General features: G+C 61.3%; 58 protein-coding genes (2 of these 58 running past the window's edge). 27 read left to right on the top strand and 31 right to left on the bottom strand.

Annotation, left to right across the window (positions count from 1 at the left end):
• Both lepA and THALAR_RS01455 read right to left on the bottom strand, forming a co-directional pair.
• Positions 1-1,179: the 5' portion of a translation elongation factor 4 gene (gene lepA / locus THALAR_RS01460; protein WP_040817491.1), read on the bottom strand. 621 nt of this gene lie to the left of the window's left edge; the window shows 1,179 of its 1,800 coding nt (coding positions 1-1,179); the start codon lies at positions 1,177-1,179; its stop codon lies beyond the left edge, outside the window.
• A 114-nt stretch (positions 1,180-1,293) separates the two neighbouring features.
• Positions 1,294-2,160 carry a DUF2189 domain-containing protein gene (locus tag THALAR_RS01455; RefSeq protein ID WP_021099686.1) on the bottom strand — a complete coding sequence of 289 codons (867 nt, stop codon included), beginning with the start codon at positions 2,158-2,160 and terminating at the stop codon, positions 1,294-1,296.
• 413 nt (positions 2,161-2,573) lie between these two features.
• On the opposite strand from THALAR_RS01455, the gene THALAR_RS01450 reads away from it, so the two are divergent.
• On the top strand, positions 2,574-2,888 hold the full coding sequence (locus tag THALAR_RS01450; protein WP_021099684.1) for a hypothetical protein: 315 nt from the start codon (positions 2,574-2,576) through the stop codon (positions 2,886-2,888).
• On the opposite strand, the gene THALAR_RS01445 is transcribed toward THALAR_RS01450, so the two are convergent.
• From THALAR_RS01445 to meaB, 5 genes are all read right to left on the bottom strand, one after another.
• The gene (locus tag THALAR_RS01445; protein WP_040816981.1) at positions 2,864-3,328 is read right to left on the bottom strand and encodes a low molecular weight protein-tyrosine-phosphatase; all 465 of its coding nucleotides are present in this window, start codon (positions 3,326-3,328) and stop codon (positions 2,864-2,866) included. The two genes, THALAR_RS01450 and THALAR_RS01445, sit on opposite strands and share 25 nt — an antisense overlap.
• Before the next feature lie 160 nt (positions 3,329-3,488).
• Positions 3,489-3,983: a copper chaperone PCu(A)C gene (locus tag THALAR_RS01440; protein ID WP_021099682.1), complete on the bottom strand. Its 495-nt coding sequence runs from the start codon at positions 3,981-3,983 to the stop codon at positions 3,489-3,491.
• A gap of 56 nt (positions 3,984-4,039) precedes the next feature.
• On the bottom strand, positions 4,040-4,387 hold the full coding sequence (locus THALAR_RS01435) for a hypothetical protein (protein ID WP_021099681.1): 348 nt from the start codon (positions 4,385-4,387) through the stop codon (positions 4,040-4,042).
• A 134-nt stretch (positions 4,388-4,521) separates the two neighbouring features.
• Positions 4,522-4,809 carry a 50S ribosomal protein L28 gene (gene rpmB, locus THALAR_RS01430; protein WP_040816978.1) on the bottom strand — a complete coding sequence of 96 codons (288 nt, stop codon included), beginning with the start codon at positions 4,807-4,809 and terminating at the stop codon, positions 4,522-4,524.
• A 285-nt stretch (positions 4,810-5,094) separates the two neighbouring features.
• Positions 5,095-6,072: a methylmalonyl Co-A mutase-associated GTPase MeaB gene (gene meaB, locus THALAR_RS01425; RefSeq protein ID WP_021099678.1), complete on the bottom strand. Its 978-nt coding sequence runs from the start codon at positions 6,070-6,072 to the stop codon at positions 5,095-5,097.
• A 105-nt stretch (positions 6,073-6,177) separates the two neighbouring features.
• Between meaB and THALAR_RS01420 the strand changes: the two genes are divergently transcribed.
• The 6 genes from THALAR_RS01420 (at position 6,178) to THALAR_RS01395 (ending at position 13,849) form a co-directional block, all read left to right on the top strand.
• Complete coding sequence (locus THALAR_RS01420) at positions 6,178-6,891, top strand: DUF3108 domain-containing protein (RefSeq protein ID WP_021099677.1); 714 nt, start codon at positions 6,178-6,180, stop codon at positions 6,889-6,891.
• A 32-nt stretch (positions 6,892-6,923) separates the two neighbouring features.
• A complete protein-coding gene (gene hrpB / locus THALAR_RS01415; protein ID WP_021099676.1) occupies positions 6,924-9,341 on the top strand; it encodes an ATP-dependent helicase HrpB in 2,418 nt (805 codons plus the stop codon).
• A gap of 62 nt (positions 9,342-9,403) precedes the next feature.
• Positions 9,404-11,692, top strand: a complete 2,289-nt coding sequence (locus THALAR_RS01410; RefSeq protein WP_021099675.1) for a xanthine dehydrogenase family protein molybdopterin-binding subunit — start codon at positions 9,404-9,406, stop codon at positions 11,690-11,692.
• On the top strand, positions 11,693-12,001 hold the full coding sequence (locus THALAR_RS01405) for a cupin domain-containing protein (RefSeq protein ID WP_021099674.1): 309 nt from the start codon (positions 11,693-11,695) through the stop codon (positions 11,999-12,001).
• The gene (locus tag THALAR_RS01400) at positions 12,001-12,648 is read left to right on the top strand and encodes a class I SAM-dependent DNA methyltransferase (RefSeq protein WP_021099673.1); all 648 of its coding nucleotides are present in this window, start codon (positions 12,001-12,003) and stop codon (positions 12,646-12,648) included. The genes THALAR_RS01405 and THALAR_RS01400 overlap by 1 nt, the downstream gene beginning before the upstream one ends.
• 130 nt (positions 12,649-12,778) lie before the next feature.
• The gene (locus THALAR_RS01395) at positions 12,779-13,849 is read left to right on the top strand and encodes a DUF2235 domain-containing protein (protein ID WP_021099672.1); all 1,071 of its coding nucleotides are present in this window, start codon (positions 12,779-12,781) and stop codon (positions 13,847-13,849) included.
• On the opposite strand, the gene kynA is transcribed toward THALAR_RS01395, so the two are convergent.
• Positions 13,846-14,688, bottom strand: coding sequence for a tryptophan 2,3-dioxygenase (kynA, locus tag THALAR_RS01390; protein WP_021099671.1), 843 nt, complete (start codon positions 14,686-14,688; stop codon positions 13,846-13,848). The genes THALAR_RS01395 and kynA overlap by 4 nt on opposite strands.
• 152 nt (positions 14,689-14,840) lie before the next feature.
• Between kynA and THALAR_RS01385 the strand changes: the two genes are divergently transcribed.
• Positions 14,841-17,975, top strand: a complete 3,135-nt coding sequence (locus THALAR_RS01385) for a valine--tRNA ligase (RefSeq protein WP_021099669.1) — start codon at positions 14,841-14,843, stop codon at positions 17,973-17,975.
• Between the two features lie 200 nt (positions 17,976-18,175).
• Here the strand turns inward: THALAR_RS01385 and THALAR_RS01380 are convergent, their stop codons facing one another.
• Positions 18,176-18,949 (bottom strand): crotonase/enoyl-CoA hydratase family protein, encoded by a 774-nt coding sequence (locus THALAR_RS01380; protein ID WP_021099668.1) that lies wholly within the window; start codon positions 18,947-18,949, stop codon positions 18,176-18,178.
• 94 nt (positions 18,950-19,043) lie between these two features.
• Between THALAR_RS01380 and THALAR_RS01375 the strand changes: the two genes are divergently transcribed.
• Positions 19,044-20,147: a pyridoxal phosphate-dependent aminotransferase gene (locus THALAR_RS01375; protein WP_021099667.1), complete on the top strand. Its 1,104-nt coding sequence runs from the start codon at positions 19,044-19,046 to the stop codon at positions 20,145-20,147.
• A 65-nt stretch (positions 20,148-20,212) separates the two neighbouring features.
• Positions 20,213-20,386: a hypothetical protein gene (locus THALAR_RS18275; protein WP_021099666.1), complete on the top strand. Its 174-nt coding sequence runs from the start codon at positions 20,213-20,215 to the stop codon at positions 20,384-20,386.
• Here THALAR_RS18275 and THALAR_RS01370 read toward each other — a convergent pair whose 3' ends face one another.
• Both THALAR_RS01370 and THALAR_RS01365 read right to left on the bottom strand, forming a co-directional pair.
• Entirely contained in the window at positions 20,387-21,598 is a 1,212-nt protein-coding gene (locus tag THALAR_RS01370; RefSeq protein ID WP_021099665.1) for a pyridoxal-phosphate-dependent aminotransferase family protein, read from the bottom strand.
• A gap of 94 nt (positions 21,599-21,692) precedes the next feature.
• A complete protein-coding gene (locus THALAR_RS01365; RefSeq protein ID WP_021099664.1) occupies positions 21,693-22,379 on the bottom strand; it encodes a TIGR04283 family arsenosugar biosynthesis glycosyltransferase in 687 nt (228 codons plus the stop codon).
• A 63-nt stretch (positions 22,380-22,442) separates the two neighbouring features.
• On the opposite strand from THALAR_RS01365, the gene ygfZ reads away from it, so the two are divergent.
• The 3 genes from ygfZ (at position 22,443) to THALAR_RS01350 (ending at position 25,157) form a co-directional block, all read left to right on the top strand.
• A complete protein-coding gene (gene ygfZ / locus THALAR_RS01360; protein ID WP_021099663.1) occupies positions 22,443-23,198 on the top strand; it encodes a CAF17-like 4Fe-4S cluster assembly/insertion protein YgfZ in 756 nt (251 codons plus the stop codon).
• 133 nt (positions 23,199-23,331) lie between these two features.
• Positions 23,332-23,703, top strand: coding sequence for a c-type cytochrome (locus tag THALAR_RS01355; RefSeq protein WP_021099662.1), 372 nt, complete (start codon positions 23,332-23,334; stop codon positions 23,701-23,703).
• Between the two features lie 161 nt (positions 23,704-23,864).
• Positions 23,865-25,157 (top strand): PQQ-dependent sugar dehydrogenase, encoded by a 1,293-nt coding sequence (locus tag THALAR_RS01350; RefSeq protein ID WP_021099661.1) that lies wholly within the window; start codon positions 23,865-23,867, stop codon positions 25,155-25,157.
• A gap of 33 nt (positions 25,158-25,190) precedes the next feature.
• Here the strand turns inward: THALAR_RS01350 and THALAR_RS01345 are convergent, their stop codons facing one another.
• The 3 genes from THALAR_RS01345 to THALAR_RS01335 form a co-directional block, all read right to left on the bottom strand.
• Positions 25,191-25,577 (bottom strand): hypothetical protein, encoded by a 387-nt coding sequence (locus tag THALAR_RS01345; protein WP_021099660.1) that lies wholly within the window; start codon positions 25,575-25,577, stop codon positions 25,191-25,193.
• A 292-nt stretch (positions 25,578-25,869) separates the two neighbouring features.
• Positions 25,870-26,541, bottom strand: coding sequence for a hypothetical protein (locus THALAR_RS01340; protein WP_021099659.1), 672 nt, complete (start codon positions 26,539-26,541; stop codon positions 25,870-25,872).
• Positions 26,542-26,786: 245 nt separating this feature from the next.
• On the bottom strand, positions 26,787-27,578 hold the full coding sequence (locus THALAR_RS01335; RefSeq protein ID WP_021099658.1) for an inositol monophosphatase family protein: 792 nt from the start codon (positions 27,576-27,578) through the stop codon (positions 26,787-26,789).
• A gap of 101 nt (positions 27,579-27,679) precedes the next feature.
• Between THALAR_RS01335 and THALAR_RS01330 the strand changes: the two genes are divergently transcribed.
• Positions 27,680-28,591: a DMT family transporter gene (locus THALAR_RS01330; protein ID WP_021099657.1), complete on the top strand. Its 912-nt coding sequence runs from the start codon at positions 27,680-27,682 to the stop codon at positions 28,589-28,591.
• Here THALAR_RS01330 and THALAR_RS01325 read toward each other — a convergent pair.
• Positions 28,588-29,505: a LysR family transcriptional regulator gene (locus THALAR_RS01325; protein WP_021099656.1), complete on the bottom strand. Its 918-nt coding sequence runs from the start codon at positions 29,503-29,505 to the stop codon at positions 28,588-28,590. The two genes, THALAR_RS01330 and THALAR_RS01325, sit on opposite strands and share 4 nt — an antisense overlap.
• A gap of 88 nt (positions 29,506-29,593) precedes the next feature.
• Here THALAR_RS01325 and metF point away from each other — a divergent pair, with 88 nt between their 5' ends.
• Together metF and THALAR_RS01315 are read left to right on the top strand one after the other, a co-directional pair.
• Entirely contained in the window at positions 29,594-30,457 is an 864-nt protein-coding gene (metF, locus tag THALAR_RS01320; protein ID WP_021099655.1) for a methylenetetrahydrofolate reductase [NAD(P)H], read from the top strand.
• A gap of 73 nt (positions 30,458-30,530) precedes the next feature.
• A complete protein-coding gene (locus tag THALAR_RS01315) occupies positions 30,531-31,019 on the top strand; it encodes a PaaI family thioesterase (protein ID WP_021099654.1) in 489 nt (162 codons plus the stop codon).
• A 188-nt stretch (positions 31,020-31,207) separates the two neighbouring features.
• On the opposite strand, the gene THALAR_RS01310 is transcribed toward THALAR_RS01315, so the two are convergent.
• From THALAR_RS01310 to THALAR_RS01300, 3 genes are read right to left on the bottom strand one after another with little or no spacing between them, the layout of a single operon-like run.
• On the bottom strand, positions 31,208-31,897 hold the full coding sequence (locus tag THALAR_RS01310; RefSeq protein ID WP_021099653.1) for an RraA family protein: 690 nt from the start codon (positions 31,895-31,897) through the stop codon (positions 31,208-31,210).
• Positions 31,898-31,941: 44 nt separating this feature from the next.
• A complete protein-coding gene (gene argF, locus THALAR_RS01305; RefSeq protein WP_021099652.1) occupies positions 31,942-32,847 on the bottom strand; it encodes an ornithine carbamoyltransferase in 906 nt (301 codons plus the stop codon).
• Positions 32,844-34,022, bottom strand: a complete 1,179-nt coding sequence (locus THALAR_RS01300) for an aspartate aminotransferase family protein (RefSeq protein WP_021099651.1) — start codon at positions 34,020-34,022, stop codon at positions 32,844-32,846. The genes argF and THALAR_RS01300 overlap by 4 nt, the downstream gene beginning before the upstream one ends.
• A gap of 348 nt (positions 34,023-34,370) precedes the next feature.
• On the opposite strand from THALAR_RS01300, the gene THALAR_RS01295 reads away from it, so the two are divergent.
• Positions 34,371-34,934: a GcrA family cell cycle regulator gene (locus THALAR_RS01295; protein WP_021099650.1), complete on the top strand. Its 564-nt coding sequence runs from the start codon at positions 34,371-34,373 to the stop codon at positions 34,932-34,934.
• Between the two features lie 101 nt (positions 34,935-35,035).
• Positions 35,036-35,773, top strand: coding sequence for a hypothetical protein (locus tag THALAR_RS01290; RefSeq protein ID WP_021099649.1), 738 nt, complete (start codon positions 35,036-35,038; stop codon positions 35,771-35,773).
• A 2-nt stretch (positions 35,774-35,775) separates the two neighbouring features.
• Here THALAR_RS01290 and THALAR_RS01285 read toward each other — a convergent pair whose 3' ends face one another.
• Positions 35,776-37,776 (bottom strand): AsmA family protein, encoded by a 2,001-nt coding sequence (locus THALAR_RS01285; RefSeq protein WP_021099648.1) that lies wholly within the window; start codon positions 37,774-37,776, stop codon positions 35,776-35,778.
• Between the two features lie 248 nt (positions 37,777-38,024).
• Positions 38,025-39,380: a KAP family P-loop NTPase fold protein gene (locus tag THALAR_RS01280; protein ID WP_021099647.1), complete on the bottom strand. Its 1,356-nt coding sequence runs from the start codon at positions 39,378-39,380 to the stop codon at positions 38,025-38,027.
• A gap of 286 nt (positions 39,381-39,666) precedes the next feature.
• Between THALAR_RS01280 and rimO the strand changes: the two genes are divergently transcribed.
• Positions 39,667-41,049, top strand: coding sequence for a 30S ribosomal protein S12 methylthiotransferase RimO (gene rimO, locus THALAR_RS01275; RefSeq protein WP_021099646.1), 1,383 nt, complete (start codon positions 39,667-39,669; stop codon positions 41,047-41,049).
• 73 nt (positions 41,050-41,122) lie between these two features.
• Here rimO and THALAR_RS17980 read toward each other — a convergent pair.
• Positions 41,123-41,880 (bottom strand): IS5 family transposase gene (locus THALAR_RS17980; RefSeq protein ID WP_154666727.1). Its coding sequence is split into 2 segments (ribosomal slippage): positions 41,123-41,559 and positions 41,559-41,880, totalling 759 coding nucleotides; the frame shifts between segments, so codons are not numbered across the junction.
• 87 nt (positions 41,881-41,967) lie between these two features.
• Between THALAR_RS17980 and THALAR_RS01255 the strand changes: the two genes are divergently transcribed.
• The 3 genes from THALAR_RS01255 to THALAR_RS01245 all read left to right on the top strand — a co-directional run bounded on the left by THALAR_RS01255 (position 41,968) and on the right by THALAR_RS01245 (position 43,490).
• Positions 41,968-42,762 (top strand): hypothetical protein, encoded by a 795-nt coding sequence (locus THALAR_RS01255; RefSeq protein ID WP_154666726.1) that lies wholly within the window; start codon positions 41,968-41,970, stop codon positions 42,760-42,762.
• A 60-nt stretch (positions 42,763-42,822) separates the two neighbouring features.
• On the top strand, positions 42,823-43,062 hold the full coding sequence (locus THALAR_RS01250; protein ID WP_021099642.1) for a CDGSH iron-sulfur domain-containing protein: 240 nt from the start codon (positions 42,823-42,825) through the stop codon (positions 43,060-43,062).
• A gap of 137 nt (positions 43,063-43,199) precedes the next feature.
• The gene (locus tag THALAR_RS01245) at positions 43,200-43,490 is read left to right on the top strand and encodes a hypothetical protein (protein WP_021099641.1); all 291 of its coding nucleotides are present in this window, start codon (positions 43,200-43,202) and stop codon (positions 43,488-43,490) included.
• A gap of 148 nt (positions 43,491-43,638) precedes the next feature.
• Here the strand turns inward: THALAR_RS01245 and THALAR_RS01240 are convergent, their stop codons facing one another.
• A complete protein-coding gene (locus THALAR_RS01240; protein ID WP_021099640.1) occupies positions 43,639-43,995 on the bottom strand; it encodes a YigZ family protein in 357 nt (118 codons plus the stop codon).
• Positions 43,996-44,028: 33 nt separating this feature from the next.
• Positions 44,029-44,736, bottom strand: coding sequence for a M48 family metallopeptidase (locus THALAR_RS01235; RefSeq protein ID WP_021099639.1), 708 nt, complete (start codon positions 44,734-44,736; stop codon positions 44,029-44,031).
• 132 nt (positions 44,737-44,868) lie between these two features.
• Here THALAR_RS01235 and THALAR_RS01230 point away from each other — a divergent pair, with 132 nt between their 5' ends.
• The 4 genes from THALAR_RS01230 (at position 44,869) to THALAR_RS01220 (ending at position 47,030) form a co-directional block, all read left to right on the top strand.
• On the top strand, positions 44,869-45,105 hold the full coding sequence (locus tag THALAR_RS01230) for a hypothetical protein (RefSeq protein WP_021099637.1): 237 nt from the start codon (positions 44,869-44,871) through the stop codon (positions 45,103-45,105).
• Positions 45,102-46,208, top strand: a complete 1,107-nt coding sequence (locus THALAR_RS01225; RefSeq protein ID WP_021099636.1) for a class II histone deacetylase — start codon at positions 45,102-45,104, stop codon at positions 46,206-46,208. Before THALAR_RS01230 ends, THALAR_RS01225 begins: the two co-directional genes overlap by 4 nt.
• A gap of 239 nt (positions 46,209-46,447) precedes the next feature.
• Complete coding sequence (locus tag THALAR_RS18520; RefSeq protein ID WP_021099635.1) at positions 46,448-46,585, top strand: hypothetical protein; 138 nt, start codon at positions 46,448-46,450, stop codon at positions 46,583-46,585.
• Between the two features lie 145 nt (positions 46,586-46,730).
• Entirely contained in the window at positions 46,731-47,030 is a 300-nt protein-coding gene (locus THALAR_RS01220) for a hypothetical protein (protein ID WP_021099634.1), read from the top strand.
• Positions 47,031-47,094: 64 nt separating this feature from the next.
• Here THALAR_RS01220 and THALAR_RS01215 read toward each other — a convergent pair whose 3' ends face one another.
• The 4 genes from THALAR_RS01215 to THALAR_RS01200 all read right to left on the bottom strand — a co-directional run bounded on the left by THALAR_RS01215 (position 47,095) and on the right by THALAR_RS01200 (position 50,323).
• Positions 47,095-47,994 carry a helix-turn-helix domain-containing protein gene (locus tag THALAR_RS01215; RefSeq protein WP_051153549.1) on the bottom strand — a complete coding sequence of 300 codons (900 nt, stop codon included), beginning with the start codon at positions 47,992-47,994 and terminating at the stop codon, positions 47,095-47,097.
• A gap of 96 nt (positions 47,995-48,090) precedes the next feature.
• Complete coding sequence (locus tag THALAR_RS01210) at positions 48,091-48,477, bottom strand: rhodanese-like domain-containing protein (RefSeq protein WP_021099632.1); 387 nt, start codon at positions 48,475-48,477, stop codon at positions 48,091-48,093.
• A gap of 13 nt (positions 48,478-48,490) precedes the next feature.
• The gene (locus THALAR_RS01205; protein ID WP_021099631.1) at positions 48,491-49,381 is read right to left on the bottom strand and encodes a DMT family transporter; all 891 of its coding nucleotides are present in this window, start codon (positions 49,379-49,381) and stop codon (positions 48,491-48,493) included.
• 30 nt (positions 49,382-49,411) lie between these two features.
• Positions 49,412-50,323 (bottom strand): fatty acid desaturase, encoded by a 912-nt coding sequence (locus THALAR_RS01200; protein ID WP_021099630.1) that lies wholly within the window; start codon positions 50,321-50,323, stop codon positions 49,412-49,414.
• A 100-nt stretch (positions 50,324-50,423) separates the two neighbouring features.
• Between THALAR_RS01200 and THALAR_RS01195 the strand changes: the two genes are divergently transcribed.
• Positions 50,424-51,284, top strand: a complete 861-nt coding sequence (locus THALAR_RS01195) for a helix-turn-helix domain-containing protein (protein WP_021099629.1) — start codon at positions 50,424-50,426, stop codon at positions 51,282-51,284.
• Between the two features lie 75 nt (positions 51,285-51,359).
• Here THALAR_RS01195 and THALAR_RS01190 read toward each other — a convergent pair whose 3' ends face one another.
• The 4 genes in view from THALAR_RS01190 to THALAR_RS01175 are tightly spaced (each overlapping or abutting the next) and all read right to left on the bottom strand, a layout consistent with a single transcriptional unit that may run on beyond the window.
• Positions 51,360-52,106 (bottom strand): SDR family oxidoreductase, encoded by a 747-nt coding sequence (locus THALAR_RS01190; protein ID WP_021099628.1) that lies wholly within the window; start codon positions 52,104-52,106, stop codon positions 51,360-51,362.
• A complete protein-coding gene (locus THALAR_RS01185) occupies positions 52,103-53,545 on the bottom strand; it encodes a carnitine 3-dehydrogenase (RefSeq protein WP_021099627.1) in 1,443 nt (480 codons plus the stop codon). The genes THALAR_RS01190 and THALAR_RS01185 overlap by 4 nt, the downstream gene beginning before the upstream one ends.
• A complete protein-coding gene (locus THALAR_RS01180; protein ID WP_021099626.1) occupies positions 53,542-54,063 on the bottom strand; it encodes a lipocalin family protein in 522 nt (173 codons plus the stop codon). The genes THALAR_RS01185 and THALAR_RS01180 overlap by 4 nt, the downstream gene beginning before the upstream one ends.
• Positions 54,060-54,651: the 3' portion of a BKACE family enzyme gene (locus THALAR_RS01175; protein ID WP_021099625.1), read on the bottom strand. The gene runs 317 nt beyond the window's last position; only the last 592 of its 909 coding nucleotides appear in the window; its start codon lies off the right edge, out of view; the stop codon is at positions 54,060-54,062. The genes THALAR_RS01180 and THALAR_RS01175 overlap by 4 nt, the downstream gene beginning before the upstream one ends.

Here is a 54,651-nt window from a genome sequence, read left to right as displayed (position 1 = left end):
CATGTCGGCGGGGTTGTGCAGGTCGATCTTCTCGCCGTCGCGCATGTAGACGTGGTAAATAACGCTGGGCGCGGTGGTGATGAGGTCAATGTCATACTCGCGCTCGATCCGGTCGCGGATCACCTCGAGGTGCAGCAGGCCAAGGAAGCCGCAGCGGAAGCCGAAGCCGAGCGCGGCGGAGGTTTCCATTTCATAGGAGAACGACGCGTCGTTCAGGGCCAGCTTTTCGATGGCGTCGCGCAGGTCCTCGAACTCGGAGCTATCCACCGGGAAGAGGCCACAGAACACCACGGGTTGCGACGGCTTGAAACCCGGAAGCGCCTTGTCGGTGCCCTTCTTCTCGTGGGTGATGGTGTCGCCCACGCGGGTGTCGCGCACCTGCTTGATGGAGGCGGTCAGGAAGCCGATTTCGCCGGGGCCAAGCTCGGGGATTTCGGTCAGGGCGGGTTTGAACACGCCGATACGGTCCACATGGTGGGTGGAGCCGTTGGAGAGCATCTTGATCCGCTCGCCCTTTTTCAGCACGCCGTCGATGATGCGGACAAGGACGATGACGCCGAGGTAGCTGTCGTACCAGCTGTCCACCAGCATCGCCTTGAGCGGCGCGTCGCGCTCACCCTTGGGGGCGGGCAGACGGTGAACGATGGCCTCCAGCGTCTCGTGGATGCCCTGCCCCGTTTTGGCGGAGACCCGAATGGCGTCGGTCGCGTCGATGCCGATGACGTCCTCGATCTGCTCGGCCACGCGGTCGCAGTCGGAGGCTGGCAGGTCGATCTTGTTGAGGACCGGCACGATTTCGTGGTCGGCGTCGATGGCGTGGTAGACATTGGCCAGCGTCTGGGCCTCGACCCCTTGGGACGAGTCGACGACCAGCAGCGAGCCTTCGACAGCGCGCATGGAGCGGGAGACCTCGTAGGCGAAATCCACGTGCCCAGGGGTGTCGATGAGGTTGAGGACGTAAGCCTCCCCATCATCGGCCACATAGTCGATCCGCACGGTCTGGGCCTTGATGGTGATGCCGCGCTCGCGCTCGATATCCATGCTGTCGAGCATCTGCTCTTTCATGTCGCGGGCGGAGACCGTGTTGGTCTCCTGAATCAGGCGGTCGGCAAGCGTCGACTTACCGTGGTCGATATGCGCCACGATGGAGAAATTGCGGATTTTTGAAAGCTCGGTCATGGTGCAGGATATGATGCGGAATTGGGGGGCGGTCAAGGTGCCGCAACACCCGCTCACGCTCAGCGATCACGTTGATGCGCCCACACATCCACCTCACCGGTCAACCCAGGCCGTCTAGTCGCTGATTGCCCGCCGGTAGAGGTGCCACGTCGCGTGACCCAGAAGCGGCATCACGAGGATCAGCCCGATCAACGCCGGGATCGAACCGAGCAGCAACCCCGTCGCCACTATCAGGCCCCATGCGAGGATCACGCGGGGGTTCTTGCGAAAGACATTGACCGATGTCACGACGGCATTGGCCACGCCGACGTCACGGTGCAGCAGCAGCGGAAACGACACGACGCTGGTGACGAGCACAAGAAGCGCGAAACCGAAGCCGACCACCATGCCGATCACGATCATTACCCAGCCTGCTCCGGTATTGAGAACCTGCTCCGTGAATGCTGCCAGCGAAGCGGGTGGGGTGCCACCCAGCGTCACGGCATGAATTGTAGCAGCCGCCAGCATCCAGACGACAAACACGCCAAGCAGATATAGACCCAGCACAACGATCGCCCCGAAAGACGGGGACGAGACCACGCCCAGAGCATCGCCCCATTTATAGGTGAGGCCTGCCTCTCGGCGACGGCTTATTTCATACAAGCCGATTGCAGCAATGGGACCCAGCAGCGCGAAGCCCGCCATGAGCGGGAAGAGCAGTGGCAGTAGGTCCATGTTCAGCCCGATGCCCACCAGTGACAGCCCGATGATCGGATAGATCAGGCACAAAAACAAAACGTCCGCCCGTGCGGCAGTCAGATCTTCGGCACCTTTCCGCAAGGCATGGCGCAGATCGTCCATGGTCAGCGTATTGATCTGGTCTTCGGTAATCGGCGTCGAGTCGCGGATACCGATATGCTCGACGTTTTCGGCAACGTGACCTGCCGCCCCGCCAAGTGTCTTTGCCCCCCACGATAAGGGATTTCCGATAGTTTTTACCATTTTTTAGCCCTCCAAGTGATACGCGCATCGACCGCTTGCAGTGGCCCTTGGGAAGGAGCGGGCCTAACTGTCTCGGCCTCTAATCCCGGCATCATAGCATGATTTCGGGCCAGACGCCTGCATGCCGGATAAATGACAGTCACATTTGCGAGACGTGGCCGGGGACGGGTTTGTCAGGGCCAAGAATAACGGGTCGCCGGGGTATTCCGAGGCGAACACCAAAATGGTGAAACGCACGCGGTCGGGCGCAAGCTTGCTGACGCAAGTGTTCGCGGAGAACCTGCCCAATACTGAGCCAACCCGCTGTCGAAAAATGTGAACGCCATGGTGATTGAAATTGCCGCAGCGTTTGTCCTATGATCGCCGCATGAACGAGCGCGGGACACATCGCGCCGCAATCATGGAGCGGGATTATGGGTATCAAACTAGCAGTCGTTTTCGTCGTAGCGGTGGTTTCCGCAAGCGCCGCCGTCGCGGGGCCAATTGAGCGGGCGTGCAACAAATCGGACCGCAAATCAGTGTCGCGGCCCCTTTGCAACTGCGTCCAGCAGGTCGCCGACCTGACGCTGGACGCACGGGACCAGCGGCTTGCCGCCACGTTTTTCTCGGACCCGCATCGCGCGCAAGTCATCCGCCAGTCCGATGATCGCGGGCACGAAGCGTTCTGGAAGCGCTACAAGCAGTTCGGCGCGAGTGCCGAAGGCTACTGCCGCTCCGTCAGAAGCTGAGCCACAAGCGCGTCGATGCATTTCTCGAGCTGGGCGATCACCGGCTCGAACTTTCCCGTGAAATACGGATCAGGCACTTCGGTGGGCCCCGCATCGGGCGCGAAGGACGACATGAGAACCACCGGCACGGTCGAGCCCTGCGGTCGCAGCGCCTCCATTTGCAGGCGATTGGCCTCGTCCATGGCGATCAGCAGGTCGAACTTCGCAAAGTCCTTCTCCCTGAACGCCCGCGCGATCTGGTTTTCGATGTTGTAGCCCTTTAGCCGAGCAGCAACGATGGCACGCCCGTCGGGCGGCTTGCCGACATGCCAAGTGTCGGTTCCGGCACTATCTATATCCAGGCTAAGGCCGGCGCTACGCGCCTTGACCTCAAGTATGCCCTCCGCCAATGGCGAACGACAAATGTTGCCTGAACAAGCAAACAAAAGTTTCTTATTCAATATGGTAGCTCCCCAGCTATACGCCTTTGTGCGACAATCGGGGATGCGGATCAAGGTTTTATGAAACCGAGATCAAGTTGCCCTTACGTAGGGCAGACACTGGGGGATGCAAAAAAGGCAGCCCCGAAGGGCCGCCTTTCAGATTTCTGTTCGATGCAGTTTAGCCGCCGGTCTTGTTGCCGTGCTTCATCTGCATCGTGCCGTGGCCGCCTTCCGGCATACGCTCCAGATCGACGGGAACCATGACCTCGACCTCGCCCGCCTTCTCGAAGATCAGGGTTACGGGCACCATGGCGCCCTGCTCCAGCGTGTCGTTGAGGCCCATGAGCATGACGTGTTTGCCGCCGCGCTGCATTTCGATCATCTCGCCCGCCGCGACAGGGAAGCCCTCCTCGACATGGACCATCTTCATGATCCCGTCATTTTCAAGATGCGTGTGCAACTCCACCCGCTTGGCAGCCGGGGATGCGACGCCGATCAGGCGGTCATCGGTGTCGGAGGTGTTCATCAACGTGATGAACGCCGCCCCTGTCGGGGCATTCGCCCCGGCGCTGCGGGCGTAGGAGTCGGTGACCTTGATGGCCATATCGCCCGCGAAGGCGGCGGTGGAAAGCGTGGCGGCGAGGATGGCCGCAGAGATAAGTTGCACAGACATGGAACATGTCCTTTCGTTTGATAGATTGGTCTGAGATTTGGGATAGTGGGATCAGATCAACCGACCGGCGGCGCACGGGCCTGCGGCCCGCCCCTGTCGTTGCGCGCGGTCATTGGCGCGGCAAGCGCTACCCACAGCGCGGCGCCCGCTACGCCGTCACACAGGATTACATCCGGCGACGCGGGTGCTGGCGCCAACACGACCATAGTGCAGTCGGGGCAGATCGGGGCGGGATCGACCCGCTCCCCGTTGGCGTCGAGCAGGATCGTCTGCAAGCCCGCGCCGTTGCAGATCACCATCGCCTGTGTGCCCGCATCGCGGTCACGCATCGCGGCCATGGAGCCAGTGGTGGCAACCATAGTCATGACGAGCACGATGGCGAGGACTTGGCGGGCGAGGATCATGGGCAGAGTGTTACGTTGCTTTGGTGTCGGAGCCAAGCTGCCAGAAGCCACCTTGCGAAACGTTGTTCCAGATCAAACGAAAACAGCCCCGCCCTGTGGGGGCGAGGCCGCTTTGAAAGCTATACGTCTCAGGCTTAAGCCTCGGCTTGCGCCTTGACGATGTCCTTCTTGACCTTGAGCGCCTTGGCGGACAGGTCGGTATCTTTGGCCTTACCCATGAAGCCGTCGAGGCCGCCGCGGTGATCCACAGTGCGCAGGGCAGCAGCGGAGATGCGGAACTTGAAGCCGCGACCCAGGGTCTCGGACATCAGCGTGACGTCGTTCAGGTTCGGCAGAAAGCGACGACGGGTCCGGTTTTTGGCATGGCTGACATTGTTGCCGACCATGGGGCCCTTGCCAGTGAGTTCACAGACGCGCGACATGTGCGTTTCCTTCCGGGTCTTAAACAGATGAAGGCACCGCCCGTGCGATGCCCTGAATTCGGTCTGCGTGGAATAGGGGCAGATTCTTGGGGGGTCAAGTGGAGAATGGGGATTTTGGTGGGGGATGCGCGCTGTTTATGCCGGATTTTCGATTGGAGGGGTCGGAAGCCTCCCTTTCGGCGATTTGCAATCGCCTGACGGCAATGGGCGGGAATATTTGTGAAGCAATGAAATCCGGAGTGAGTCGCGATATCGAGGCGGGCGCACGTTAACCTTAACGCTGGGTTAGGAGAGGCTGTCGAGCATTTTCGCCGCAGCGCGGTCGGGGGAAAGAGTGCCGTCGGCGACGTCTTGCGCCAGAGCCTGCATCGCAGCGCTGGCCTGTTTGTCGGCGCTGATACGGGCAAGCAGACCCGTGCGCACCGCTTGTTCGAACCAATGCACGCTTTGGGCTTTGCGGCGGGCGTCCCAATGGCCGTGCTCCTTGCGCCAGTCGCTGAGGGTTTGCATGTCCTGCCATGCCTCCTCCAGCCCCAATCCGGTCAGCGCGGAGACGATGCGTGCTTTCGGGAAGCCCTTGGGGTCCTGCGCCCGCTTGCGCAACAGCCGCAATGCGCCGGTGTAGTCCGCCTGTGTGCGGATTGCGGCGGGTTTCAGGTCGCCATCGGCTTTGTTCACCAAGATCAGGTCCGCAATCTCCATGATGCCGCGCTTGACGCCCTGCAACTCGTCTCCACCAGCGGGGGCCAGCAACAGTACGAAGATATCCGACATCTCCGCCACCATGGTTTCCGACTGGCCGACGCCCACGGTCTCGATCAGCACCACGTCGAAGCCTGCGGCCTCGCACAGGGTCACCGCTTCGCGGGTGCGCCGGGCGACGCCGCCCAGATGCGATTGCGACGGCGATGGCCGGATGAACGCGTTCGGATCGCGCGACAACAGGTCCATGCGGGTCTTGTCACCAAGAATTGATCCGCCGGAGCGGGTCGAGCTTGGGTCCACCGCCAGCACCGCCACCCGCAACCCCTGCCCCGTCAAATGCAGCCCGAAGCCTTCGATAAAGGTGGATTTGCCGACGCCCGGCGTGCCGGACAATCCGATACGCAAAGCCTGCGGAGCGCTTACGCGCAAGGTGTCGATGAGCGCCAGGGCCTGCGTGCGGTGATCCTCACGGGCGCTTTCCACAAGGGTTATCGCGCGGGCCAGCGCCCGCCTGTCCCCTGCACGTATCTGTGCGGCCATGTCTTCAATATGTTTCAAGGATGGGCGATCTTTCGCTTGTTTTCCCCGCAACTTGGGGTGTTATCCGTATGTTCGCGGCCCAATATGGCCCCAGAGCCATAAGTGATACAACAAGGCGAAAAGATGAAGCAGTTTTTGAAAGTTCTGGGCCTGTGCGCCCTGCCCCTGACCTTTGCCGCGCCAGCGGTGGCGGACGGGACCACGGACGCCGTGTTCTCGGTCGCCATTCGCGGGATCACCGCAGGCACCCTGAAGATCAAGGGACAGGAGGCCGGTGGCCGCTACTCGGCCTCTGGCGTGTTGCAAAGCGGCGGGCTGGTCGGGCTGGTGGCAAGGGTGAAATACACTGCCTCGTCCAGCGGGCGGGTGAGCGGCAGTAATTTCAGCCCCGCGCGCTACGACGAAAAGGCGGATACCGGCAAGCGGAAGTCCTCGGCCTCGATGACCTATAAGGGCGGCGTGCCGTCGGTCTCGGACTATGTGCCCGGCCCCAATGTGGTGAAGCCATCGACCCAGAACGGCACGGTGGACCCGATGACCGCGCTTTATGCCGCGTTTCGGGACGTGCGCCGCGACCAGGTCTGCAAGCTGGACGTGAAGATGTATGACGGCAAGCGGCGGTCTCAGGTCAAGCTGTCCTCGCCACGCAGCGACGGTGACATGATCATGTGCGACGGCGAATATCGCCGCTTGGCGGGCTTCTCGCCCGAGGACATGGCCGAGAAAGCGCGCTTCCCGTTCAACCTGTTCTACGCCCAGACCGCTGACGGGCGTTACCGGGTGGAAAAGGTCGTGACCCAGTCGCTTTACGGCAACGCCACGATGACGCGGAAATAGACGCGGACGCCAAGCCGCGGTAAGCGGGGGCCATGAGCCTGCCGATTGAAGATGTAGTAGACGCCCTTGTCGGTCACATGACCGGCGGGGGTGTTTGCGTTTTGCAGGCCCCGCCGGGCGCGGGCAAGACCACGCGGGTGCCACTGGCGCTGCTGGAGGCGGGTGCGTTCGACGGGCGGCTGATCATGCTGGAGCCACGCAGGCTGGCCACCCGCGCCGCCGCTGAACGGATGGCGGATATGCTGGGCGAGCCTGTGGGCGCGACTGTCGGCTACCGCATGCGCGGCGAGGCGAAAGTGTCGAAAGCCACGCGGATCGAAGTGGTGACCGAAGGCATCCTGACGCGGATGATCCAGAGCGATCCTGAACTGACGGGCGTGGGCTGTGTGGTCTTCGACGAATTCCACGAACGTTCGCTGAATGGCGATCTGGGGCTGGCCTTGACGTGGGAGGCGCGGGGCGCGTTGCGGCCTGACCTGAAGGTATTGGTCATGTCGGCGACCTTGGACGCGGAGCCGGTGGCGGAATTGCTGGACAATGCCCCCGTAGTCACCTCCGACGGGCGCGCACATCCGGTGGAGACGCGCTGGCTGGACCGGCCATTGCACAAGGATATCCGGTTCGAGACGGCAGCGGCCGATCTGGTCAACCGTGCAGTGGACGAGACCGAGGGCGGCGTCTTGGTGTTCCTGCCCGGCGAAGGCGAAATCCGGCGGGTGATGGGGATGCTCAAGGTGCCGAAAGGCGCGGTGGTGCGCCCGCTGTTCGGGGCCTTGCCGTTCAAAGAGCAACGCGCGGCGATTGCGCCCGAACAAGGCGTGCGCAAGATCGTGCTGGCGACCTCGATTGCGGAGACCTCCCTGACAATCGAAGACGTGCGGGTCGTGGTGGATGCAGGCCGCGCGCGGCGGGCGCGGTTCGACCCCGGCTCCGGCATGTCGCGGCTGGTCACCGAAAAGGTATCGCGGGCAGAGGCCACCCAGCGCCAAGGCCGCGCGGGACGGGTTCAGGCAGGCGTTTGCTACCGCATGTGGACAAAGGCGGAGGAAGGCGCACTGCCTGCGTTCCCGCCTGCGGAAATCGAGGCGGCAGACCTCACAGGGCTGGCACTGGAACTGGCGAACTGGGGCGCGGCGCTGGAAGATCTGGCGTTCCTGACCCCACCGCCGGAGGGCGCATTTGCCGAAGCGAAAGCCTTATTGCAGATGCTGGGCGCGTTGGACGGGGACCGGATCACCGATCACGGGCGCAGCTTGGCCGCGATGCCGCTGCATCCGCGCTTGGGGCATATGCTGGCGATGTCCGGTGATCGTGGGCCTGCACTGGCGGCGTTGCTGGCGGAACGTGACCCGCTGGGCCGCAATGCCGGAACGGACATCGCAGCACGCATGAAGTTGCTCAACGGCACGGTGCCACCCCACGCCAATCGCGGCGTGGTGGAGCGGGTGCGCGCGGAGGCCAAGCGCCTCAAACGTTTCGCAGGCAATACCGAGCGCAGCTTGGGCGAGATGGCCGCCCTCGCCTACCCCGACCGCATCGGATTGCGGCGTCCGGGCAAGGATGCCCGCTATGTTTTGTCAGGCGGAAAAGGGGCCGTGATCGACGGCAGCGACGCGTTGGCAGGGCAGCGCTTGATTGTAGCGCTCGATCTGGACGGCGACGCGCGGGAGGCCAAGGTGCGGCTGGCAAGCGCCATCAGCGAGGCAGAGTTGCGCGGGCTGTATGCGGATCAGATCAACTGGATCGACCTCTGCGAATGGTCCAAGCGCGACCGCAAAGTGCTGGCCCGCAGGCAGGAACGCTTCGGGGCGTTGGTCCTCGACGACCGCGCATGGAAGGACGCAGACCCCGAACACGTCGCGCAAGCGATGCTGGACGGGGTGCGGCAGCTGGGTCTCACGGCGCTCAACTGGTCGAAACCCGCCCGCTACCTGCGGGCACGGGTCCAGTATATGCGCGAGGGGATGCCGGACTGGTCGGACGAAGGGTTGCTGGGCAGCCTTGAGGCGTGGCTGCTGCCTTATCTGGGCGGCGCCCGCTCGGCAGAGGACTTGAAATCGGTCAACGTCGCGGAGGCCCTGCGTGCGGCACTCGACTGGGACCAGATGCAAGCATTGGACGCAGGGGCGCCCGCCAAATTCACCACGCCTTTGGGCCGCGACTTGGCGCTGGACTACGCGGACGGTGCCCCTGCCCTTGAGGTGCGCCTGCAAGAGATGTTCGGCGTCACCCAGCACCCGCGCACCGGACCGGACCGGTTGCCGCTCAAGATCACGTTGCTTTCGCCCGCATCAAGGCCCGTGCAGGTCACGACCGACCTGCCGGGCTTCTGGGCAGGCTCCTACGCCGACGTGCGCAAGGACATGCGCGCCCGCTATCCGCGCCACCCGTGGCCCGAAGACCCGACCGTCGCCGACCCCACCTTGCGGGCCAAGCCGCGCGGGACGTAAGCGGGGTGGACAGCGCGTCACCTGCCGCTACTGTTTGATGTGACCAACCCGGAGGCCCGCGCATGACTATCGCCAACAGCAAATTCGGAACGGCCCAGCCCGTCAAACGACGCGAGGATACGCGGTTCCTGACCGGCCACGGGCGCTATCTGGATGACACGGTGCCAAGCGGGGCGCTTTGTGCCTACCTCTTCCGCTCTTCCGTCGCGCATGCCGAAATCACCGAACTGGACGTCAGTGACGCCGAGACCGCAGACGGGGTGCATCTGGTCCTGACCGCTGACCGCTACGAGGCGGCGGGTGGCAAGAACAAGATGAACGCCTCCATCATCACCAACCGTGACGGCTCCCCGGCCGCGGCCCCCGTGCGGCCCGTTCTGGCAAAAGACCGCGTGCGCTTTGTGGGCGAGCCGGTTGCCATGATCGTGGCCGACACTCTGGAGCAGGCCAAAGACGCCGCCGAGCTGATCGGCTTCGACTATGACGACCTGCCCGTGCATATGGACCCGACACCGGGCGGGCCGGACATCCACCCCGAGGCGCCGGACAATGTCGCCTATGACTGGGGCATCGGCGACAAGGAAACCACCGACGCCGTGTTCGAGACCGCCGCCTTCACCACCAAGGTGGACATCGGGGACAACCGGATCATCGCCAATTCTATGGAGCCGCGCGGCTGCTGGGCGCAGATGGAAGATGACCGGCTGCATATGGAATATTCCGGCCAAGGGGTCTGGGGGTTGAAAGGCTCGCTGGCCTCCACCTTGGGGATCGATAAAAAGGACGTGCATGTGACCACGCCCGACGTGGGCGGCGGCTTCGGCATGAAGGCCTTTGACTACCCCGAGTATTTTCTGGTCGCCCAAGCCGCCCGCACCCTTGGCCGCCCCGTGCGCTGGCAGGCCGACCGCACGGAATCGATGCTGACGGACAATGCGGGCCGCGATCTGGTGTCCACCGCAGAGCTGGCCTTCGACAAGGACCACAAGATCATCGCCTACCGCGTCAACGCGGTCAGCAACCTTGGCGCGTATAATTCCGCCTACGCCCAGTTCATCCAGAGCGAGCTGGCCTCCAAGGTGGTCATGGGTGTCTACGACGTCCAAGCGGTCTATTTCAGCAATCAGGGCATCTACACCAACACCACGCAGGTCGACGCCTATCGCGGCGCAGGCCGCCCCGAAGCGATCTATGTGCTGGAACGCGCCATAGACCACGCCGCCCGCGAATTGGGCGTCGACCCGCTGGAGTTGCGCCGCAAGAGCTTTATCCCCGCAGACCAGTTTCCCTACATCTCCGCCACGGGGGAGTTGTATGACGTGGGCGATTTCCACAAGGTCTTGAAGCGGGCAGAGGTGGAGGCCGACCTTGACGGCTTCGCGTCCCGCAAGACCGCGTCGGCGGCTGCGGGCAAGCTGCGCGGGCTTGGGGTGTGCTACTACATCGAAAGCATCCTCGGCAGCCCCGACGAGACCGCGCATGTGGAGTTCGCAGACACAGGTCGCGTTAACCTCTACGTAGGCACGCAGAGCAACGGACAGGGTCACGAGACAGTCTATGCCCAGATGCTGCACGAATACACCGGCATCGACATCGACCTGATCGACATCATCCAAGGCGACAGCGACCGGATCGCCCAAGGCGGCGGCACGGGGGGATCGCGCTCGGTCACCACGCAAGGCACCGCGAACAAGGCGGTGGCGGAAAAGACTATCGACACGTTCCGCCATTTTGTCGCTGAACAACTGGGCGCACACGAAGTCGCGTTTGAGGACGGGGCCTTCCGCGCCGAAAGCTCCAACACGGTGATGACCCTGATCGAAGCGGCAGAGGCCGCGCGGGATCAAGGCCGCGACGACTTGCTGAACATCACAGCCAGCACAACCCTGCCGGGCCGCTCCTACCCCAACGGCTGCCACGTGGCGGAAGTCGAAATCGACCCTGACACCGGCGTCACCGAGGTCGTGAAATACACCGTGGTCGATGATTTCGGCGTTCTGATGAACCCGATGATGGCCGAAGGCCAAGTCCATGGCGGCGTGGTGCAAGGCATCGGGCAGGCGATCAGCGAGCATGTGGTCTATGACGAGGACGGTCAACTTCTGACCGCAACTTTCATGGATTACGGCATGCCCCGCGCGGCCGACATGCCGATGATTAACTTCCACTCGGAACCTGTGCCCTCCACCGCCAACGTACTTGGCATGAAAGGCTGCGGCGAGGCAGGTACCGTGGGCGCACTGGCCGCCGTCGCCAACGCCGCGCTGGACGCCATGTGGGATCGTGGCGTGCGCCACGCGGACATGCCCTTCACCCCGCATCGGGTGTGGCAGATGCTGGAGGGCACGTAGATGTGTGACGCGTCAGGCACCGCAACCGGCACCGTCCAGATCGAAAACGCCCGCACCCGCGTGACGGAATGGCGGTTCAAGAAACGTGGCGACAACACCGGCTGGCATCGCCATGACTACGACTATGTGGTGGTGCCGCTGTTCGACGGCGCGTTGCAGATCAAACTGCCGGGCGGCGAGGAAATCACCGCGCAATTGCAAAACGGCGTGCCGTATTTCAGGGAGTTTGGCGTGGAGCATGACGTGCTGAGCGCCAACGACTTTGAATGCGCCTTTGTCGAGATCGAGTTTCTGGACAAGGCCCGCTGATGGCGCGTGACCCCAAAAACCCGCCCGATCTTGACGCGGCCTATGCGCTGGAGACGCCAGATGACAACCTTCGGCTCTACGGCGACTGGGCCGATAGCTACGACCACAGCTTCGCGCAGGCGATGGACTACCAACTGCCAACCCATGTCGCCCGGACCTTTGCGGAGTTGGGCGGTGACGGACCGGTGCTGGACGTGGGGGCTGGCACGGGCCTGCTGGGCGAGGCGCTCCGTCCGCTATGCGATCTGGACATCGACGCGCTGGATCTGTCGGGGGAGATGCTCGCGGTGGCCAATTCCAAGGGCATCTACCGCAAGCTGATCGAGGCCGACTTGACCAAATCCCTGCCTCTCGCACCCGCCTCCTATGGCGGCGTGGTCAGCTCCGGCACCTTCACCCACGGCCATGTCGGGCCGGACGCGATTGACGGCCTGCTGGACGCCGCCAAGCCCGGCGCATTGTTCGTCCTGTCGGTCAATGCAGAGCATTTCGAAGCCCGCGGTTTCGCCGACAAGTTCGAAGCGCTGGCACCGCAAATCGAGGATTACCACATCAAGACCGTGCAGATTTACGGCGCTGGCGCTGAGGGCGATCATGCCGGATCACAGGGGCATCTGGCTGTGTTCCGAAAACATTCACACCCATGAAGAATCTGTGAAGGGGGTTGACTGGAAACGCGCTTAAGGGCCTCCTACTCTTAATAATGAGTATCCATTTGGAGTGAGTAACGTGCGCTGGCATAAGGGATTGGAAAGACTGGGCCGATATGTCCGCCCCATGTCTGACCGTCTCAAATCCCTCGTAGGCTTCGGCCCCGCCCCGCGTTCGGTGCATCCCAAAGGCACGCGCGGCCCCGTTACCCACGTTATCATCCTCGACGGCACCATGTCCTCGCTGGAACGCGGGTTCGAGACCCACGCGGGCATGACCTTCCGGCTGCTGTCGGAAATGGCGCCCAGCAAGGCCGTGTCGCTGAAATACGAATCCGGCATCCAATGGCAGGGCCTGCGCCGCGCCATCGACGTGATGGCGGGTGTCGGCATCAACCGCCAGATCCGCCGCGCCTATGGCTTCATTGCCTCGCGCTACCGCCCCGGTGATCGCATCTTCCTGTTCGGCTTCTCACGCGGCGCCTATGCCGTGCGCAGCCTTGCGGGCGTCATCGACCAGGTGGGCCTGTTACGTGCCGACTGCGCGACAGAGCGCAACGTGCGTCAGGCCTATCGCCATTACCGCATGGCCCCCACTTCGAAGGCTTGCAAGGAATTCCACAAACAATTCTGCCACGAGGAAGCCAATATCGAGATGATTGGCATCTGGGACACCGTCCGCGCCCTCGGCTTCCGCGCCCCGTTCCTGTGGCGTTTCTCGCCGGTCGAGCACGAATTCCACAACCACACGCTTGGCCCCTCGGTCAAACACGGCTTCCACGCGCTGGCGCTCAACGAGACCCGCCGCATCTTCGAGCCGGTCATGTGGGAAAGCCGCGACGACTTCGAGGGCGTTTTGGAACAGGTCTGGTTCAAAGGCGCGCATGGCGATGTGGGCGGTCACCTGATGGGCTACGAGAAGGCACGACCTTTGGCCAACATCTCGCTGGTCTGGATGCTGGACAAAGCCGAGGCCTGCGGCCTGCCCCTGCCCGAAGACTGGCGCTCCCGCTTCCCCCGCGACGCCGACGCCCCCTCGGTCGGCACATGGCGCAACTGGGGCAAGCTGTTCTGGCACCGCCGCGCCCGCGTGGTGGGCCGCGATCCGTCAGAGCGGTTGCACCCCAGCGTGGTCAACAGCCCGCAAGGCTTCGTTCCCGCCAGCAAGTCGCAACTCAAAGCCGCCTCGCGCGGCTAAAGCTCGGTTCGCACGCGCCACAGCTCCGGAAACAACTCCACCTCCAGCATGCGTTTCAGGTAGCTGACGCCCCCCGTCCCGCCCGTGCCACGCTTGAAGCCGATCACGCGCTCCACCGTGGTGACATGGTTGAAGCGCCAGCGGCGGAAGTAATCCTCGAAATCGACCAGCTTCTCGGCCAGCTCATACAGCGCCCAATGCGCCTGCGGGTCGCGGTAGACCACCGCCCACGCTGCCATCACCCCGTCGCTGAAGGCATGGGTTTCTGACACATCACGCTCCAACACCTCCTGCGGCACCGCAAGCCCCGCACGCGCCAAAGCCCGCACGGCCTCGTCATAAAGCGACGGCTGCGCCAGTTCCGCCGTGATCTTCTCCATAATATCCGCGCGATGCGCGTGCGGCTTGACCATCGCGGGGTTGCGGTTGCCCACGGCGAACTCGATCAGCCGGTACTGCCAAGACTGAAATCCCGAAGACTGCCCCAAATCATCGCGAAACGCGGTGTATTCGCTGGGCGTCATGGTCCGCAGCACGTCCCACGCGTTGTTCAGCTGCTCGAATATCTTCGCCACGCGGCTCAGCATCTTGAACGCAGGCTGCAACTGATCGTCGCGAATGGCCGCCCGCGCAGCACCAATCTCATGCAAGGCCAGCCGCATCCACAACTCGGACGTCTGATGCTGGATGATAAACAGCATCTCGTCATGCGTATCGGTCAGGCACTCCTGCGCCCCCAGCACCATGTCCAGCCGAAGGTAGTCGTTATACGACATCCGCCCGTCAAAACGCATCTGCGCGCCTTCCTCGGCGGGGTCATACGGGGTGTCCGTGGTCATGGCGGCGCTCCTCAATGCGGCAATGACACCACCGTATCGCGCCCGACGCGCGACGCAACCAACGCCGCCCCCCGCCAAAACGCCCGATCAGCCCTTTTCCACCCCGCCCCGTCGCGGTATGACCTCGGTAACTCCAAAAGGGGACCGATATCATGGCCATGGAAAAGACATTCAACGCAGCCGAAGCCGAAGGTCGGCTCTACGACGCTTGGGAAAAGGCGGGCTGCTTTACCGCAGGGGCGAACGCCAAGCGCGCGGAAACCTATTGCATCATGATCCCGCCCCCGAACGTCACCGGCGTCCTGCATATGGGCCACGCGTTCAACAACACGTTGCAGGACATCCTGATCCGCTGGAAGCGGATGCAGGGCTACGACACGCTCTGGCAGGCGGGCACCGACCACGCAGGCATCGCCACCCAGATGGTGGTGGAGCGTGAACTGGCCAAGGATGGCAAGAAGCGCACCGACATGACCCGCTCTGAGTTTCTGGAACATGTCTGGGCGTGGAAGGAACAATCCGGCGGCACGATCCGCGACCAGCTCAAACGCCTTGGCGCGTCCTGCGACTGGTCGCGCGAGGCGTTCACCATGTCCGGCGCGCCGGGCGCGCCCGACACCGCGCAGGGCAACTTCCACGACGCCGTTATCAAGGTCTTCGTCGATATGTATGACAAGGGGCTGATCTATCGCGGCAAACGCCTCGTCAACTGGGACCCGCATTTCGAGACCGCGATCTCCGATCTGGAGGTCGAAAATATCGAAACCCCCGGCCATATGTGGCACTTCAAATACCCGCTGGCGGGCGGCGAAACCTATGAGTATGTCGAAAAGGACGAGGACGGCAACGTCACCCTGCGCGAGACCCGCGACTATATCTCCATCGCCACCACACGGCCTGAAACCATGCTGGGCGACGGCGCGGTCGCGGTTCACCCAACAGATGAGCGTTACGCGCCAATCGTTGGAAAACTCTGCGAAATTCCCGTTGGCCCGAAAGAGCATCGCCGCCTGATCCCGATCATCACCGACGAATACCCCGACAAGGATTTCGGCTCGGGTGCGGTGAAGATCACCGGCGCGCATGACTTCAACGACTACCAGGTCGCCAAGCGCGGCGGCATCCCGATGTATAACCTGATGGACACCAAAGGTGCGATGCGCACCGACGGTCGCCCCTACGCCGAAGAAGCCGCCATAGCCCAAGCGATTGCCACTGGCGAGCGCGAGTTCGGTGAGCGCATGGTCGCCGCAATGAACCTCGTCCCCGACGCCTATCGCGGCATGGACCGGTTCGAGGCCCGCAAAGCGGTGGTGCGGGACATCACCGACGAGGGGCTGGCCGTCATGGTCACCGTCCCCGTGATTGACGAGGAGGACGGGCAGGAAAGCTCCAAGCTGGTCCCTTACGTCGAAAGCAAGCCGATCATGCAGCCCTTCGGCGACCGCTCGAAGGTGGTGATCGAGCCGATGCTGACGGACCAATGGTTTGTGGAGACCGACAAGATCGTCGGCCCCGCGCTCGACGCGGTGCGCAACGGCGACGTGAAAATTCTGCCCGAGAGTGGCGAGAAGGTGTATTTCCACTGGCTGGAGAATATCGAGCCATGGTGCATTTCCCGCCAGCTCTGGTGGGGCCATCAAATCCCCGTCTGGTACGGCTTCGACCTGAATGCCGCAGGCTTCAAGGATGACGAAGGCGACGGCGATCTGGACGCAGTGGAAATTGGCCGCCTGCTGACCAACGACGCCATCGCCGCCAACCCCGATGTGCATCACTGCGCGACGGAATTCGACGGCGTGACCGGCCAGTTCGAGGATATTCTGGCCGAACTGCCGATGCCGCTAAACCACGCCCGCCCCGTCGAGGTCGCCGACCGCGCCGAGGCGCTGCACCAGTTCGCCGCCGGTCTGGCGGAATATAACGTCACCCAAGACCCGACCAAGCTGGTCTACCCGATCTGGCGCGACGCGGATGTGCTGGACACCTGGTTCTCGTCGGGCCTCTGGCCCATCGGCACGCTCGGCTGGCCGGAGGACACCGAAGCGCTGCAAAAGTATTTCCCGACCTCCACCTTGGTCACGGGGCAGGACATCCTGTTCTTCTGGGTGGCGCGGATGATGATGATGCAACTTGCGGTTGTGGACCAAATCCCGTTCGACACCGTCTACCTGCATGGGCTCGTGCGCGACGCCAAGGGCAAGAAAATGTCGAAATCCACCGGCAACGTGGTCGACCCGCTGGAGATCATCGACGAATTCGGCGCCGACGCCCTGCGCTTCACCAACGCGGCCATGGCCAGCTTGGGCGGGGTGCTGAAACTCGACATGCAACGTATCGCGGGCTACCGCAACTTCGGCACCAAACTATGGAACGCCGTACGCTTCGCCGAAATGAACGAGGCCTACGGTCTGCCCGACAAAAAGCCGACACAAAGCCGACGCCCCGCAGACCTCGAATTCACGGTCAATAAATGGATCGTAGGCGAGACCGCCAAAGTCCGGATGGAGGTCGACCAGGCGCTCGAAAACTACCGCTTCAACGACGCGGCCGACGCCCTTTACCGCTTCGTCTGGGGCAAGGTGTGCGACTGGTATGTGGAGTTCTCCAAGCCCCTCCTGCTCGACGGAACCGACGCCGAGAAAGCCGAAACCCGCGCGACAATGGCATGGGTTCTGGACCAGTGCATGATCCTGCTGCACCCGATCATGCCCTTCATCACGGAAGAGCTTTGGGGCGAGACCGCCAAGCGCGACAATATGCTGGTCCATCAGGACTGGCCCACATACGGCGCTGAATTAATTGACAAAAATGCCGACACGGAAATGAACTGGGTGATCTCCTTGATCGACACGGTCCGCTCCGCCCGTGGCGAAATGCACGTCCCCGCAGGGCTCAAGGTGCCGCTGGTTCAGGTCGATCTGGACGCCGCAGGCCGCACCGCTTTCGCCAACAACGAGGCCCTGATCCTGAAACTCGCCCGCATCGAAGGCGTCACCGAAGGCGCGGCACCGAAAGGCTCCGTCACCATCCCCGTCGCCGGTGGCAGCTTCGCGCTGCCTCTGGCAGGCATTATCGACGTGGACGCAGAAAAAGCACGGCTGGAGAAAACTTTAGGTAAGCTGGCCAAGGAGTTGGGCGGTCTGCGAGGTCGGCTGAACAACCCCAAATTCGCCGAAAGCGCCCCCGCCGACGTGGTCGAAGAGGCCCGCGAAAATCTCGCGGCGCGTGAAGAAGAAGAAGGCAAACTGAAAGCCGCGCTCGCAAGGCTGGCTGAATTGGGATGACACCTTGTTTCCATTTGGTCCCAAATACTCAATTCCTGCGCCTGCATAAAGCGTTGTGATTTGAGTATTTTTAACCAAATGGAAACTGGAATCGCGCTTCCCTGAGGGTCCGGTACAGGCTGGAGAGCCGATGACCGGACCGGATGGAGACCGCTAGGCGCGATCTTCGGAGCGCGGTCGGGGGCGACCCCGGCCGCCTCTTACTTTCGGGTCTTCGCCATCCCGCGCATCACCGCTGCCATTTGGTCAGGCTTGCCAATCAGCGCGGCCTGCTCGACGGACTCCGCCATCAAAACACTGGCCGCAGAGCCGGTTTGTGCCTCGCCGATCAGCCTCTTGGCCGCGCGGATTGCACTGGGACTTTGGGCCGCGATCTGTTTTGCCAGTTCCATCGCACGCTCCAAAGGATCGTCGGCCAACTCCGTGACCAGCCCCCATTCAAGCGCTTGCTGTGCCTCGACAATTTCCGCGGTGTAGATGAGGCGTCGTAGCACGTCGTCCCGCACGAGGTGCGGCAAAAGCGTCATGCCGCCCATATCGGGGATCAGGCCCCATTTCATTTCCATGATCGAAAGCCTTGCATCGAGCGCGGCGACGCGGATGTCTGCCCCGATGGCCAGTTGCAGCCCGGCACCAAAGCAGACCCCGTGCAGCGCCGCGATGACCGGCACCTCCAGCTTGCGCCACGCAAGTGAGAACTCCTGAAACCGGTTCGCATCCCCATGGGTGCGACGGACGATCACCTCGTCCATGTCCTTCCCCATCAGGCTTGAGAGCGAGGTGATATCTATCCCTGCACAAAACGCGCGCCCCTCGCCTGACAGCACGACACACTTCACATCCGTGCCCTGCAAGGCATGAGCGGCGGCAAGCACGTCGTCCAGCATATCCAGAGAAATGGCATTCATTTTGTCGGGGCGGTTCAACGTCACCCGGGCGATACCATCGGCGATTTCAGTTTTCACAACGCTCATATACGCGACCGTAAAGCCATGTGCCGGATCTGACGAGCGTGACGTTACGCTCTGCCCTTGTAAGCGGCTGCAAAAACCGATCAAACTCCAGCTCATGACCAGTCCGCCCCTCACCCCGCTCGCCGACAGCTTGCCTGCCTCCGTCCCTTTTGTCGGGCCCGAAGCTCTTGAGCGGGCCAGCGGCACGATCTTCAAAGCCCGCCTTGGCGCGAATGAAAGCGTTTTCGGCCCCTCACCGAAGGCCATTGCCGCAATGGCAAAAGCGGCGTCGGAGGTTTGGCAATACGGCGACCCCGAGAGCCACGGTCTGCGCCATGCACTGGCGGCGCATCACAGCGTAACCCCTGAGAACATCATGGTCGGCGAAGGCATTGACGGCCTTCTTGGCTATCTGGTGCGGCTCTATGTGGAGCAAGGCACCGCCGTTGTGACCTCCGCCGGGGCCTATCCGACCTTCAACTACCATGTGGCCGGCTTCGGTGGCGAGCTGCACATGGTCCCCTACCGCGACGACCACGAAGACCCCGACGCGTTGCTTGCGATGGCCAAAGAAACGAATGCGCGGCTGATCTATTTCGCCAATCCAGACAACCCGATGGGAAGCTGGCATGACGCGGTGGCGGTACAGCGGATGATCGACGCGGTGCCCGACGATTGCCTGCTGATCCTCGACGAGGCGTATATCGAGCTGGCCCCTGACGGAACGGCCCCCGCGCTGGATATGAACAACCCGAATGTTGTGCGCATGCGCACCTTCTCCAAGGGGCACGGAATGGCGGGCGCGCGGGTCGGCTACGCTTTGGGCGAGGCCGAAAACATCCGCGCCTTCAACAAGATCCGCAACCATTTCGGCATGAGCCGGATCAGTCAGGCAGGTGCCTTGGCGGCGTTGAACGATCAGGATTACCTGTCGGATGTCTGCACCAAGGTTGCCGCGTCGCGCGACCGGATTGCAGAAATCGCGCGTGAGAACGGGCTGACCCCTCTTCCCTCCGCCACCAACTTCGTCACGGTCGACTGCGGCAAGGATGGCGACTATGCGCGTAAGGTGCTGGCCGGATTGCTGGCGCAGGGGATCTTCGTGCGGATGCCGTTTGTGGCCCCGCAGGATCGCGCGATCCGGGTCAGCTGCGGCACACCAGCAGACATGGACCTGCTGGCTGACGCTTTACCCCAAGCGCTGAAAGCCGCTGGTTAGGGAAACGCCACTTTTCTTTGCCGCAGAGCACGCTAGGCTAAGCTGGCAGAGGAAGGAGCACGCAAATGTCACAGCGCCCCGGTCGCGTCAAGGATTACACCAAGCCGTTTCTGGTCATGGCATTCGTGGTCGTCTTCACTGGACTGTTCCTTCTTTGGGCCGCGTTCGGCTATGCGGTCTCCCTCGTGACCAGCCTGTTTTTGCACATCGCACTAGGTCTTATCCCGAAGCGCGGCTAGCTACTTCCCCGCACACACCTGTGCCGCCGCCGCCAGCGCGCCGTCCCCGTGCGGGATGTCCAAAGCCTTCAGCCCCGCATCAATCGAGCCGAGCGTGCCCATCAGCATATGCAGGTTCACATGGCCCATATGGCCGATGCGAAAGAAGCCATCGGACATCGGGTCATCCTCCGTCGCCATGCCGAGGCCGATACCCAGTGTCAGCCCCGCCTGTTCAATCAACCAATTGCGCAAGGCCGTGCCGTGCGGTGCGCCGATACGCAATGCCGTGACCGCATGGCTGCGGGCGGCGGGATCGGTTACGTTCAACTCCAGCGGGCCGCCTTGCCCCCATGCGTCGCACGCGGCCCACAAGGCGCGGGCCAGCGTCGCGTGGCGGGCTAGCACGTTGTCCAGCCCCTCTTCGTGCACGATCATGTCCAGCGCGGTTCGCAATCCGTATAGGTGGTGCGTTGGCGCTGTGCCGCAGGAAATCTGGTAGTAGCCTTCGGGGTTGGCACGCGAATGCCAGTCCCAATATGCCGACACGCGGCCCATCTTCTGGCGGACGGCGGCGGCCTTGTCGTTGAAGAACACAAAGCACATGCCCGGCGGAACCATCAGCCCCTTTTGACTGCCGGTTATCACAATATCGACGCCCCACGCGTCCATCTGCATGTCGTCGCACCCCAGACAGGCAATGCTGTCGACAATCATAAGCGCCGGATGCCCCGCCGCGTCCATCGCCTTGCGGATCGCGGCAAGGTCGGACTTTGCGGAACTGGCGGTATCCACCTGCACCACCAGCACGGCCTTGATCTGGTGGCCGCTATCTGCACGCAAAGCGTCCTCGACCGCTTGCGGATCAATCGGGGCGCGGCGGCCGAAATCGAGCTGCTCCACGACCAATCCGCGCCTGCGGGCGGTGTCTGCCCAGCCGATGGAGAATTGCGCAGCGCCCGGCACCAGCACCTTGTCGCCCTCGGCCAGAACGTTGGCCAGCGAGGCCTCCCACGCGGCGTGACCGTTGCCGATATACATGGCGACATGGCCGCTGGTCTTTGCCACCGCCTTCAGGTCGGGGATCAGCGAATAGGTCAGGTCTATCAACTCGCCCGTATAGATATTCGGCGCGGGGCGGTGCATGGCCTGCAACACCCGTTCCGGCATAACCGAGGGGCCGGGTATCGCCAGCGTGTGACGACCATGGGACAGGTTGGGCAGATTGGACATGAAATGCGCCTTCAGGAAACCAGAGCAACAGCTTGGCTCCAAGAGGTAGACACGTCCAAAGAGGCCGTCAATTCGCTATCGGTTATGGTCAGGATCAGTCCTTGTGATAGCGCTGCGCCAGCGCCCGCGGGTCGGCCCCGAAGCTGTAGCGCGTGAGGGTGCCGAAGTTGCGCAGGCTCTGGCGCAGCCAGCCGTTTCGCTCGTACCGCTCCGCGCCGGTTTCGGCAAAGGTATCAAGCAACCGGACACGGCCCTTCAGCGCCTTCGCCATGGCAACATCTTCCATCAAGGGCTGGTCGGGATAGCCGCCGGAATACTCGTAGAGCGCGCGCGACATCAGCAGGCCTTGGTCGCCATATGGCAGGTTCAGCGCGGTGCTGCGCCGGTTGGCCCAGCCCGCGACGACCCTCGGGGCCAGACCCTTGGCGCGGAAACGCAAGCGGAACGCGGCCGCAAGGTTCGGGTGCGTCTCACGATGCACCGCCGCGGCGCCCACCCAGTCGGGGGCCAGACAGGTATCGGCGTGCAAGAACAGCAGCCACTCCCCCCGCGCCACCTCTGCGCCGCGACGCAACTGCCCACCGCGCCCTTTCGGGCCGCCGACCACCTCCGCCCCAGCCGCGCGGGCGATTCCCAAGGTGCCGTCCTCGCTGCCCCCGTCCGAGATCACCAGATCACGGATCAATCCCGCCTCCAGCCCCGGCATAAGGGCGTTCAAGGTTGCAGGCAGATGCGCCTCAGCATTCAATGTGGGGATGACGATGGAAAACGGTGCGGCCATATTGGGGCTGTTATAGCCCCGCCCACCGACTATATGACAGGGCTAACCAATCTGGAGGACCAAATGCCACAAAACGAACGCATGTTGATCGAAGTGACCGGCAGCGAACGGGTGGATTTCCTGCAAGGGTTGGTCACCAATGATCTGGCCAAGCTGTCGGACGGCTTGGTCTATGCCGCGTTGCTGACGCCTCAGGGCAAGTTTCAGGTGGATTTCTTTCTGGTGCCTTGGAAAGACGCGATCCTGATCGACGTCGCCGCGCCATATGGCGAGGCGCTGATGCGCAGGCTGACCTTCTACAAGCTGCGCGCCGATGTGAAACTGCACGAATTGCAGGCCGACGTAAGCCGTGGCGTGGGCGACATTCCCAGCGGTGCGTTTGCCGATCCGCGTCATGAGGCGCTAGGCTGGCGTGCCTACGGGCCGGGCTTTGCCTTCGAGGCGCAAGGCGACGTGGACTGGGACGCCATCCGCGTGGCGCATTGTATTCCGGAGCTGGGCATTGAGCTGATCCCCGATGACAGCTTCATTCTGGAAATGGGGTTCGAGCGGCTGAACGGCGTCGATTTCCGCAAGGGCTGCTATGTCGGCCAAGAGGTCACCGCCCGCATGAAGCACAAGACCGAACTGCGCAAAGGGCTGGCTTTGGTCGACGTGAAAGGCGAAGCTCCGGTAGGCACTCCGATTGACGTGAATAACAAGGCGGTCGGCACGCTCTATACCCAGTCCGGCGGACGGGCGATGGCCTACCTCCGCTTCGACCGCGCGACTGAAGGGATGACGGCGGGGGATGCTCGGGTGGACTACCTGCGGGAGTGATGTCGCAGTATTTGTCTGAACGCCTAGGCGAAACTTGCTGATTGCTTTTAAACGCGAGGCCGATACTAATTGTTGAACGGGCCTCCAACGCGGTCTGAGAGATGGCAACCGACGACGCAAGGGAGTGTTACCAATGGTGAACCGCTACGTTTTGGCTGCATCCATAATTGTCTGCGGCTTCTCCGCATGGGCCGACAATCATACGGCCGGCGCAAGCACGGACAGCGCCGATGCGCCCGTGACGGAACCGGAGGTCGATCTGTCCGCCGCCGAGAAAATCTTCAAGAAGTCTTGTCGGGCTTGTCATGGCAACAAGGCCCAAGGCGCGGCGAGCTATCCCAACCTGTCGGATCTGGAGCCCGCATACATTGTGGAAATGCTGGAACGGTACAGATCAGGCGAGCGTATCGGGCCCAACTCTATCCTCATGATTCAGAACGCCAAAAAGCTCTCTGATCAGGAGATCGCCAGCCTCTCGGTATATGTGACCACGGCATTCGACTGACGCGTTATGCGACGCCCTGCCATTTGGGCAATTCTCATGGCTCGATAAATCTCTTTGTCCACGCAACTTCCGCCCCTATCATCCTAGATGGCACAGCAATCTTGAGGCGAGCGGTCCCACGCTCGCCACCGCTGGCCTCGTCAATCATCCAGGAGGAAGTCATGATATCTACCAGAAGCTTTTCCAAGTTCTCTATCGTCGCCTCACTACTCGCCGGAGCCGCGGTGATTTCGTCACCGGCTTTTTCACAAAGCGGGATGAATACCACCAGTCTCCAACACGAGGTAGTCCTCGACGGGCTGGACAACCCCTGGGACATGGCCTTTCTCGATGATGGAACGATGCTGTTCACCGAGAAGTGCAAGGGGCTGTCCGTCCTGATGCCCGACGGGACAGTCAATGCCCTCTACGGCGTCGGAGAGACCGAAGGCTACCCGTCGAACGGCGCGGACCTGTTTTGTGAAGGCCAGGCCGGAATGATGGGGGTCGCCTTCGATCCTGACTTCGACGCTAACCGTCGCATCTATGTCTACTCGACGTCGAATATGTCTGACCCGCATACCAACCGCCTGATGCGGTTCACCTTGAACGAGGACTTCACCGGCGTCTCGGACCGCACCGACATCGTCGATGACGTGCCCTACAAGATGGCCGCGTCCAATCACCCGTTCGGTGGTCCCGGCGCCCATAACGGGGGGCGCGTGCGGTTCGGACCCGATGGCGCATTGTGGCTGACGACAGGTGACAACCATAACAGCGAGATACCTCAAAGCCCGACGCTGATGGGCTCCAAGGTTCTCAGAATGGACACCGATGGTAACGCGCATCCTGACAACAGCCCGCCCGAAGGGTTCGACCCCAGGACATACACCTACGGTCACCGGAACGTGCAGGGTATCGCCTTCCACCCCGAAACCGGCGCGGCGATCACGGCAGAGCATGGCCCGTGGCACTCGGACGAGATCACCATTCTGGAGAATGGCGGCAACGCTGGTTGGGACCCGAGGCCGAACATGGCCGGACGCGGTGACTGCCCGGACGACTATTGCGGCTACACACCGAACCAGGAAGAAGGCATGAACCGCTACGAGCGGGCAGCCTCCATGCCGATGACCGATTTTGACACCTATCCCGATGCGATGCCTCCGATCTGGAACAATAACGGTTGGTCGCAAGGCACCTCCTCGGCCGCGTTCCTGAAGGGCGAGTCCTGGGGTGACTGGGACGGTGCCATGGTTGTCGGGATCATGGGCATCGGCTTCGGCGGCACCCCGATCGGCCAGCGGATCGACGTTATCCAGTTCAACGACGACAACAACGACGTCGAAGATGTAACCGAGATGACGCTGCCGATGGAGCCGGGACGCTTCCGCTCCCTCGTCATGGGGCCGGATGGCAGCCTCTACACGGCGATTGACGAGGGCACGATCTCCAAGCTCACGCCGGGTAGCTGAACGAAAACGGGCCGCGCAGACAATTTGCGCGGCCTATTCTCCGAAAATCAGCGTTTGCGGTATTTCAAAACGTTGGTCATCCACCCTGACGTAATAGGTTCCGTCAGTCAGACGCCAGTCCGTGTCGGTGCCGACCCCCGACATCGTCGGATTGCCACGCAGGAACTCACCGCCTGAAAAGGTCAGCACTCGTTTGAAGCCGTTGGCGAAAGTCACCACCGCCGCCGCTGATCCAGCGGCGCGGGCCACGTTGATGCGGCAACTGCCCATAACCTGTCCGACTTCTTGCGCGCATCGCACCTCGCCTATCGCGTCGAAGCTATCGGCTTTTGCCCGCGTTGTCGCTTCCGCGACGTCACCGCTCGCGGTGCCTGTATGCCACAGGGATATGGCCAGAACTGACAGCATCGCCAGACGCATTTATTCGCTCCTCGGCACAGTTGGCTGCAATACTGTATCGAGTCTAGCGGCGCGGGCCGAAAAAAGAAAACCCAGACACAGCCCGGCCCTCCTTATTTCGTGGTGCAGCGTTGAGCGAACGCGCTTGTCACCGTGAAGAAATGTCAAACAATGGCTCGCGAAGAGAACTTCAGGAGCTGCTTATGCCGGATGTCGGCTCTACGGGACAATGCAGCCATTTGCACAACTCTTTGCTAGGTCCGCTTCTATTAATCTATTCCTGTTTACGCCAAAGCGGAACTTGGCATGAACGCTATTCTAGAAACTCTGGATAAATCGGCTCGACTGCGTCCGATTCTGGGTCGGCGCGAAAGGGCTTGTCTGCTTGATAGTGCCAGAACCCGTCCTTGGTGCCTTCGAAGGGTCTGAGATACACTTCGCGAAACCTGGCAGAAATGGCGAAGGCTGCCTTAGGGCCTGCCAACCACAGAGGGTCGCGAAAGGCGTGGCCAAAAGTGATGTCAGTCCTGAATATCCCGTCTTCGTCGATGATCGAAGGATTGGCAAAACGAAACCGATAGTCTTTGAGCGTTTGGCAGTAGTGAAGCCCGCAAGCCGTGCAGGCGACATTGTCGCCACTGCCATATTCGCTACTATATTCTGTTATGTCGTCTTGATTGGTTACGCAAAGTAGACGAGTCGGATCGGCTTCCCATGCATTATCAAAAATCTGACGTATCGTCATTTGACCGGGCCAATGGATTTCAAACATTTCCTTGGCTCGCTTGGAGATGATGACCTTTCCGTCGTATGTATCGTTGAGGTCGTAGGGCAGCTTTTTGTTGCGGGCTTTGGGCGGACGGTGCCATTCGTTGCACCGGACGCCGCACGTCGAGCAGGAAGCAGCTTTACGTCCGGCTACCGTGTAGTAGCCCCATTGCATATCGAAGCCGCCGAAATCGTAGAGTTTTGCGTTATGTTTCACAGGTGTTTCATGTGCTCGTCAGAATTGGCTCGCCAAACACAGTATGTACACTGAGCCTAAAAAGTCGAGGCACATGTGATGCAAAAAAAAGCTGACGTTCGTACAAGCTGTAGCATCCAACCTTTTGGACTCGAAGCAGACACTGCTTTTTGCGCCTCGGGGTCACTCATCTGCGCCATTTGCGGCAAAGTGGCCGACCCGACAGCTACCCTTCGAGAACGGCCAAGCGCCATGCCGCCCGGCCGTCAGTCCCGCTCGCGGATCGTCTTCGCAAACGCCGGAAAAATGTCGGGGTTGGCGGCGATCATCTGGCCGTCTTCCAGCAGGTTCTGCCCCTCGCGGATCGGCTCGATAAAGCCGCCGGATTCCTTGACCAGAAGCACCCCGCCCGCGATATCCCAGATGTTCAGGCCGCGCTCCCAATAGCCGTCATAGCGGCCAGCGGCCACATAGGCCAAATCCAGCGCGGCAGAGCCCCAGCGGCGCACGCCTGCGCATTGGGGCATCAGTCGGGCAAGGTCTTTCAGCGTGGCGGGCAGGTATTTTCCGCCACCGAATGGAATACCCGTTGCAAACACCGACTCGATCATTTTGTGGCGGGCGGACACACGCAGGCGCTGCTCGTTCATAAACGCGCCCTCGCCTTTTTCGGCCACGAACATCTCGTCCTTGGCAGGGTCGTAGACCACGGCAGACACGATCTCGCCTTTATGCTCCAAAGCAATCGACACCGCCCAATGCGGCATACCGTGCAAAAAGTTGGTGGTGCCGTCCAGCGGGTCCACGATCCAGCGGCGGGTCGGGTCTTTGCCCTCGACGGGCTCGCTTTCCTCACCGACCCAACCATAGGTCGGGCGGGCCTCCATCAACTGCTCCCGAATGATCGCCTCGGCGGCGGTGTCGGCCTTGGAGACGAAGTCGCCCGCGCCTTTCATCGACACTTGCAGGTTCTCGACTTCACGGAAGTCTTTCACCAGCGAGCGGCCAGCAACACGTGCGGCTTTGATCATAACGTTGAGATTGGCGCTGCCTTGCATGGGTCATCATCCTGTGGAGAGGTTCGGAGGCGCGTATAGCCCTATCGACCGCCTAGGGAAAGCCCTTGCGAAAGCCGCCGTTTTGCAGGACCGTCCGCGCCATGTCCGCTGACCGCCCCCTTCTTGGTATCCTGCTGATGATCGGCTTTTGCATCCTCGCCCCGATGGGCGACGCCATGGCAAAGCTGTTGGGCGAGACGATCCCGCTGGGCCAGCTTCTGCTGACCCGCTTCGGGGTGCAAACGGCGGTGCTGATCCCGCTGGCCCTTCTGACGGGCCGCACGTTGCTGATGTCGGGGCGGGTGTTCCGGCTGACGGTACTGCGCTCGGTGCTGCATATCATCGGTATCGGCGCGATGTTTTCATCCCTGCGCTTCTTGCCGCTGGCCGACGCTGTCGCCATCGCCTTCGTGATGCCGTTTATCATGCTGCTCCTGGGCAAATATGTGTTGCAGGAAGAGGTCGGCATGCGCCGCCTTCTGGCCTGCGTCGTGGGCTTCATCGGCACTTTGCTGGTGATCCAGCCCAGCTTCGCCGCCGTGGGCGCCCCCGCTCTGCTGCCTTTGGTGGTCGCCGTGGATTTCGCCCTGTTCATGCTGGTCACGCGGCAGGTCGCCAAACACGCCGACCCGATCAGTCTGCAAGCAGTTAGCGGCGTGGTGGCGTCCATCATCCTTGCCGCGCTCTATCTCATCCCCGGCACGGAAGTGATCGAGCAGTTCCAACTCGTCACGCCCCAAGGCACCGACGTCTGGACCATGCTGCTGGCCATCGGCCTGCTCGGCACCTTCGCGCATCTGGTCATGACGTGGAGCCTGCGCTTCGCGCCGTCCGCCACTGTCGCCCCCATCCAATATCTGGAAATCCCGATCGCCACGGTGGTCGGCTTCGCCGTCTTCGGAGACTGGCCAAACAGCCTCGCCATGCTCGGCATCTGCATCACCATGGGGGCTGGCCTCTACATCCTGCTGCGCGAACGCCGCATGGCGCGGCTGGTGCCGCCCGCCGCCTAGGCTTTTTCGGGCTGCCTTTGCAGCTTCAACGGCTCTGTGCGTGCCAGCCGGATCACATTCGCCATAAACGGCTTCGACGTGTCCTCTGACCGCGTCGCCGCGTAAAGCCGCTTCGTGCGCCCGTCTTTGGTCAACGGCCGCGTCACATAGTCGGAGTTATAGCGCACCTCGCGCACCACCCAGTCCGGCAGCACCGCCACGCCACGGTTGGAAGCGACCAGCAGCAAGATCACCGCCGTCAATTCCACCTGCCGCATGGCTTTCGGCTCGACCCCCGCAGGGGCCAGCAATTCGGTAAACACGTCCAGCCGCGTGCGGTCCACGGGATAGGTGATGAGCAACTGATCGCGGAAGTCCTCGGCCTCGATATAATCCTTCTGCGCCAACGGGTTCTGTGACGACGCCACGAACACCGGCTCGTAGTCGAACAGCGGTGTAAAATCCACGCCCGGCAGGTCTTCGGGGTCGGACGAGACCACCAGATCCACCTCCTCCCGCATCAATGCCGGCAGCCCGTCAAACGACAGACCGGGGCGGATATCTACATCCACATCCGGCCAGTTCTTGCGGAAGCCCTCCAGCACCGGAAACAGCCATTCAAAGCAGGCGTGGCATTCAATCGCGATATGCAACCGCCCCGTTTTGCCGACCCGCAGTCCTTCGAAATCGGCCTGCAACGCCTCGATCTCCGGCAAAATCCGCTCCGCTAGTCGCAGCAGTTTCATCCCTGCCGAGGTCAGTTTCATCGGTTTGGCACGACGGATAAACAGCTCCACTCCCGCCTGATCCTCAAGTCCCTTGATCTGATGGCTCAGCGCGCTTTGGGTGATATTCAGCCGGTCGGCGGCCTTGGCCAGCCCGCCAGCCTCGTGAATGGCACGCACCGTCCGAAGGTGGCGAAACTCGATATGCATGCGGTCCTCATAATGATGGTGAGAGTTATGAATTTGTCTCACATGGCACGGTGTGGCACAAGGCATCAACCCCAATAGGATACCTGACATGACCCGCCCCAACGTCTCGTTTGAATTCTTCCCGCCCAAGTCCGTCGAAGCCAGCTTTCGCCTGTGGGACACCATCCAGACGCTTGCCCCGCTGGACCCCACCTTCGTGTCCGTGACCTACGGCGCGGGTGGCACAACGCGCGAACTGACCCACGAGGCGGTCACGGCGCTGCACAAGGCGACCGACTTGCGCGTCGCGGCGCATCTGACCTGCGTGGACGCCACCCGCGAGGAAACCCTCGCCATCGCCCGCGACTACATCAAGTCCGGCGTCACCGACATCGTAGCCTTGCGCGGCGACGCACCCAAGGGTCAGGACTTCAAAGCCACCGAAAACGGCTTCGCCTCCTCCATCGAGTTGATCGAAGCGCTGAAAACTGAGACCGACGCCACCATCCGCGTCGGTGCCTATCCTGACAGCCACCCCGAGGCGGGCTCCATGGAGGCCAACATCGCCTACCTGAAGCGCAAGTTCGATGCGGGCGCAGATGCTGCGATCACCCAGTTTTTCTTCGAGGCGGACACCTTCTTCCGCTTCCGTGACGCCTGTGTGAAGGCCGGTATCGACAAGCCGATCCTGCCGGGCATCTTCCCGATCGAGGACTGGACCCGCGCCAGCAACTTCGCAAAACGCTGCGGCACCGTGGTGCCAGCATGGCTGGACGAGGCCTTCGCCACTGCCATCCGCGACGACCGCCACGACCTGTTGGCGCAATCCGTGGTGACCGAGTTGTGCTCCGACCTCGTCGATGGCGGCGTGGACCACCTGCACTTCTACACCCTGAACCGCCCAGAGTTGACCCGCGACATCTGTGCAGCGCTCGGCGTGACCCCGAAAGTGGCTTTGGCGCAAGTGGCGTAACGCTGCCGGTTGCACCTCACGGGCCTGTCTCCTACCGTCTCCCCGACATCCCCTAGGAAACAGGCCCGCCCTTATGCCCGAACAATTTACGCCCGAGCGCGCGGACCAATTGCCCGGGCCGGATGAAATCCTGTCCATGTCCGGGTTGGAATTCATGCAAAAGGTGCTTGCGGGCGAGCTGCCTATGGCACCGATAGGGGCGGCGCTGAACTACCGCCTCCAAAGCGTCGCGGCGGCTGAGGTCATCTTTCGCGGCACCCCCGGTTTCGATCACATGAACCCCAGCGGCACTATTCACGGCGGCTGGTACGGCACCCTTCTTGACAGCGCCATGGCCTGCGCCGTGATGACCTGCGTTCCCAAAGGGTCGGTCTACACGACACTGGAATACAAGGTAAACATCATCCGCCCGATCCCTTCCGGCGTGACGGTGGACGCCATCGGCACGGTCGAGCACGCGGGCCGCTCTACTGGGGTGGCGACAGGCAGGATCGTCGGCGTCGAGGACGGCAAACTTTACGCCACCGGCTCCACGACCTGCATCATCATGACACCGAAGTAACGCCACGCACTCGCGCAGATGTGAGTTATCGTAAAATTCCTTTGAGGCCGATACGCGCAATGGCTGTTCGCCAGTGCGCCTTCCGCTTTGGTCCGCTTGGCCCTATATCCAAAGCGTACTCCACTGCACAGCAGGGAGGCAGACAGGGCTGCGAGCGGCTTGCCAATCTCGGCCCTGTCCGCAATCTTCTACATCACTTCCGTTTTGTCACTGTCGAGGACTTCGGCAATCGCATCAGGTAGAACCAACCCCTTCCGAACCTCGGCATCTAGTTCCATTTCCATGTCCCGTATTGCCCCGAGCCGCGCGGCGACGTCGTCGATCTTGGCAAATGGAACGACCACGACGCCGTCACGGTCGGCCACGATCATGTCCCCTGTCTCGACCGTTTGGCCGCCGACAACCACGCGCGTGCCAATCTGCCCCGGACCGGTCCCGTAAGGCGATCCGGGGTTAAGCCCCGTGCACCAGCACGGCAATCCCACTTCCAGAATTCCGTCATAGTCACGCATTGGGCCATCCGTCACAAAGGCCGCAGCCCCTGCGTTTTTCGCCATGCCCGCAACACGGTCGCCCGCCGCAGCGCACCCTTGCCAGCCTTGTGCCGCGCCTATCAGGACGTCACCCGACTTCAGGTATCGCAGGCAGCCCAAGGTCGCCAATATATCCGACGGTCGGTTATCCGCCGTCAAAGCGGGGCCAGCGACTCGGGCATTGCCGGCGCCCAGCGGCGAAATGGTGGCACACATCGCCCCTGCCCCGAACATCGCATCCACTACGAACCCCGTGGGCACGCCCCGAAACGCGGCGATCTGTTCAGCCGTTGGCCTGCGGTCCACCTCTGGCCCGATCCGTAGAGACTTAGGTTCTTCGATCATGGTGCACTCCTCTCAAAGGAACAAATTCGGCGCATGCACCCGGATCAGCTTTCCAAACACCACCGCATCACGGCCTTTTGCGCATGAAGCCGGTTCTCGGCCTCGTCGAAGATCACCGAATTCGGCCCGTCCATCACCTCCGACGTTGCCTCGTCGTCACGATGCGCAGGCAGGCAGTGCATGAACAGCGCGTTCGGTTTGGCTTGATCCATCAACTGCTTGTTCACCTGATAGCCGCGCAACTGGTTGTGTCGCCGCTCCCGCGCAGATTGCGGATCGTGCATGGACACCCACGTGTCGGTCACCACCAGATCCGCCCCCTCCACCGCCGTGCGGGGGTCGCGCTCGATGGAATACATGCCGTCCAGCGAGGCCTCCGGGTCCAGCGGCGGCGGGCCGGAGAACACCAGATCGAACTCGAACTGCTTGGCCGCGTGGGCGAAGCTTGCAAAGACATTGTTGCCATCGCCGGTCCACACCACCTTCTTGCCTTTGATCGGTCCGTTATGCTCCTCAAAGGTCAGGATATCGGCCATGATCTGGCAGGGATGCGTGCGGTTGGTCAGCCCGTTGATCACCGGAACCGTGGCGTATTCCGCCATCTCCAGTAGCGTGTCCTCCTCAAAGGTCCGCATCATGATCAGGTCGACATAGCGCGACAGCACACGGGCGGTGTCGGCAATCGTCTCGCCATGGCCCAGCTGCATGTCGGAGCCGGACAGCACCATCGTCTGCCCCCCCATCTGCCGCGCGCCGACATCGAACGACACACGCGTCCGCGTCGAGGGCTTCTCGAAAATCAGCGCGACCATGTGGTCCTTCAGCGGCAGATCGTCGTCCAAAGCGCCCTTCGGGCGACCCGCACGGGATTTTTTCACCGAAAGCGCGGTGTCGATGATGTTCCGCAGGTCGGCAGGGTCGGTTTTGTGGATGTCCAGAAAATGCTTCACGCGGCGCCCTCCAAGGCGGTCGCCGCCCGATCCAGACGCGCCACGGCTTCCTTGATTTCGTCGTCAGAGATGGTCATCGCTGGCAATAGCCGGATCACGTTATTGCCGCCCGGAACGCTCAGCAGGTGCTGCTCATAGCCCGCACTGACCACATCCGTATTCGGCACCACACACTTGACGCCGATCATCAGGCCCGCGCCCCGCACCAGCTCGAAAATCGTCGGATGCGCCGCCACCAGCCCCTCAAGGCTTTGCCGCAACAGACCGGATTTACGCGACACCTCGGCCAGAAAATCATGATCTGCGACGATATCCATCACCGCACTCCCCACAGCACAGGCCAAGGGGTTGCCCCCATAGGTCGAACCATGGGTGCCAGCCGTCATCCCGCTTGCCGCCTCCTCGGTCGCCAGACACGCGCCCAGCGGGAAGCCGTTGCCGATGCCCTTGGCCACCGCCATGATGTCAGGCCTGATACCGGACCACTCATGCGCAAACAGCTTTCCCGTCCGACCCATACCGCATTGAATTTCGTCGAAAATCAGCAACGCGCCCGTGCTGTCGCACATATCACGCAGGCCCTTCAAACAGGCGTCGGGCAGCGGGATAATCCCGCCCTCGCCCTGCACCGGCTCCACAATCACCGCCGCAATCGTGTCGTCCAGCGCTGCTTGCAGCGCGTCATGGTCGCCAGCCTCAAGGTTGATGAACCCCGGCAAAAGTGGCCCGAACCCTTTGGTCAGCTTCTCCGACCCCGCCGCCGAGATCGTCGCCAGCGTCCGCCCATGGAACGAGCCCGTAAAGGTGATGATGTTCACCCGCTCCGGCTGGCCTTTGTCGTACCAGTATTTGCGCGCCATCTTGATCGCGCATTCCATCGCCTCCGCGCCGGAGTTGGTGAAAAACATGGTGTCCGCAAAGGTCGCTTCCCGCAGCTTCTCGGCCAGTTCTTCCTGATGCGGGATGTGATACAGGTTCGACGTATGCCACAGCTTCGCCGCCTGATCCTGCACCACCTTCACCAAGGTCGGGTGCGCATGGCCTAGGCCGGTCACCGCAATGCCGGCGGCCATGTCCAGATATCGGGTGCCGTCACGATCTATCAGCCAGCTTCCTTCGCCGGTCTCGAAGCTCATTTTCGCCCGTGAATAGGTCGGCAGTACGGCAGGTATCATCGCGTGGGTATCCTTTACGCAGAGGAAATCCAGATATTCAGGATGTTCCGGAGCAAGTCAATTTGATTGAAGGAATTGTGGGTGCGCCAGGCGCACGATTGATCGGACGCTAGGTTAGCGTCGGCGTCGCAGAGTGGTGATATATGCGGCCGTGATCATGCGACCGCACCTACCGTCAGCCAAACCTGCTGTCCAGATAATTCTCCAATCGGCACCGCTCAGATGCCATGGAGTGATCCAAACTTGTATCCCGACGCATTGGCCTCTAAATTAGGAGCAACTGGAAAAGAACTCACCGCCCCCGCGGCAACTCGGGGCGCGGTTTGTCGTTTGAAGAGGCTACACTGCATGTCCTGGACCGATGATCGCGTCGAAGTATTGAAGAAGATGTGGGGCGAGGGCAAATCCGCGTCGCAGATCGCCAAGGAACTGGGCGGCGTGACCCGCAACGCGGTGATCGGCAAGGTGCATCGTCTGGGCCTGTCCAACCGCTCCGGCGGGGCCAGCGCCGCGAAAGCGGCACCTGCCGCGAAGGCCAAGCCAGCGGCCAAGCCCAAAGCCGCCGAAAAGCCCAAACCGGCAGAGCCGGAAGCCAAACCCGCGGCCCCGGTCAACAAGCCCATCGGTCGTACGAAACTGATCGTGACGGCGGGCCAGCCTCTGCCGCCGCAACCCTCCGCCAACGAGATCAGCCCGGAGGCGCTCGCCTCCGTCCGCGAGGTCGAGAAAAAGGCCAAGAAGCTGTCGGTGATGGAGCTAACGGAGCGCACCTGCAAATGGCCCGTCGGCGACCCCGCAACCGAGGATTTCTGGTTCTGCGGGCTGCCCGCGCAACAGGGAAAGCCCTATTGCGAGGCCCATGTCGGCGTGGCCTTCCAGCCTATGTCCGCCCGCCGGGATCGCCGCCGCTAATTCGGCGCGGAAATCTTGCAAAACTCAATCAAGCGTCATAGCCTCACCGCCATGGCGCTTTTTTCGTGCCTTATTGTTTTAGATGATTTTTCAGGTGAGCCATGGGCAACGAACACGTCTCCACCCGTTGGAAAGAAGTAGACGGCATCCATTATTCGATGCTTCAGGCCCCGACCTCGGCGGCCTACGTGCCGGGCGAGGATATCAAGTTCTTTGGCGACTACGACTATAACCCCAAGGGCCCCACCGGCGCGGATTCCAACACCAAATTCGGCATGGCCCCACGCGGCAAGCGCATCAATCGCCAGATCGCGCCACTGCGCAACCCGTTCGCAAAACCGCCCGTCCCCAAGGCCAGCCTGCAACGCCGCGTCGGTGTGGGGGGCGGCATATCCGCCGCCAAGGGCGAGGTGTTGCTGATGGGCATGTCACGCGTCCACCTGATGTCGATCAACCACAAGCTGTGGAAAGCCATCGAGAACATGAAGGGCAACGTCGCAGCAGGCATAAAAGAGCATGGCGGCGTGCTGATCGTCGGGCGCGTCTCCATGATGCCCACGCCCAACCCTGAAACCGGAATGCGGCAGGCGTTCTTCTATGATGCCTACATCAAGGACGGCGCCAAATCCATCGACGACCTCTACCGCCCGGACGTCAAGTCAGATTCCCGCCGCGCCTTCGTCGGCCCCCAGCCCTGGGACGGCCATATCAAGACCAAACCGGCCTCGATCGGCGCCGCGAAATACGGCCCGCCGAAACCATGGGTCCCGCCCGCACGCTACATGGTGCTGGGGGAGTTTCTGGTCTTCGCCACGAATGTCGGCAACCAGCGCCGCTAGCCTCAATTCCCGCCGAACAACCCGCGCAGCGCATCCTTGGCCTTGTTCTCAAGACCTTCCTTCAACGCATCCTCGACGCTCTGATCCTCCCTGCGCGTAACGCCCAGCTCGTCCGCCAGCTTGGCATCCGCCTTGGCCTTAAGCTCGTCTTCTCGCGCCTTCGCCTTTGCGCGCAGCTCGTCCTCGCGCGCCTTCGCCTCCGCCTTCAGCTTCTCTTTCTCCGCTTCAAGCTCCGTGTCGATCAACGCCTTCAGGTCAGGGCGGAAGCGGATGTCGCTCCACGGCCCCTCAATGATCACCGGCACGCGGATGCCGTCTTTCAGCCGCCCCGCCAAAGCCACAGGCACCAGCCGGTATTCAATCGTCTGCCCGCCCAGATCAACCTCGCCCTCCCCTGACGCGGTCAGCAGTTCCGCCACGAAATTCAGGTCCGAGTTGCGCAGCACGCCGCCGTCAATCGTGTAACTCGCGGTGATACTGTCGAACACCGTCTTCGACCCCTCGCCCTCATAGGACGCATCGAAATTCTTGATCATCCCCGCAATGTCCAAGCCCAGCAATTCTCCGCTGCCCACATCCATCCGGCCGGACCCTTGCAGCCCGTTCATGATCTCGTTCATCGTGCCGCCCACACCCAGAAACTTCAGCGACATGGAGGCATCCCCCACCAGCCGGTCGAACCCCGCGAAATCCGTCAGGACTTCCTGCATCGCCACGTTCGACGCCCGCAAGTCGCCGCCCACCGACAGCCCGCCGCGCCCGTTCACCACGAACTGGCCCGACACGGCTCCGTCGAACACGCCCACATTGGTCAGATCAAGCACCAGCCGCGACTGGTCCAGCGTGCCTTTCATGTCGGTGCCCTCCAGCTGGATGGACCCCAGATCAATCGAATTCGCCCGCAGCGAGAACTCCCCGTTCACGCCCGACAGCCCCGACACGTCCAGCCGCGCGTCGGACCAGCCGCCCGCGCCCGCATTCGCAGCACCATCATCCTCGGTCTCGTCGGTGCTCATGGCCGAGAAGTCCAGATCCCCCGCCACCAGCCGCGCCGTCACGTAAGGCGTGTCCTTCAACGCCACATCCACCGCGCCGGTCAGCCGGTTCTGGTCCAGATCGACCGTCGCGTCGCGCAAGAACACCTGATTGTCGGCGGTCAGCGTTAGCTCCCCCGACAGTTTCACCGTCTGCCCCATCCCCTCTGGAATACGCGGCGGCACCTGATCCATCAGCCCGAACAGCGCCGTCTGGTCGGTGACAGCGCCGCTCACCATCCCCTTCGCCTGCACCGGCTCCAGCCCCGCGCTGCCTTCAAAACTCACGCTATTCCCGCCCGCGCTCGCGGTCACATCCACGCCCTGCACGCCGCCATCGAGCAGTTGCTGCACGCCATTGACCACGCCCGCAACCTTCACCGGCTGCCCCTTATACAGCGCCGACATCTCCACCCGTCCCGCGCCTTTCAGGTCCACCAGCTTCAACGTCGCGTCCAGCGCGGTCAGCGCGTAGGACTGCCCCGCCTGCGCGTCCACAAACTCGACCGAGCCGTTGGTGATCTGCGCCAAAGGCAGCGACACATCCGCCGAGCCGCCGCCGTCATCGTCCCCGCCGCCCAACTCTGTCACGAAATCCCAGTTGGCGCGGCCGTCCTTGTGCTTCTCCAGCCGGATTACCGGCGACTGGATGTCGAACGCTTCCACCACAATGTCGCCGCCCAAAAGGGCCGAGAACCCCACGCCCATCTCCATCGACGCGGCTTCCAGCATCGGCCCCTTGCCCGACCACTCCGCGTTGGAGATCGCCACGTCCTCCAGCTTCACGCCCAAGCGCGGAAATATCTGCGGCGACACATCCCCCGCAATGCTGAGCCCGCGGCCCGTGTTCTTCTCGAACTGCCCTTCCGCAAACCGCGCGATCTTGGCCGTGGGGACCAGAAACAGCCCCGCCACGGCGAGCACGATGAGGGTGATCAACGTAACCGCAATCCGGACAATCCAACGCATGGGGCCTGCTCCTCTTATGGGCTTTTGGCGCAGCGTAAGACGTCACGGGGCGGGCTACAACGGTTTAGCGTAGGCGGAACCGCTGACGCAGGCCAAGGGCTGCTTTGTGGTACAAACGAACTTCAACCTCTGTGTGTTCGACGACGGCTTTCAACCCGAATTAGACATGCAAGTTCACGTACCAGCGAAAAATGGTAGCACCACAAAAGGGGCAGACCATGCGGGCAAGGCTACACCACTTACAAAATCTAAATTCTAAATAATTCAACCCAGTCCTTCTGGATTCCGGCTGCTATGGATTTTCTATCCCGCACTCCAAAACGATTAAACCGCTCTCCAAGTTTTTCGGACCAAGAAGGTAAGTTTTCAACATCTTTTATCTCTTCAGCCCCACAACAAAAAATTAGTGCCGTGAGCCAAATCGTAACCTCATGATCATAGTCAGAATTGTAATCATCGCCGATTGTTTCCGAAGTTTTTTCCTTCGGCGCGACGAGGTATTCTCGAAGCTCTAATGTCTGAGCGTCTCCAGAGACAAGTTTCGTGTGAAGCCGAGGAGCTACGACCGAAGTGACAAGAAGTGCGCAGAGTATGTCGACATATCCATCCATATAATTTTTCTCGTGAACCACATCGGGCAACAATGCAACTTTGGACAGGACCTTCCCGACATCTCTAAGTGAGACATCACGACCTTTAGCAACGCATTTGAGCAGGCTTACGCAACGTTCTGAAACACGCTCAGGAAGGTCCATGTCAGAAATTAGCTTGGCCGCATACTTGGTGATTACATTAGCTTCATTGCGCCCACCGATCGCACGAGGAAGCGAGAACGAGACGTTTATAAATTTTCGGAGGTAGCTTTCTGCGTCAATGTCGGCACCGTACCTTGCTTTGACGCTGTTCTCTAATGCTTTTCCGTTGACGCCGAGTATGAAGTGAACTCTTGGAACCGAGAAAAAATGCTTAATTACTTCCAGCACTGTCAGGGCATAGTCTGGTCGACAGCGGTCTAGTTCGTCGACCACAATGACAATTGGTGTCGCCGATTTTTGCGTTAATTCCGACAGTAGGTTTCTAAAATCGTGCACTGCTTCTTTTCTATCTTTTTCAACATCCCAAAGGTCTTGAACCGCATCTTTCGCTTCGCCACTCGCTACATCCGCGATTACATCTCCGAATTCATTCAAATGCTGCTTCGCACCAAAGGTCGCAACCGAAAGAGCAATCCCAAATGCTGGCTTTGCCAGTTTTGCAGCAACCGTTTTCCATTCCCTGACTGTTGATTCTTGTTTGTCTGGAAGGCGTGCACTCACCGCACTGATGATGGAAACGAGAGGATCGGTAAGATAATCGTTTTCAAATGCATCAAAATAGATGGTTGTAGCCGTACCTTTGTTTTCTTCAGTGTGGGCTGCAACCCACCTTTTAAGGAAAAATGTCTTTCCAGATCCCCACTTGTCGTCGAGCGCTAAGACAACTGGGTCTTCAATTCGCTCAACAAGCTCGGACAGCTGTTTTGAAATGGACGTTCGCTCAAGAATATCGTCTTCGAACCCAGTTTCATATAAGACTACATCACTATCTTGCGGAAATAATTTCATTCGCAACCTTCTTCAAAAAAAATTTGAATCAAATAGTGCCAGAGAAGAGGAGCATCGTCGACCCCAGTCCGACCCTTCGTAACGACGGATTCTTGCGCATAGCTGCCGTTAATGCAAATCACTGCATGCACCAAGTCAGGCTCGAAACGGACCTTCGCTGCCCCTGCCTAAAAACAAGTGAACGTTCGCTAGAAAGAAGTGAACCCTCTGAAGAAGCCGAAAAGGACGCAACCTAAACCGCCTCCCCCACTTCCCCCCACCCCCAGTCCGTCGTATACGCCCCGTCATGGCCCAGAACCCCCCAAACCTCCGCCCCGACCTTGCGCCGAAACTCCAGCTGCGCGAGCCCTCCCGCGATAACCAGCCGAAAATCGGCATGGTCTCGCTGGGCTGCCCCAAGGCGCTGGTGGATAGCGAGCGCATCCTCACAAGGCTCCGCGCCGAAGGCTACGCCATCTCCCCCGACTACGCGGGCGCGGAGGCGGTGATCGTCAACACCTGCGGCTTCCTCGACAGCGCCAAGGCGGAATCCCTCGACGCCATCGGCGAGGCCCTCAAGGAAAACGGCAAGGTCATCGTCACCGGCTGCCTCGGCGCCGAGCCCGACTACATCCGCGAGCACCACCCCGCCATCCTCGCCGTCACCGGCCCGCACCAGTACGAGCAAGTCCTCGACGCCGTCCACAACGCCGTGCCGCCCGCCCCCGATCCCTTCATCGACCTGCTGCCCGCCACCGGCGTCAGCCTCACGCCGCGCCACTACAGCTACCTCAAAATCTCCGAGGGCTGTAACCACAAGTGCAAGTTCTGCATCATCCCCGACATGCGTGGCAGGCTTGCGAGCCGCCCGCAAAAGGCGGTGATCCGCGAGGCCGAAAAGCTCGCGCTCGCCGGCGTCAGGGAACTCCTCGTCATCAGCCAGGACACCTCCGCCTATGGCACCGACTGGGCCGACCGCCCCTCCAAGGTGCCCATCCTCGATCTGGCCCGCGAACTCGGCCAGCTAGGCGCGCAAAAGGACCTGTGGGTCCGGCTGCACTACGTCTACCCCTACCCCCATGTGCGCGAGCTGATCCCGCTGATGGCCGATCCCGCGAACGCGATCCTCCCCTATCTCGACATCCCGTTCCAGCACGCCCATCCCGAGACGCTCAAACGCATGGCCCGCCCCGCCGCCGCGTCCCGCACGCTGGACGAGATCCGCGCATGGCGATCTGAGTGCCCCGACATCACGCTGCGCAGCACCTTCATCGTCGGCTACCCCGGCGAGACGGAGGCCGAGTTCCAGCACCTCCTCGACTGGCTGGACGAGGCCCAGTTGGACCGCGTCGGCTGCTTCCAATACGAAAACGTCGACGGCGCCCGCTCCAACGCCCTGTCCGACCATGTGGCACCCGAAGTCAAACAAGACCGCTGGGACCGCTTCATGGAGAAGGCGCAAGCAATATCCGAGGCCAAGCTGGCCGCCAAAGTCGGCACGACGCTACAGGTGATCGTGGACGAGGTGGAAGACGACGGAGCCACCTGCCGCACAACGGCGGACGCGCCAGAGATCGACGGGAATTTGTTCATCGACGAAGGGTTCGAGGGGCTGAAGGCTGGCGATATGGTAGACGTGCTGGTGGACGAGGCTGGGGAGTATGACTTGTGGGGAGAGATCGCGAAATAGAAGAAGATTGACCTCCCAAACACAGACGCAAAACAAATTGGAGAAAGAACATTGCCAAAACTAGGGTCAGGACTCATAACCAGTAAATGACGAGTGCGGCGAGGGCGATTGCTGACAGGAAGACCTTTGGGCATCTATCGTAACGGGTTGCCACACGCCGCCAATCCTTCAATCTGCCGAACATGATCTCAATCCGGTTGCGCCGTTTGTAGCGACGCTTGTCGTACTTCACCGGCTTCTTCCGCTGTTTCCGGCCAGGGATGCAGGCGCGTATCCCTTTGTCTTTTAACGCTTCTCGGAACCAATCGGCGTCATAGCCACGATCTCCAAGTAGCCAGTCCACCTTGGGCAAACTGCTCATCAATGCACGGGCACCGATGTAATCGCTGACCTGACCGGCGGTGACGAACAGGTTCAACGGGCGTCCTTGGCTGTCGCAGATGGCGTGCAGCTTGGTGTTCATGCCACCCTTGGTCCGGCCAATCAGGCGTCCACGCCCCCCTTTTTGACGCCCAGACTGGTCGCTGTGCGGTGTGCCTTCAGGTACGTGGCGTCGATCATCACAGTCTTCTTTTCGCCGTGGTCTGCGGCCAGGCCTGCCATCATCCGGGCGAAGATACCCTTGTCGCTCCACCGCTTCCAACGGTTGTACAGCGTCTTGTGCGGCCCGTAATCCGCGGGCGCGTCGCGCCACCGCAAGCCATTGCGATTGATAAAGATAATCCCACTCAACACACGCCGATCATCGACGCGGGGTTTGCCGTGCGACTTGGGGAAGAAGGGCTCAAGACGCGCCATCTGCGCATCTGTTAGCCAGAATAGATCAGACATGTTCACCGCTCGTTTTTCGAACCGTGAATCACGCAGCCAAGCGGAAATCAATGGGTCCTGACCCTAAGCAATTTTGACCGGATCGGGTTGCTATATTCCGACATCGAAAAAGGTATTGATCCAGAAAACAATCCCAATCTGACTCATAGCCAGGTTATGGGAGTTGCAAAATGGTATAATGTCTTCACAGGCCCCAATTGCGAGGAAGTCTGGTTTGGAGATGATGGTCGCGGCTCCGTTCTCACCGCTAATCCCATGTTTTGTAAGGGCAGTCTCTTTACAATAACACTGGACGTCGTTTTGGATGGTCACGACCCGTATGCATTCTTTGAATGCGATGTGCATCTTTCCGTAATGGAGGACGAGGAAGTCGTCACGCGCATGCAGGCCTTGATGGTCAATCTCGGGTCTCGCTCCGTCGACGAGAAAAAAGGCTGGTTTGGGCGCACCAAACAGACATCAGCCCCCTTAACCGGTTTCACTGGCAAAACTATGCAAGCGCGGATTGCTGTATTTGCTTATGAGGTCGCATATTTCAACACGGAGGATGAATATTGGGCGAGTACAGCCACCCAAGAGAACAGCGATGACGACCAACTGACCCTTGGCTCCACGTCATTCATGCCATCGGGCATGTTTCCGGATGAGCAAGGGCAAACTTCGCCCCTTGGTTTCGGGGTAGGTTCGGTCAAAACCTGTGGAACGGCAAATTCAGCCTTTTCCGGACCGGATTACCATTGGGCTGTGGTTGAAACACTCGGAGGTGATTTCGGAGTAGTCTGGTCTCCGGAAGAGGCCGGTCCTGCCCAGGAAGGTGGCTTCTTGTCCTATGGAGGAATGCTGATCGCGAAATGGGAAAAGATTGAAAACTTAGATGCATAGCAACCCCGTAGGGTGGGTGATTCACCCACCATCCCACCTCACCACAAAGGAGCACCCCACATGCCGCCCCCAACCATCGCCCAAAAAGCCCCCTTCCCCGTCGAGGTCGAGGCTGGCAAATCCTATTTCTGGTGCGCCTGTGGCCAGTCCGCCAAGCAACCGTTTTGTGACGGCTCGCACAAAGGCTCCGAGTTCACTCCGGTGAAATTCGAGGCCACGGAATCCAAGAAAATCTTCTTCTGCGGCTGCAAACATTCCGCCGCTCCCGTCACCTGCGACGGCACCCACAACAAGCTGTAGGGCGGGGTTCACCCCGCCGCCACCGCCGAACTCACACACCGAACCCCAATTCCGTGCTATACTCCCCCAGCCCTCGCGCCTTCATGCTCGCGGGGCAGACGTCTCTATTGTTCATTCGCATGACAAAGGAAGACAATATGTATGCACGTATTACCCCGTACAAAATGAAGCCCGGCTCGCAGGCCGCCGCGACCAAGGTCATGAATGCCCTCAAGGACAAGATCATGGCGCTGGAAGGCCAGCAAAGCTTTCTAAATGTCTCCAACGACGAAGACGGCACCGGCTATGTGATCTCCACCACGGAGAACGAGGAAGTCGCGCCCGAGACCGCCGAGAAGATCAAAGCCCTCTGGGGCGCGTTCTCGGAGTTTTTGGTGGAGCAGCCCACGGCCCACAGCTATGACGTCGTCGCCGACTGGCGCGCATAAAACACCGTCGCCGACTGGCGCGCATAGACGGTAGGGCGGGGTTCACCCCGCCACACCCGCAAACCTTAATGCCCCCGAACAATCCGAAACCCTGCCCGACAAAAAGCCGACACTTCGCAGACGCTTTGCCGACCCTCCGAACGGCGCATTAACCCTTTCGCGCGTCCAGATACATCCGCACGCAATCCTGCACCCGCCGGAACCGGTCCCCGCCCAGTTTGACCCCGCCAAACCAGCGCGTGACCACGACGACCTCGCCCACGATTTCCTCACGCTCGAGCATCCGCAAGATCACCATCCCCGCCCCGGCCTCGCCGTCATCGTTTTTGACCGGCGTGCCGTCAGGCAGGATCACGGCCCACGTATTATGCGTGGCCTTGGCGTATTTCTTGTTGCGACACAAAGCCTTAACAAATGCCGCCGCGTCCTCGCGCGTGGCCACCGCCCCGCCGGACACCGCGTATTTGGAGCCTCGGTCGCTCAGGATGCCCTCAAGCTGGATCATACCCGCGCCCCCGAAGCACCAAACGAAACCGTGTTAAAGCTGGGAATTCACCCGACGCACCGTGTCGATGCGGCTGGCGTTGGGCGGATGCGTCCCAAGGAACCGGTCGCCCGGATCAGGAATACGCGTAAAGAACGCAGCCCCCCGCACCGGATCATACCCCGCCCGCTTGGCAATTACCGTCCCCAGCGCATCAGCCTCTAACTCGTTGTTTTTAGAGTAAGCCCGAGCCCCGACAGTGCCGCCCAGCTGCTGGCCTGCATTCACGTCAAGACCCACCGACGCGGCGATAATTCCGCCCAGAATGGCCCCGCCCATGGCGGTTTGCTGCTGCTTGGAAAGGTGTTTTTCAATGTGATGCGCCGCCTCGTGCCCCATCACAAACGCGATCTCGTCGCGGTTGCGGGCATCCGCGATCAACGCGATGGTGAAGCCCAGAATGGGCCGCCCCGAGCGGTCCAGCGTCTGGAACGCATTGGGCGGCTGGTTGGTGCGCTCGTCCACTACGATCTTGAAATCACAGTTCAAATCAGGCGCACGGGCGCGGCACTCGCGCTCTGCCACAGGCTCGACCTGACGGACCACAGCCTGGAAATTCGCCACCGCCGTGCGCGACGACACTTTGGGTGGCTCGGATTTCTTTACCGCAGAAGGCGCAGGTTGGGAGGCAGGCGTGTTGGCCGTCTCGACCGTGCAAGCCCCAAGGGCTGCGGCGGCAAGGAAGGGAAGCAGAATTCGCATCGATAATCCTCATTTCATTTTGTCGGAATGTAGCCGTCCCGCCCCGCCCCGCCAAGCCCACAGATGAGCATTTGCAATTTTGCGCTGACCGGCCCTACGGTGGTCACCAGACGACACGCTGACGGAGACCCCATGTTCACCATCGAGCACGAATTCGACGCCACCCTGATCACCCTGATCGACGAGGGCGGCACACATCTGCAAGGCGACGTGTCAATCAACGCGTTTGAGGATTGCGTCACCGTCGAACAACTCGACCCGCGTACAGACCACGTGCAGAAGATCACCTTTTCCCTACAGCAGATCCGCGACCTGGCGGCCGCGCTTGACCTGCCAGAGGGCAGCTACCGGCTGGAGGGGAAGCCATGAGTAAAACAGGCTTTTTCTGGGACGAGCAGTGTTTTTGGCATGCGGGCGGCGACTTTGCCTTCACCGTTCCCATCGGCGGTCTGGTTCAGCCTTTGGCAGCGGGCGGCTTGCCGGAAAACCCAGAAACCAAGCGGCGCCTGAAGAACCTGCTCGATGTTACCGGCCTCACCAACGAACTGCACAACAGCTCCGCCCCGCATGTAACTTGGGATGACCTGCTACGCGTCCATCCAGAGACGTTCTTGCGCAAATTCAAGGAGATGTCCGATGCAGGCGGCGGCACAATGGGCCTGCGCACACCCTTTGCCCAAGGTGGTTTCGAGATTGCGACGCTCTCTGCCGGACTCGCGAAGGGGGCGCTGTTTTCCGTGCTGCAAGGCGACATGACCAACGCCTACGCCCTGTCGCGCCCGCCGGGCCATCACTGCCTGCCGGATTATCCCAACGGCTTTTGCCTGCTCGCCAACATCGCCATCGCAGTCGAGGCCGCGCTGGAGCATCGCCTGACCGACCGTGTCGCAGTGATCGACTGGGACGTGCATCACGGCAACGGCACCGAGGCGATTTTCTTTGACCGCGACGACGTGCTGACCATCTCCCTGCATCAGGAACGCAACTACCCCATGGACACCGGCGATGCCGAAGATCGCGGCGTGGGCGCGGGCGAAGGGTTCAACATGAACATCCCGCTGCCACCCGGCGGCGGTCACGCACTGTATATGGAGGCAATGGAACGCCTCGTCCTCCCAGCGCTCACTGACTACCGCCCTGACGTCATCATCGTGGCCTGCGGCTACGACGCGGCAGCCATTGACCCGTTGTCGCGCATGATGGCCACCGCCGAGACCTTCCGCGCCATGACGGAACTGGTCATGGAGGCCGCGTCGGACCTGTGCGACGACCGGCTGGTGCTGGTCCATGAGGGCGGCTATTCCGAGGTCTACGTCCCCTTCTGCGGTCACAACGTCCTGCAACAACTCTCCGGCAGCGCGATCAGGGCCGAAGACCCGCTTGGCGAAACCTTTCAACTCCGCCAACCCTCCGAGCGTCTGGCCCGCATGCACAGCGAGTTTCTCACTGACCTGGAGGCGTTCTTGCTCTGATGGGAGAGCCCATCGTCGCTTATTGTTAGCCAGACGAATCTTTGTAACGGTCGAAGGATTATCAGGCCTCCGAGCCTCAAAAAGTTACAGTTAAACAGGATCACGCTTTGCCAGCAAACCTCCGATGGCGTCTTGATCGTGAAAAGCTGGCTGGAGCTCGAAGCATCAGCCCGACCGCAACCGGGCTACCTCGCAGGTAGCTGGGTGGTTTGCGGACGCAACTCCATCCGGTTGAAACCATGTTGACAGCGGACGGGGTGTTCCTGAGCAAGGCTGAATTCGGCCTGAGCCGGATAACAGGCTGGGTCGCCACCCGTCACTCTTGCCACTATGGGCATACTCGGCACGAAGACTGGCACCTTCTCACGCATCCGTGATCGAATTTTGGCGCAACTTCAACTACTTGCCGCTCTCGTTCAAATCCTTGCGGCCCTCGTTCAAGGCAGGACGGCAGACATTCCTTATCTTCAAATCATCACCAGCGGCCCCTCCCGCCGCGCATTTAGAGAAAGGAACCAACCCATGAAACTTCTCACACTCACAACCGCTCTCGCCCTTGCCGCCGCACCCGTACTGGCAGGCTCTCCTGCCGAGGAATTCGGCTTGATCCATGCAGGCAACGGCGCTTCCGCCGCAGCCCAGGCCACCGCCATCGAAAAACTGTCCGGCGATGACACCGACAGCCGCATCGTCGTGATCGAGAACGCGCAGGTCAGCCGCAATTCGCAAGGTCACCAACAACTGGCGCGTGATCTGGGTGTCTCGGCTGACGCCTACTCTACCGCCGAGCTTGCTCACATGTTCATCAAAGCACACGACTGACCCCTTGTTCCCCAGTTGGTCGGTTAGTCGCAGCCCCGGCAGGCATCAGCCCGCCGGGGCTTTTTCATGTGTCGAGACGAGCCTTGCGAAACTGGCTGGGAGAAACCCCCAGCTGCTGCTTGAAGCTGCGCGACATATGCGCCTGATCGGCAAACCCGCAACGGGCGGCGATCTGCGCCAGTGACAAAACACCCTGCCCCAGCAACCTGCTTGCGGCTTCCAGCCGAACCTGCGCCACAAAGCGCATCGGTGTTTCGCCCACCCGCGCCTTGAACTTGCGCGAAAAGGCGGCCTCGCTCATGCCCAGCTCTTCTGCCAGCTGCGCGGGGCTGATTTTCTTGTCCAGATGCGCTTCGATATAGTCGACCACACGACCGTATTGATCCGCCCCGAAGCTATGATCGAACGCGACTTCCGTGCGCTGCAGGCGGCCATATCGTTTGAACATCAGCACCAAAAACATCCGCGCCAGCGCCTCGAACATTACCTCCGCCCCTACTTCCGCCGCCGTTAGGGTCTGCCCCATTTGCGCGATGAGCGCCTTCACGTCGTCGTCTTGAAAAAGAAACGTCTTGGCAAAATGGTTGGGAGCGTCAGGCACGATCTTCAACTCTGTTTGCACGAACCGTTTCATCATTGCCGGATTGACATGCACAATCATGACCTTGGCTGGGTCCAGCCACTGCCAGCCGGTCAAGCCCCCCGCCACAGCCACCGCGATGTCGTCGGGACTCAGTGTAAACCGCTCGGTGTGCCCATCGCGGTCGGCGATGAGCCGGATTGGGTCATCCTGTGCGGAAATGATGAAACTGAAATGAGCGCTTTTTTGTGGCGCGACGGAGGCCGGCGCTTCTTCGCGGCACTCAAAGCGCAGAACACCGTCCGAAGTAGTGCGAGACAGCACCGGCGGCGTCTCGGGCATGGCGGTCGGCTTAGGCCAAAGGGGAGTATCGGACTTGCCCATCGCTGCGCCTCCGTCAAAATGAACTGCTCGGTTCAGATATGGGCGGAACGCCGCAGCGTCAAGTCAGGGAAAGCGGCACAAGCGGAAGGTTGCAAATCAACCCCGTTCTACCGGCCCGCCGTAAGCCTCCCAAGTCGAGAACCCTTCACGCAGATGAGCAGCCTCAAACCCCATGTCGTTCAAAGCCGCCACTGTCAGCGCCGACCGCCAGCCGGACGCGCAGTGGAACACGAACTTCTTGTCCTGCCCGAAGACCTCTTTGAAATAGGGGCTGTCGGGGTCCACCCAGAATTCGGCCATGCCGCGCGGGCAGTGGAAACTGCCCGGAATATAGCCGCTGCGCTGCCGTTCCCGCACGTCGCGCAGGTCCACGATCACCACGTTCGGGTCCTCCACCATCGCAATCGCGTCGACGGTCTCGACCTCTTCGATCCGCGCCCGTGCACGTCCCACCAGCTGTGCCGCCGTAACCTTCAAAGTCATTGCCGTGCCTCCCTTACAATGCCGCGACCAGCACCAGGATGCTGACAACGATCAACGCGATCCCGGCCAGCTCTTTCGGTGTGCTGCGTTCCTTGAAGATGAAGTAGGACGCCAGAAAGGTGAACACCAATTCCACCTGGCCCACGGCTTTCACATAGGCTGCGTTCTGCAACGCAAACGCCACGAACCACCCGAACGAGCCGCACATGGATGTCACCCCCACCAGTGACGACACCCGCCACGAGGCGATCACGCGGCCGATCTCGCCCTTGTCGCGCCAAGCCAGCCATGCGGCCATGATAAGCGTCTGGAAAGCAGTCGCCACGGCCAGACTGACGCCTGCCCGCACAATCACGTCCGGGCTGTCGATCTGTAACGCCGCGCCGCGGTAGCCCACCGCCGACACCCCGAACAGCAGTCCCGAGCCCAGCCCGAACCCTGCCGCCTTGTTGAAGAACCGCGCGCCACCTTTGGGCGGGTCGGACAGCAACACAACGCCGGCAAACCCGATGGCAATCGCCACCACGCCAAGTGTCGACACGCCCTCGCCCAGCACCACCAGCCCGATCAGGGCGGTCAGCACCACTTCGGTTTTCTTGAACACGATCCCCACGGCGAAGTTGCGCTCCGCGAACAGGGCGACGACGCAGGCCGTCGCCAGTATCTGCGCGACACCCCCAGACATGGCATAGACCCAGAACGCTCCGCTCAGTGCCGGGACCGGCGCTTGCGTGACGCTCATATAAGCCCAAATGCCAAGCGCCACCAACGGGCTGGAAAACAGAAACCGCGAGAACGTCGCCCCGCCGGTCGACAGCTTCGTCGCCTTGAGATGCTTTTGCAGCATGAACCGCAGGTTCTGCATGAAGGCCGCGAAGATCGAGACGTATATCCACAGGGCCATAGGTCTCTCCAGTTGCGACGCAAGGCGTGTCTACGCGGGCGGCATACGGTCGTCCAGCATGCGGTGCAACAGGGGGTGTTCCACGGGGTCTTTCGCCCGCACCAGATGTCGCGCAAAGATCGCTCCGTAGGAGGGATAAATATAGCTGTCATTGCAGGCCAGAAACCTGTCCTTCCCGCTACGATAGAGCATCGGGAGGTCATACCACGGCACCTGCGGGTGCATGTGATGAACGACGTGCAGGTTGTTGTTCAGAAACAGAAAAGCCAATGGGCCACGATCCTCGACGATTACCGAGCGCGCGCGGCTTTGTTCATGCGCACGGTGCTCCAAAAAGGTGCGGATTTTCAACAGTGACAGTCCAGTATAGGCCGCGACCAGATATGCCCATAGTGGCATGGGCGATTGGATCACCAGCCAGATCACCGGCACCGTTGTGATCCCATGCGCCAGCCAGCTCATCACGATCCGACGGCTAGGAGCCTTTATATCGCCGCGCATAAACGCCCATTGCCCTATCGCCGGGCCAAGCAACATTCGCCCTGCCAACGTATTGTTCATGCGGTAGACCAGCTTTGCCCAGCTTGGCAGCGCGGCCCAGTCACGCCCTGCCAGAAAGTTGCTTTCGGGGTCATCATAGGGGTCCGTCAAGTTCACGTCGCGGTGATGCGCCAGATGTGTGTCGCGGAACCGGCCATAAGGAACGGCTAGGTTCAGCGAGGGCCGCACCATCGCCTCGTTCAGCCACTGCCAGCGCAGCGGATGGCCGTGCAAGACCTCGTGCTGCAAAGACGACTGCTGCGCGATAGCCAATGCCGCAACGATAACGGCTAGCAGTACAGACCAGCTTGCAAGCCAAAACACCGCCCCGCCCCATACCGCGTAGGTTGCGACCAGTAAAACCAGCGTAGGCCACTCGACCCACCATGTGTTTGATTTCATATATGCACCCTTCCCCTGCGGAAAGATTAACCCGCTTGCAGACGTCAGGGCAGCCTGTGGATAGTTCACATTTTCCAGCATTGGTGATAGAAGTCACCAAATGATGGAAATTCTTGACAAACGAGACCGCGCAGAGCTGTTCCGCACTCGACTGGCCACTGCAATGGACGCTGGCGACGTCACCCAAAGCGCCCTTGCCCGCGCCATCGGCGTGGACCGCTCGACAGTGTCGCAACTGCTCAAACAGGAAACCGCCCGCCTGCCCAATGCGCAGGTCGTCGGCGAATGCGCCCGCGTGCTGGGCGTCTCGGCAGACTGGCTGCTGGGCCTGACGGACCGGCCGGAACTGGCCGCCGACCTCATGGCCTCCGCTCTGACTTTCACCGAAGCCCCGCGCGCACTGGTCGACGAGCAGATTTTCAATTGGCACCGCGAAGCCGCAGGCTACAAGATCCGCCATGTTCCAGCGGGTCTGCCTGACATGCTAAAAACCCGCGAGTTGCTGGAATGGGAATATACGCCGCATCTGGGCCGCACTACGGCACAGGCCATCGGCGCATCTGAGGACCGGCTGGCATGGATGCGCGGCGCGGGCTCCGACTACGAGATCGCCGTGCCGCTGCACGAGTTGCACGCCGTAGCCAAGGGGCACGGATATTACGAGGGCTTGCCGCCTGATATCCGCCGCGCTCAACTGACCCGTTTTCTGGAGTTGCATGACCAGCTTTACCCCACGCTCCGGCTGCATGCTTTTGACGCCCGCAAGCTTTATTCCGCGCCGATAACGATCTTCGGGCCCAAGCTGGCGGTGATCTATCTGGGCCGCAACTACCTTGCATTCCGCGACCGTGAACGGGTGCAGGCCATTACGTTGCACTTTGACGGGCTGGTCAGAGAGGCCGAGTTATCTTCGCGGGAGATGCCAGACTTGCTTCAAAAACTGATTGAAGTGATGGATTAGGAAAAAGCTTCAAGACACTGATAAAATTCAGATTTAAAGACATGAATCAACCTGCACGCTACGGCGCAAATGACGTCAAAGCTTCGGATCTGGATTCTCGGTATGACCATCCACCGCAATGACCTGCCCTGACACCAGCCGCGCAGCGTCTGAGCCGAGGAACACCGCCATGTTCGCCACGTCCCGCGCCTCGACAAAGGATCGCATCGAGGTGCCCTTGGCGTATCCCTCATAGACCTGATCGCGGGTCATCCCTTTGGCTGCCGCTTCACGTGCCAACACGCCCTCCATCCGTGAACCTTCGACCGCGCCCGGACAGATCGCGTTGGCGCGGATACCGTGCGGGCCAAGCTCCATAGCCAAGGTTTTCATCAACCCGATGACCCCCCACTTCGCCGCCGCATAGGGTGCGCGGTTGGGGTAGCCATAAATGCCTGCGGTGGACGAGGTCAGCACAATCGCGCCGGAGCCCTGCCGCTTCATCAGCGGCGCCGCATATTTTGCCGCCAGAAACGCGCCTTCGAGGTTCACCGAAACGCAAGCTTTCCAGTCCTCTAGCGCCACGTCTTCAACTGCCGCCGTCGGCCCCGCGATACCTGCGTTGGCGCAGAGCACGTCGAGCCCGCCCCATGTGGTTTCTACCTCTTGGAACAGTGCCGCCATGGCGCTCTCGCTGCTAACTTCCACAGTGCTGGAGCGCCAACCATCAGGCACCGATCTGACGTCCAGATCCGTGACCCAGACCTGCGCCCCCGCTTCGGCAAAAGCCTGCCCCATGGCGAACCCGATGCCCGAGCCGCCTGCCGTGATCAGAACCCTCACCGCTTACCTATGGCAGCGCCCGCACCTTCTGGTGCGGGCAATGACGCATGAGCCGCCGCGATCTCGCCCAGCTTCGCAGCGATAGCGTCCGATGGCTCCGACGCGCGGCGGGTCTCCAGCGAGACGTGGATCAGCATATGCTCTCCCGTCGCCAATAGCCGGCCACCTTCGTACATGCGGTGGAACAGGTGCATCTTCTTGCCCTGACCCAAGAGCACTTGCGTCTCGACGCGGATGCTTGCGCCTGCATGGACCTCGTCAAGGTGGCGTATATGGGTCTCGGCGGTGAAGTAGCTGCCGCCCGACGCGATGTAATCCGCGTCACAGCCGACCATCTCCATGAAGCGGTCGGTGGCGTCGCCGAATGCCTGCAAATACCGCGCCTCGTTCATGTGACCGTTATAGTCGGTCCAGTCCAAAGGCACCGCGCGTTGCACAGTGACGATGGGCAGCGCGCTGTCCTCCAGTTCCGGCTTGGCGGGCTGCGCACGGTTCAACACCGCGCCTGCCCCCCAATCCTGCGCCTTGAGCGCGCGCATCATGGCCACGAGGTTGGTGTCGCGGATGCGCTCCAACTCGCGGATCGAGTGCATGCCCGATTGCGCGTCAGACTGGCTGGCGATCTGGTCGACCAGCTCGTCGGTCAGCTCCGGCACGTCCATCAACTTGGTCCATGGCCACGAGAGGCAGGGGCCGAACTGCTCGATAAAGTGCTTCATCCCAGCCTCGCCGCCCGCAATGCGGTAAGTCTCGAACAGCCCCATCTGCGCCCAACGCAGGCCAAACCCCATGCGGATCGCCTCGTCGATTTCTTCGGTGGTGGCGATGCCGTCCTTTATAAGCCACAAAGCCTCGCGCCAGACGGCTTCAAGGAAACGGTCGGCGATATGGGCGTCGATTTCCTTGCGGACATGCAGCGGGAAGCACCCGATGGAGGTCAGGATATCCTTGGCCTTTTGCACCGTGGCGGAATCGTTCACAGGGCTCGGCACCAGTTCGATCAGCGGCAGCAGGTAGACGGGGTTGAACGGGTGCGTTACCACGATCTGCGCAGGGCGGAGTGCGCTTTCCTGCAACTCGGACGGCTTGAAGCCGGAGGTCGACGAGCCGATGATCGCGTCTTTGCGGCACGCGGCCTGCACTTGGGCGAAGACCTTGTGCTTGATCTCCAGCCGCTCCGGCACGCTTTCCTGTATCCAATCGGCGGGGCCGACGGCCTCGTCCAGATCAGCGTGGAAACTCAGGCGGCCCTCTTCGGGCATAGCGGTGTCTGACAGGCCCGGCAACGAGCGCCGCGCGTTGGCGAGAACTTCGTTAATCTTGCGTTCAGCCTCGGGGTCGGGGTCGAACACCCGCACGTCCCACCCCATGAGCAGAAACCGCGCGGCCCATCCGCCGCCGATCACGCCGCCGCCAAGAATTGCTGCTACTTGGGTCATGGGGACACCTTTCTGAGTTTGGTGATGTCGTAGCCGTTGAAGGCCAGAATTTCGCGGGCCGCCTTCAAGCGGTCCGGGCGGAGGCTTTTCGTGCGGTTCACAATCATACCGAAGCGACCCGAGGGCGTTCCCAGTGCCGCGGTGCGGTGATCTTCATCCACCCAAATCACCCAGACGGGGTCACCCACTTCGGGTGACAGTCTGCCGAACTGACCTACAGTTAAAAAAGGCCAATCGCCCCCCTCCGCATCTGCTGCAAGAGGCGAAATGGCGGCTTTTGAAATGTAGCGGTATCCGCCTGCCTCCGGCTTGAAGGTCAAACGGCTTACCGTGACTTCACGCGGGGTTTGCTCGAAGCTTTCGATCACCATCCAGTCCCCCGCAAAACGCATGAAATCAAACCGGGTGGACGATGTGATTACTACATTGGTATCGCGAAACCCGTCTGCAACAAACGCGGGCTTTGGCTCGCAAGCGGCCAGCCCCATCAGCACCAATGCACCCAGCCAAGTCTTCACCCGCGTGGTGCCCGCTTCGTCAGCCCCAGCTTTTCGCGCACCGCGTCCGGCCCGATCACCTTTGCGCCCAAGCGCTCGGTGATTTCTACCGCGCGGGTGACCAGCGCCTCGTTGGTGGCCAGCACACCGCGATCCAGCATCAGGTTGTCCTCCAGGCCAACCCGCACGTTTCCGCCTGCAAGGATGCTCGCGGCAGCCAGCGGCATCTGGTTCCGACCCAGCCCGAAGGCCGAGAACGTCCAGTCGTCGGGCACGTTGTTAACCATCGCCATGAAGGTGTTCAGATCGTCCGGCGCGCCCCATGGCACGCCCATACACAGCTGCACTAGGGCCGGAGACTCCAGCACGCCGTCTTTGACCAACTGCTTGGCATACCAAAGGTGTCCGGTGTCAAACGCCTCTATCTCCGGCTTCACGCCTAGGTCTGTCATCATCCGACCCATTGCGGTCAACATGCCGGGGGTGTTGGTCATGACGTAGTCGGCCTCGGCAAAGTTCATGGTGCCGCAATCGAGCGTGCAAATTTCCGGCAGGCATTCTGCGACATGCGCCACACGTTCTTCAGCGCTGATCATGTCGGTGCCGGGT

Source organism: Litoreibacter arenae DSM 19593, from assembly GCF_000442275.2.
In the GTDB taxonomy this organism is placed as follows: Bacteria; Pseudomonadota; Alphaproteobacteria; order Rhodobacterales; family Rhodobacteraceae; genus Litoreibacter; species Litoreibacter arenae.
The sequence above is the reverse complement of the archived record's forward strand: the minus strand, read 5'-3'. Positions and strand labels throughout refer to the sequence as shown.

Bases quoted from the DNA above. Each gene is read 5' to 3' on its own strand.
- THALAR_RS01455 (WP_021099686.1), bottom strand. From the start codon at position 2,160: ATGGTAAAAACTATCGGAAATCCCTTATCGTGGGGGGCAAAGACACTT.
- THALAR_RS01450 (WP_021099684.1), top strand. From the start codon at position 2,574: ATGGGTATCAAACTAGCAGTCGTTTTCGTCGTAGCGGTGGTTTCCGCA.
- THALAR_RS01440 (WP_021099682.1), bottom strand. From the start codon at position 3,983: ATGTCTGTGCAACTTATCTCTGCGGCCATCCTCGCCGCCACGCTTTCC.
- THALAR_RS01435 (WP_021099681.1), bottom strand. From the start codon at position 4,387: ATGATCCTCGCCCGCCAAGTCCTCGCCATCGTGCTCGTCATGACTATG.
- rpmB (WP_040816978.1), bottom strand. From the start codon at position 4,809: ATGTCGCGCGTCTGTGAACTCACTGGCAAGGGCCCCATGGTCGGCAAC.
- THALAR_RS01420 (WP_021099677.1), top strand. From the start codon at position 6,178: ATGAAGCAGTTTTTGAAAGTTCTGGGCCTGTGCGCCCTGCCCCTGACC.
- hrpB (WP_021099676.1), top strand. From the start codon at position 6,924: ATGAGCCTGCCGATTGAAGATGTAGTAGACGCCCTTGTCGGTCACATG.
- THALAR_RS01410 (WP_021099675.1), top strand. From the start codon at position 9,404: ATGACTATCGCCAACAGCAAATTCGGAACGGCCCAGCCCGTCAAACGA.
- THALAR_RS01405 (WP_021099674.1), top strand. From the start codon at position 11,693: ATGTGTGACGCGTCAGGCACCGCAACCGGCACCGTCCAGATCGAAAAC.
- THALAR_RS01400 (WP_021099673.1), top strand. From the start codon at position 12,001: ATGGCGCGTGACCCCAAAAACCCGCCCGATCTTGACGCGGCCTATGCG.
- THALAR_RS01395 (WP_021099672.1), top strand. From the start codon at position 12,779: ATGTCTGACCGTCTCAAATCCCTCGTAGGCTTCGGCCCCGCCCCGCGT.
- kynA (WP_021099671.1), bottom strand. From the start codon at position 14,688: ATGACCACGGACACCCCGTATGACCCCGCCGAGGAAGGCGCGCAGATG.
- THALAR_RS01385 (WP_021099669.1), top strand. From the start codon at position 14,841: ATGGCCATGGAAAAGACATTCAACGCAGCCGAAGCCGAAGGTCGGCTC.
- THALAR_RS01380 (WP_021099668.1), bottom strand. From the start codon at position 18,949: ATGAGCGTTGTGAAAACTGAAATCGCCGATGGTATCGCCCGGGTGACG.
- THALAR_RS01375 (WP_021099667.1), top strand. From the start codon at position 19,044: ATGACCAGTCCGCCCCTCACCCCGCTCGCCGACAGCTTGCCTGCCTCC.
- THALAR_RS18275 (WP_021099666.1), top strand. From the start codon at position 20,213: ATGTCACAGCGCCCCGGTCGCGTCAAGGATTACACCAAGCCGTTTCTG.
- THALAR_RS01370 (WP_021099665.1), bottom strand. From the start codon at position 21,598: ATGTCCAATCTGCCCAACCTGTCCCATGGTCGTCACACGCTGGCGATA.
- THALAR_RS01365 (WP_021099664.1), bottom strand. From the start codon at position 22,379: ATGGCCGCACCGTTTTCCATCGTCATCCCCACATTGAATGCTGAGGCG.
- ygfZ (WP_021099663.1), top strand. From the start codon at position 22,443: ATGCCACAAAACGAACGCATGTTGATCGAAGTGACCGGCAGCGAACGG.
- THALAR_RS01355 (WP_021099662.1), top strand. From the start codon at position 23,332: ATGGTGAACCGCTACGTTTTGGCTGCATCCATAATTGTCTGCGGCTTC.
- THALAR_RS01350 (WP_021099661.1), top strand. From the start codon at position 23,865: ATGATATCTACCAGAAGCTTTTCCAAGTTCTCTATCGTCGCCTCACTA.
- THALAR_RS01345 (WP_021099660.1), bottom strand. From the start codon at position 25,577: ATGCGTCTGGCGATGCTGTCAGTTCTGGCCATATCCCTGTGGCATACA.
- THALAR_RS01335 (WP_021099658.1), bottom strand. From the start codon at position 27,578: ATGCAAGGCAGCGCCAATCTCAACGTTATGATCAAAGCCGCACGTGTT.
- THALAR_RS01330 (WP_021099657.1), top strand. From the start codon at position 27,680: ATGTCCGCTGACCGCCCCCTTCTTGGTATCCTGCTGATGATCGGCTTT.
- THALAR_RS01325 (WP_021099656.1), bottom strand. From the start codon at position 29,505: ATGCATATCGAGTTTCGCCACCTTCGGACGGTGCGTGCCATTCACGAG.
- metF (WP_021099655.1), top strand. From the start codon at position 29,594: ATGACCCGCCCCAACGTCTCGTTTGAATTCTTCCCGCCCAAGTCCGTC.
- THALAR_RS01315 (WP_021099654.1), top strand. From the start codon at position 30,531: ATGCCCGAACAATTTACGCCCGAGCGCGCGGACCAATTGCCCGGGCCG.
- THALAR_RS01310 (WP_021099653.1), bottom strand. From the start codon at position 31,897: ATGATCGAAGAACCTAAGTCTCTACGGATCGGGCCAGAGGTGGACCGC.
- THALAR_RS01300 (WP_021099651.1), bottom strand. From the start codon at position 34,022: ATGATACCTGCCGTACTGCCGACCTATTCACGGGCGAAAATGAGCTTC.
- THALAR_RS01295 (WP_021099650.1), top strand. From the start codon at position 34,371: ATGTCCTGGACCGATGATCGCGTCGAAGTATTGAAGAAGATGTGGGGC.
- THALAR_RS01290 (WP_021099649.1), top strand. From the start codon at position 35,036: ATGGGCAACGAACACGTCTCCACCCGTTGGAAAGAAGTAGACGGCATC.
- THALAR_RS01285 (WP_021099648.1), bottom strand. From the start codon at position 37,776: ATGCGTTGGATTGTCCGGATTGCGGTTACGTTGATCACCCTCATCGTG.
- THALAR_RS01280 (WP_021099647.1), bottom strand. From the start codon at position 39,380: ATGAAATTATTTCCGCAAGATAGTGATGTAGTCTTATATGAAACTGGG.
- rimO (WP_021099646.1), top strand. From the start codon at position 39,667: ATGGCCCAGAACCCCCCAAACCTCCGCCCCGACCTTGCGCCGAAACTC.
- THALAR_RS01250 (WP_021099642.1), top strand. From the start codon at position 42,823: ATGCCGCCCCCAACCATCGCCCAAAAAGCCCCCTTCCCCGTCGAGGTC.
- THALAR_RS01245 (WP_021099641.1), top strand. From the start codon at position 43,200: ATGTATGCACGTATTACCCCGTACAAAATGAAGCCCGGCTCGCAGGCC.
- THALAR_RS01240 (WP_021099640.1), bottom strand. From the start codon at position 43,995: ATGATCCAGCTTGAGGGCATCCTGAGCGACCGAGGCTCCAAATACGCG.
- THALAR_RS01235 (WP_021099639.1), bottom strand. From the start codon at position 44,736: ATGCGAATTCTGCTTCCCTTCCTTGCCGCCGCAGCCCTTGGGGCTTGC.
- THALAR_RS01230 (WP_021099637.1), top strand. From the start codon at position 44,869: ATGTTCACCATCGAGCACGAATTCGACGCCACCCTGATCACCCTGATC.
- THALAR_RS01225 (WP_021099636.1), top strand. From the start codon at position 45,102: ATGAGTAAAACAGGCTTTTTCTGGGACGAGCAGTGTTTTTGGCATGCG.
- THALAR_RS18520 (WP_021099635.1), top strand. From the start codon at position 46,448: ATGTTGACAGCGGACGGGGTGTTCCTGAGCAAGGCTGAATTCGGCCTG.
- THALAR_RS01220 (WP_021099634.1), top strand. From the start codon at position 46,731: ATGAAACTTCTCACACTCACAACCGCTCTCGCCCTTGCCGCCGCACCC.
- THALAR_RS01215 (WP_051153549.1), bottom strand. From the start codon at position 47,994: ATGGGCAAGTCCGATACTCCCCTTTGGCCTAAGCCGACCGCCATGCCC.
- THALAR_RS01210 (WP_021099632.1), bottom strand. From the start codon at position 48,477: ATGACTTTGAAGGTTACGGCGGCACAGCTGGTGGGACGTGCACGGGCG.
- THALAR_RS01205 (WP_021099631.1), bottom strand. From the start codon at position 49,381: ATGGCCCTGTGGATATACGTCTCGATCTTCGCGGCCTTCATGCAGAAC.
- THALAR_RS01200 (WP_021099630.1), bottom strand. From the start codon at position 50,323: ATGAAATCAAACACATGGTGGGTCGAGTGGCCTACGCTGGTTTTACTG.
- THALAR_RS01195 (WP_021099629.1), top strand. From the start codon at position 50,424: ATGATGGAAATTCTTGACAAACGAGACCGCGCAGAGCTGTTCCGCACT.
- THALAR_RS01185 (WP_021099627.1), bottom strand. From the start codon at position 53,545: ATGACCCAAGTAGCAGCAATTCTTGGCGGCGGCGTGATCGGCGGCGGA.